Origin of the sequence: Synechococcus sp. Nb3U1, assembly GCF_021533835.1 — a bacterium.
Classification (GTDB): domain Bacteria; phylum Cyanobacteriota; class Cyanobacteriia; order Thermostichales; family Thermostichaceae; genus Thermostichus.
The window spans coordinates 1740324-1797486 of record NZ_JAKFYQ010000001.1 but is presented as its reverse complement, the minus strand read 5'-3'; the positions used below and the strand labels follow the sequence as shown (position 1 = coordinate 1797486).

At 56.8% G+C, this 57163-nt stretch carries 53 protein-coding genes (1 of these 53 running past the window's edge); 22 read left to right on the top strand and 31 right to left on the bottom strand.

The features are described from left to right. Positions 1-1908 carry the 5' portion of a serine/threonine-protein kinase gene (locus L1047_RS08425; RefSeq protein ID WP_235278426.1) on the bottom strand. 15 nt of this gene lie to the left of the window's left edge, so the window shows 1908 of its 1923 coding nt (coding positions 1-1908); its start codon is at positions 1906-1908; its stop codon lies beyond the left edge, outside the window. 130 nt (positions 1909-2038) lie between these two features. Between L1047_RS08425 and L1047_RS08420 the strand changes: the two genes are divergently transcribed. Continuing rightward, a complete protein-coding gene (locus tag L1047_RS08420; protein WP_235278425.1) occupies positions 2039-2956 on the top strand; it encodes a histone deacetylase family protein in 918 nt (305 codons plus the stop codon). Between the two features lie 17 nt (positions 2957-2973). Here the strand turns inward: L1047_RS08420 and L1047_RS08415 are convergent, their stop codons facing one another. The 12 genes from L1047_RS08415 to L1047_RS08360 form a co-directional block, all read right to left on the bottom strand. Beyond that, a complete protein-coding gene (locus L1047_RS08415; RefSeq protein WP_235278424.1) occupies positions 2974-3693 on the bottom strand; it encodes a PP2C family protein-serine/threonine phosphatase in 720 nt (239 codons plus the stop codon). After that, on the bottom strand, positions 3693-5429 hold the full coding sequence (locus tag L1047_RS08410; RefSeq protein WP_235278423.1) for an ABC1 kinase family protein: 1737 nt from the start codon (positions 5427-5429) through the stop codon (positions 3693-3695). The genes L1047_RS08415 and L1047_RS08410 overlap by 1 nt, the downstream gene beginning before the upstream one ends. After that, on the bottom strand, positions 5426-5737 hold the full coding sequence (locus tag L1047_RS08405) for a DUF6825 family protein (protein WP_235278422.1): 312 nt from the start codon (positions 5735-5737) through the stop codon (positions 5426-5428). Before L1047_RS08405 ends, L1047_RS08410 begins: the two co-directional genes overlap by 4 nt. A gap of 186 nt (positions 5738-5923) precedes the next feature. Then, positions 5924-6649: a phycobilisome rod-core linker polypeptide gene (locus L1047_RS08400; protein ID WP_235278421.1), complete on the bottom strand. Its 726-nt coding sequence runs from the start codon at positions 6647-6649 to the stop codon at positions 5924-5926. A gap of 56 nt (positions 6650-6705) precedes the next feature. Next, the gene (locus tag L1047_RS08395; protein WP_235278420.1) at positions 6706-7347 is read right to left on the bottom strand and encodes a HEAT repeat domain-containing protein; all 642 of its coding nucleotides are present in this window, start codon (positions 7345-7347) and stop codon (positions 6706-6708) included. Between the two features lie 43 nt (positions 7348-7390). Next, a complete protein-coding gene (locus tag L1047_RS08390) occupies positions 7391-8185 on the bottom strand; it encodes a HEAT repeat domain-containing protein (protein ID WP_235278419.1) in 795 nt (264 codons plus the stop codon). 39 nt (positions 8186-8224) lie between these two features. Beyond that, complete coding sequence (locus L1047_RS08385; RefSeq protein ID WP_235278418.1) at positions 8225-8494, bottom strand: phycobilisome linker polypeptide; 270 nt, start codon at positions 8492-8494, stop codon at positions 8225-8227. Between the two features lie 344 nt (positions 8495-8838). Further along, the gene (locus L1047_RS08380) at positions 8839-9327 is read right to left on the bottom strand and encodes a phycocyanin subunit alpha (protein WP_235278417.1); all 489 of its coding nucleotides are present in this window, start codon (positions 9325-9327) and stop codon (positions 8839-8841) included. A gap of 159 nt (positions 9328-9486) precedes the next feature. Beyond that, a complete protein-coding gene (locus L1047_RS08375; RefSeq protein WP_328286062.1) occupies positions 9487-10008 on the bottom strand; it encodes a phycocyanin subunit beta in 522 nt (173 codons plus the stop codon). Positions 10009-10422: 414 nt separating this feature from the next. Next, entirely contained in the window at positions 10423-11232 is an 810-nt protein-coding gene (gene trpA, locus L1047_RS08370) for a tryptophan synthase subunit alpha (protein WP_235278415.1), read from the bottom strand. A 51-nt stretch (positions 11233-11283) separates the two neighbouring features. Further along, positions 11284-12720: an ABC transporter substrate-binding protein gene (locus L1047_RS08365; RefSeq protein WP_235278414.1), complete on the bottom strand. Its 1437-nt coding sequence runs from the start codon at positions 12718-12720 to the stop codon at positions 11284-11286. Positions 12721-12765: 45 nt separating this feature from the next. After that, positions 12766-12990 (bottom strand): hypothetical protein, encoded by a 225-nt coding sequence (locus tag L1047_RS08360; RefSeq protein ID WP_235278413.1) that lies wholly within the window; start codon positions 12988-12990, stop codon positions 12766-12768. Positions 12991-13017: 27 nt separating this feature from the next. Between L1047_RS08360 and L1047_RS08355 the strand changes: the two genes are divergently transcribed. After that, on the top strand, positions 13018-13782 hold the full coding sequence (locus tag L1047_RS08355) for a class I SAM-dependent methyltransferase (protein ID WP_235278412.1): 765 nt from the start codon (positions 13018-13020) through the stop codon (positions 13780-13782). Between the two features lie 16 nt (positions 13783-13798). Here the strand turns inward: L1047_RS08355 and L1047_RS08350 are convergent, their stop codons facing one another. After that, positions 13799-14587, bottom strand: a complete 789-nt coding sequence (locus L1047_RS08350) for an amino acid ABC transporter ATP-binding protein (RefSeq protein WP_328286042.1) — start codon at positions 14585-14587, stop codon at positions 13799-13801. A gap of 163 nt (positions 14588-14750) precedes the next feature. Here L1047_RS08350 and L1047_RS08345 point away from each other — a divergent pair, with 163 nt between their 5' ends. The 3 genes from L1047_RS08345 to L1047_RS08335 all read left to right on the top strand — a co-directional run bounded on the left by L1047_RS08345 (position 14751) and on the right by L1047_RS08335 (position 18303). After that, on the top strand, positions 14751-15788 hold the full coding sequence (locus L1047_RS08345; protein ID WP_235278411.1) for an amino acid ABC transporter substrate-binding protein: 1038 nt from the start codon (positions 14751-14753) through the stop codon (positions 15786-15788). A gap of 136 nt (positions 15789-15924) precedes the next feature. Further along, entirely contained in the window at positions 15925-17094 is a 1170-nt protein-coding gene (locus L1047_RS08340) for an amino acid ABC transporter permease (protein WP_235278410.1), read from the top strand. A 3-nt stretch (positions 17095-17097) separates the two neighbouring features. Beyond that, complete coding sequence (locus L1047_RS08335) at positions 17098-18303, top strand: amino acid ABC transporter permease (protein WP_235278409.1); 1206 nt, start codon at positions 17098-17100, stop codon at positions 18301-18303. A 78-nt stretch (positions 18304-18381) separates the two neighbouring features. Here the strand turns inward: L1047_RS08335 and L1047_RS08330 are convergent, their stop codons facing one another. Further along, a complete protein-coding gene (locus tag L1047_RS08330; RefSeq protein ID WP_328286041.1) occupies positions 18382-19338 on the bottom strand; it encodes a class I SAM-dependent methyltransferase in 957 nt (318 codons plus the stop codon). 108 nt (positions 19339-19446) lie between these two features. Further along, complete coding sequence (locus L1047_RS08325) at positions 19447-19809, bottom strand: nuclear transport factor 2 family protein (protein WP_235278408.1); 363 nt, start codon at positions 19807-19809, stop codon at positions 19447-19449. Positions 19810-20286: 477 nt separating this feature from the next. On the opposite strand from L1047_RS08325, the gene tatC reads away from it, so the two are divergent. The 8 genes from tatC (at position 20287) to L1047_RS08285 (ending at position 30227) form a co-directional block, all read left to right on the top strand. Further along, a complete protein-coding gene (tatC, locus tag L1047_RS08320) occupies positions 20287-20973 on the top strand; it encodes a twin-arginine translocase subunit TatC (RefSeq protein ID WP_235278912.1) in 687 nt (228 codons plus the stop codon). Next, positions 20963-21571 carry a nucleotidyltransferase family protein gene (locus L1047_RS08315; protein ID WP_268836235.1) on the top strand — a complete coding sequence of 203 codons (609 nt, stop codon included), beginning with the start codon at positions 20963-20965 and terminating at the stop codon, positions 21569-21571. Before tatC ends, L1047_RS08315 begins: the two co-directional genes overlap by 11 nt. Before the next feature lie 48 nt (positions 21572-21619). Beyond that, entirely contained in the window at positions 21620-22999 is a 1380-nt protein-coding gene (locus L1047_RS08310) for an NAD(P)/FAD-dependent oxidoreductase (RefSeq protein ID WP_235278406.1), read from the top strand. 119 nt (positions 23000-23118) lie between these two features. Beyond that, entirely contained in the window at positions 23119-23937 is an 819-nt protein-coding gene (locus L1047_RS08305) for an LmeA family phospholipid-binding protein (RefSeq protein WP_235278405.1), read from the top strand. A gap of 250 nt (positions 23938-24187) precedes the next feature. Further along, positions 24188-25672, top strand: coding sequence for a hypothetical protein (locus L1047_RS08300; protein ID WP_235278404.1), 1485 nt, complete (start codon positions 24188-24190; stop codon positions 25670-25672). 96 nt (positions 25673-25768) lie between these two features. Next, positions 25769-26680: a methylenetetrahydrofolate reductase gene (locus L1047_RS08295; RefSeq protein ID WP_235278403.1), complete on the top strand. Its 912-nt coding sequence runs from the start codon at positions 25769-25771 to the stop codon at positions 26678-26680. A 110-nt stretch (positions 26681-26790) separates the two neighbouring features. After that, a complete protein-coding gene (locus L1047_RS08290) occupies positions 26791-28323 on the top strand; it encodes a leucyl aminopeptidase (RefSeq protein ID WP_235278402.1) in 1533 nt (510 codons plus the stop codon). Between the two features lie 101 nt (positions 28324-28424). After that, positions 28425-30227 carry a serine/threonine protein kinase gene (locus L1047_RS08285; RefSeq protein WP_235278401.1) on the top strand — a complete coding sequence of 601 codons (1803 nt, stop codon included), beginning with the start codon at positions 28425-28427 and terminating at the stop codon, positions 30225-30227. On the opposite strand, the gene L1047_RS08280 is transcribed toward L1047_RS08285, so the two are convergent. Continuing rightward, complete coding sequence (locus tag L1047_RS08280; protein ID WP_235278400.1) at positions 30224-30991, bottom strand: 5'-methylthioadenosine/adenosylhomocysteine nucleosidase; 768 nt, start codon at positions 30989-30991, stop codon at positions 30224-30226. The two genes, L1047_RS08285 and L1047_RS08280, sit on opposite strands and share 4 nt — an antisense overlap. 311 nt (positions 30992-31302) lie before the next feature. On the opposite strand from L1047_RS08280, the gene L1047_RS08275 reads away from it, so the two are divergent. Both L1047_RS08275 and L1047_RS08270 read left to right on the top strand, forming a co-directional pair. Further along, positions 31303-31776, top strand: a complete 474-nt coding sequence (locus L1047_RS08275) for a YbjN domain-containing protein (RefSeq protein ID WP_235278399.1) — start codon at positions 31303-31305, stop codon at positions 31774-31776. A gap of 9 nt (positions 31777-31785) precedes the next feature. Next, positions 31786-32535 (top strand): lipoyl protein ligase domain-containing protein, encoded by a 750-nt coding sequence (locus L1047_RS08270; protein ID WP_235278398.1) that lies wholly within the window; start codon positions 31786-31788, stop codon positions 32533-32535. 149 nt (positions 32536-32684) lie between these two features. Here the strand turns inward: L1047_RS08270 and L1047_RS08265 are convergent, their stop codons facing one another. Beyond that, positions 32685-34187 carry a bifunctional orotidine-5'-phosphate decarboxylase/orotate phosphoribosyltransferase gene (locus tag L1047_RS08265; RefSeq protein WP_235278397.1) on the bottom strand — a complete coding sequence of 501 codons (1503 nt, stop codon included), beginning with the start codon at positions 34185-34187 and terminating at the stop codon, positions 32685-32687. A 164-nt stretch (positions 34188-34351) separates the two neighbouring features. Here L1047_RS08265 and L1047_RS08260 point away from each other — a divergent pair, with 164 nt between their 5' ends. After that, positions 34352-35740: a TldD/PmbA family protein gene (locus tag L1047_RS08260; RefSeq protein WP_235278396.1), complete on the top strand. Its 1389-nt coding sequence runs from the start codon at positions 34352-34354 to the stop codon at positions 35738-35740. Between the two features lie 53 nt (positions 35741-35793). Here the strand turns inward: L1047_RS08260 and mreD are convergent, their stop codons facing one another. From mreD to L1047_RS08245, 3 genes are all read right to left on the bottom strand, one after another. Then, positions 35794-36444 carry a rod shape-determining protein MreD gene (mreD, locus tag L1047_RS08255; protein ID WP_235278395.1) on the bottom strand — a complete coding sequence of 217 codons (651 nt, stop codon included), beginning with the start codon at positions 36442-36444 and terminating at the stop codon, positions 35794-35796. After that, a complete protein-coding gene (gene mreC / locus L1047_RS08250) occupies positions 36416-37174 on the bottom strand; it encodes a rod shape-determining protein MreC (protein ID WP_235278394.1) in 759 nt (252 codons plus the stop codon). The genes mreD and mreC overlap by 29 nt, the downstream gene beginning before the upstream one ends. A 79-nt stretch (positions 37175-37253) precedes the next feature. After that, positions 37254-38282 carry a rod shape-determining protein gene (locus L1047_RS08245; protein WP_328286040.1) on the bottom strand — a complete coding sequence of 343 codons (1029 nt, stop codon included), beginning with the start codon at positions 38280-38282 and terminating at the stop codon, positions 37254-37256. 221 nt (positions 38283-38503) lie between these two features. Here L1047_RS08245 and L1047_RS08240 point away from each other — a divergent pair, with 221 nt between their 5' ends. Further along, positions 38504-38884, top strand: coding sequence for a Rid family hydrolase (locus L1047_RS08240; RefSeq protein ID WP_235278393.1), 381 nt, complete (start codon positions 38504-38506; stop codon positions 38882-38884). A 37-nt stretch (positions 38885-38921) separates the two neighbouring features. After that, on the top strand, positions 38922-39632 hold the full coding sequence (locus tag L1047_RS08235) for an isochorismatase family protein (RefSeq protein WP_235278392.1): 711 nt from the start codon (positions 38922-38924) through the stop codon (positions 39630-39632). Between the two features lie 55 nt (positions 39633-39687). On the opposite strand, the gene L1047_RS08230 is transcribed toward L1047_RS08235, so the two are convergent. From L1047_RS08230 to L1047_RS08215, 4 genes are all read right to left on the bottom strand, one after another. Further along, complete coding sequence (locus L1047_RS08230; RefSeq protein ID WP_235278391.1) at positions 39688-40899, bottom strand: YeeE/YedE family protein; 1212 nt, start codon at positions 40897-40899, stop codon at positions 39688-39690. A gap of 102 nt (positions 40900-41001) precedes the next feature. After that, positions 41002-41367, bottom strand: a complete 366-nt coding sequence (locus L1047_RS08225; protein WP_235278390.1) for a hypothetical protein — start codon at positions 41365-41367, stop codon at positions 41002-41004. Positions 41368-41533: 166 nt separating this feature from the next. After that, positions 41534-42520, bottom strand: coding sequence for a sulfurtransferase (locus L1047_RS08220; RefSeq protein WP_235278389.1), 987 nt, complete (start codon positions 42518-42520; stop codon positions 41534-41536). 21 nt (positions 42521-42541) lie between these two features. Then, positions 42542-42700, bottom strand: a complete 159-nt coding sequence (locus tag L1047_RS08215; RefSeq protein ID WP_235278388.1) for a hypothetical protein — start codon at positions 42698-42700, stop codon at positions 42542-42544. A 248-nt stretch (positions 42701-42948) separates the two neighbouring features. Between L1047_RS08215 and L1047_RS08210 the strand changes: the two genes are divergently transcribed. Then, the gene (locus L1047_RS08210) at positions 42949-43389 is read left to right on the top strand and encodes a VOC family protein (protein ID WP_235278910.1); all 441 of its coding nucleotides are present in this window, start codon (positions 42949-42951) and stop codon (positions 43387-43389) included. A 194-nt stretch (positions 43390-43583) separates the two neighbouring features. On the opposite strand, the gene L1047_RS08205 is transcribed toward L1047_RS08210, so the two are convergent. After that, positions 43584-44954, bottom strand: a complete 1371-nt coding sequence (locus L1047_RS08205; protein ID WP_235278387.1) for an FGGY-family carbohydrate kinase — start codon at positions 44952-44954, stop codon at positions 43584-43586. A 108-nt stretch (positions 44955-45062) separates the two neighbouring features. On the opposite strand from L1047_RS08205, the gene L1047_RS08200 reads away from it, so the two are divergent. After that, positions 45063-46085 carry an aspartate-semialdehyde dehydrogenase gene (locus L1047_RS08200; protein WP_235278386.1) on the top strand — a complete coding sequence of 341 codons (1023 nt, stop codon included), beginning with the start codon at positions 45063-45065 and terminating at the stop codon, positions 46083-46085. 75 nt (positions 46086-46160) lie between these two features. Continuing rightward, a complete protein-coding gene (locus tag L1047_RS08195; protein ID WP_235278385.1) occupies positions 46161-47531 on the top strand; it encodes an amidohydrolase family protein in 1371 nt (456 codons plus the stop codon). A gap of 19 nt (positions 47532-47550) precedes the next feature. Here the strand turns inward: L1047_RS08195 and ubiE are convergent, their stop codons facing one another. The 5 genes from ubiE to L1047_RS08170 form a co-directional block, all read right to left on the bottom strand. Next, complete coding sequence (gene ubiE / locus L1047_RS08190; RefSeq protein WP_235278384.1) at positions 47551-48270, bottom strand: bifunctional demethylmenaquinone methyltransferase/2-methoxy-6-polyprenyl-1,4-benzoquinol methylase UbiE; 720 nt, start codon at positions 48268-48270, stop codon at positions 47551-47553. Positions 48271-48285: 15 nt separating this feature from the next. Next, on the bottom strand, positions 48286-49254 hold the full coding sequence (locus L1047_RS08185) for a DnaJ C-terminal domain-containing protein (protein WP_235278383.1): 969 nt from the start codon (positions 49252-49254) through the stop codon (positions 48286-48288). A gap of 214 nt (positions 49255-49468) precedes the next feature. Continuing rightward, positions 49469-51370 carry a molecular chaperone DnaK gene (gene dnaK / locus L1047_RS08180; RefSeq protein WP_235278382.1) on the bottom strand — a complete coding sequence of 634 codons (1902 nt, stop codon included), beginning with the start codon at positions 51368-51370 and terminating at the stop codon, positions 49469-49471. Positions 51371-51627: 257 nt separating this feature from the next. Further along, complete coding sequence (pstS, locus tag L1047_RS08175; protein WP_235278381.1) at positions 51628-52725, bottom strand: phosphate ABC transporter substrate-binding protein PstS; 1098 nt, start codon at positions 52723-52725, stop codon at positions 51628-51630. Positions 52726-52805: 80 nt separating this feature from the next. Continuing rightward, a complete protein-coding gene (locus L1047_RS08170) occupies positions 52806-54209 on the bottom strand; it encodes a hypothetical protein (protein WP_235278380.1) in 1404 nt (467 codons plus the stop codon). A 445-nt stretch (positions 54210-54654) separates the two neighbouring features. Between L1047_RS08170 and speA the strand changes: the two genes are divergently transcribed. Then, positions 54655-56601, top strand: coding sequence for a biosynthetic arginine decarboxylase (gene speA / locus L1047_RS08165; protein ID WP_235278379.1), 1947 nt, complete (start codon positions 54655-54657; stop codon positions 56599-56601). Positions 56602-57163 lie beyond the last annotated feature (562 nt).

The following is a 57163-nucleotide window of genomic DNA, read 5'->3' as shown; positions in this document are numbered from 1 at the left end:
ATCGCGTGCGCGGCGCAGCTGATCCCGCAGGGTTTGGCCAGGGCGAGCGTTGCCCCCGGGGTTGGGGCTTTGGGGTGGGCGGGGTTGTTGGAGGGCGGGTGTTGGAGTAGCAGGGATAGGGGTGGCAGGTGAAGCGCTGCTGTGCAGCTCGGGATCCCAGAGGGCCATATAGACACGACCTTGGGCGTTGCGTTCGATCAGGCCAGCTAGGGGGCCAACGCGAAATTGTACCCGCTCGGAGCGTCGTTCTCGCACCGCTTGCAATGCTTGCTGCAGTTCGGGAGGCAAGGGGGCTTGCAACATATCCTCCAGTAACCCCTCCGCCTGCGGAGTGGGCAGGCTGTCATCGACGCTGGCTTCTGTTTGTCGCAGCACCAGGCTGGATTCATCGTAGATCAAGCCCAAATCCACGCTACCCAAGCGATACAGGTCATACACGGTGTTGGGCCAATAGCCGCGCCCATTCTCACTCGGGGATCCCAAACTAGAGCGCACGGTCTCCCGCAAGGTATCGAGGGGAAAGGTGCGAAAGATCTGTCCGAGGGATCCAGATGAGCTGTTGTAGGGTTCCAGTTCCGGCGAGGGATCCCGTTCAATATCTTCGATATCCAAGACAAGGGGGCTGTCGCTTGTGTCAGGTCGCTCAGGCGAAGCATCAGAGGAGTCAGACTCGCCGGGTAACTCCTCCACCGTCGGGTTAGATCCTGAGAAGATGGGAGCCAAGGGGCGCTGTTGGGAAGGACTGAATCGACCACCCAGAAAACTCAAGATCCAGCTCATCAGAACCAAACCCAGCAGCCCACCCACCAACAGAGGGATCACCCGCAGCCAAAGCAGGGATCCCCTACCCTCAACGGCAGCAGAACGGGCCAAGGGGCTCAGTCGCAGCGTACCCGCTGTGGTTAATAAAGGTTCTACCGAAGGCTGGATCGGGCCAGTGGCGGGGAAAAGAGTTTGGGAGGCCTTAACCCCCGCAGCATTCCCAGCCACCGGAGCAACCCCCAGCCCTTCAGCTCTGGCTTGAATGTGCTCCAGTTCCGCTAATACATTGGTGACCGATTGCGGACGGGTAGCCGGATCTTTAGCCAGACAGCTGAGGATCAACTCCGACAGACCGGCGGGCAAGTCCAGGTTCACCCCCAGATCTTCTAGGGGAATGGGACGGCGCTTGTGGTGGGCTTGGTACCAGCCGGGGAAAGAATCGGTAGTGGGTTTGAGGGGCATTTCCCCGGATACCATCTGGTAGAGCATGATCCCGAAGCTATAAATATCGGAACGGGCATCCAAAGGGGATCCCTCCAGTTGCTCCGGCGAGGAGTAGGCCAAGGTGCCCAAATAAGCATGGGTCAGGCTCAGGGAGCTGCCGGTGTTCAGGAGCTTGGCAATGCCGAAATCCACCAGCTTGGCCAGTTCCCCAAGGCTATCGTTGGCCACCACAATTACATTGGCCGGTTTCAAGTCGCGGTGAATCACCTGCACCAATTGCCCTTCCATTTGGATCCCTTCGTGGGCGGCCTTCAGCCCCAAGCCAATCTGGCGAGCCAGCCGAAAGAAGCGCTCCAAGGGCAGGGCACCCGCCGCCAAAATCTCCTTCAGGGTTTGCCCGTTCAGATATTCCATCACATAAAAGGGCACCTCATCGGGGGTGATGCCGTAGTCGTTCACCTTGACGATGTGCAGGCTTTTTTGGCCCAAAGCGGCGCAGGATTTCGCTTCCCGTTCAAAGCGCAAGCGGGTGTGCTCGTCCATCACCGGGTGGGAGAGCAACTTGACCGCCACTTCAACCCCACCAAAGAGTAAATCTTGCGCCAAATACACCCGTCCCATGCCCCCCTGACCCAGCAGATTGGTCAGCCGATAACGCTGAGCCAAGAGGCGATCCAGAAAGGGATCCGACGAGGTAAACATAGGGGATCGCGGCGGTACGGAGAACAAAAGATAAGGATCCCGAGCGGATCCAGCCAGAGTACACTACCTCTAACATAAGCACTGGAGCCGTAATAGGCCATGCTCATGCGCGTCAATCCGGCTGCCCTTGATGTCTCTGCCTGTTGTCTATCACCCCGACTACACGACAGCCCTGCCGGAGGGGCATCGGTTTCCCATGCAAAAGTTTCGCCTGCTACAGGAGCTACTGCTGCGGGAACGGGTAATTCGCCCCGAGCAACTGCATCAACCGGAGCTGCCTCCCACTACCTGGATCGAAGCCGTCCACACCCCTGAGTACGTCAGCGCCTACTGTGAGGGATCCCTAGAACCCAAAGTCCAACGGCGCATTGGCTTACCCTGGAGTCCAGAATTGGTACGGCGCACCTGCCGGGCCGTCGGGGGCACGGTGCTGACGGCACAGCTTGCTTTGCGCTACGGGCTCGCTTGCAACACCGCCGGAGGCACTCACCATGCTTTTCCCAGCTATGGCTCTGGGTTTTGCATTTTTAATGATCTAGCGATTGCCGCCCAAGTCTTGTTGGGGCAAGGGTTGGTAGAGCGGCTGTTAATTGTGGACTTGGATGTACACCAGGGAGATGGCACCGCCTGGATCTTTCGTTCCGATGCGCGGGTATCTACTTTTTCCATGCACTGTGAGGCCAATTTCCCTGGCACCAAGCAGGTAAGCGATTTGGATATATCCCTGCCGGTGGGCCTGGAGGATGAAGCCTATCTGCAAACGTTGGCGGCCCATCTACCGGATCTGTTGACCCAAGTGCGACCGGATCTGGTGCTTTACGATGCTGGCGTGGATCCCCATCGAGAAGATCTGCTGGGTAAGTTGGCCCTCAGCGATCAGGGGCTATTTCGGCGGGAAATGCAAGTACTGGATACCTGCCTGAAACAGGGCTACCCCGTGGCCTGCGTGATTGGGGGGGGGTATAGCAAAGAGCTGAGCAGCCTAGTTTATCGCCATTCTCTCCTGCACCGGGCCGCCAGTGAAGTGTATCGACAGTATCGCTTGTAAGCTGAGATCCTAAGATCCTAATCGTATTCGGCAATCACCACCGTGATGTTGTCCCGTCCGCCCCGTTCTTTGGCAGCTTCGATCAGCTGGCTGGGGAGCTCCTCTAGATTCGCCACCTTGAGACAATACTCGACGATCAAGTCGTCATCCAGCTCTTCTGTCAGACCATCGCTACAGAGCAACAGGCGATCCCCTGGACGAACGGTGATCGGCTGCACCGAGGGTGCCCCTGAATCGGGTCGGCCCAAGCAGCGCTCTAGAATATGTCGCCAAGGATGGGCCCGCGCCTGCTCGTGGGTCAGTTCCCCCTGCCGGATCGAGCGGGCCACCAGGGTGTGATCCTCGGTCATCTGCTGCATCTCGGATCCCCGCAGGCGATAGAGGCGGGAGTCCCCGATGTGAGCACTCCAACAGTTGTTGTTGGGATCCACCAAAATCACCACCACGGTGGTGCCCATATCCGCTCGTTCCGGATTTTCTCGCTGATCTTTGAGAATGGCGTCGTTGGCTGCTTCCACCGCTTCGCTCAGCAACCTGGGGGCCGGCACCGTTTTCCAGCCGCGATCCAACCGCTCGCGAATGGCCTCTACTGCCAACAGGCTAGCCGTAGCCCCGGCGGCATGTCCTCCCATGCCATCGGCGACGATAAAGAAACGTCCCTCAGGATCGCAATGATAGGCATCCTGGTTACTACTGCGAATCTTACCCGGATCCGTAGCACTGGCATGTCGTCGCATCACATCAATCGCTCTGACCGATTTAGTCTTAAGAGTACCCTGGTTAAAGCAAGAGCGGCGAGAGCGGCCAAAACCAAGGTGATAACCGTTAAAGTAGCATGTCCAGCCAAAAATAGCTGAGTTCCACTCAGGAAAAAAGTTGCAAATAAGACAGCGTAGATGGTTCCCATGCCTAAGCTGCTTAACTTGCGCATCAGGCGCTCTGCCTCGCTCGAGCGTACCCGTAGGCGCAGATCCCCCTGTTCCAACTTGCTCAGCGTCGATTCGATGCGGCGGGGCAAGCTGAGGCTGCTACTGGTAAACTCGGCGGCCTGACGGCTGACTTGGGCCAAAAGGGTTTCGGTTTCGGCTCCGTTCAAACTCATCAACTCCTCCATAAAGGGTTTGGCCACTTCCATAAAGTCAAACTCGGGATCCAACCCCTTGCCCAATCCCTCCAGCGTAGTCAGAGCCCGCATCACGAAGGTGAAGGTGGCCGGAAACCGAAACGGCTGATCGTAAACCAATTCGTAGAGATCTTCACTAATCGCCATCACAGAGATTTCTTCAGAGCTGCTGGAAAAGGGCTTATCCATGAAGTTGTCCAGCATATATTGCACCGAGCGGCGCACCGGAGCCATGTCGGCAGTCGGCACCAACACCCCCAGATCCACTAGGGATCCCACCACCAGTTCGGCATTCTTGGAAACCACACCCGCCAGCGTGCCCATCAGCTTTTCTTTGATGCCGGGGCGAATCCGGCCCATCATACCGAAGTCGTAGAAAATTAAGGTGCCATCCGGCTTGACGGCGATATTGCCGGGGTGAGGATCGGCGTGGAAAAAGCCATCCTTGAGTAACTGCCGCAGGTAAGATTCTGCCCCCAAACGGGCCAACACTTTGCGATCCAACCCCGCCGCACTCAAGGCCTCGTAATCGCTGATTTTGATCCCAGGCAAGTATTCCAGCGTTAGCAGACGATGGGACGTGTAGCGCCAATATACCCTCGGCACAGCAATTTGTGGCATATCCCGAAAGTTCCGGCGAAACGCATCGGCATTGCGGCCCTCATTCAGGTAGTCCACCTCTTCCCAGAGGGTGCGCCGACACTCTTCGTAGATACCAATCCAATCTCGTCCGGCTCCCCCCCAGCGGGTGCGATATTGAAAAAACTCGGCAATGCCTCGACAAATTTGCAAATCAATGGTGAACAGACGGGTCAGCCCCGGTCGCTGCACCTTCACCACTACCTCTTCGCCGGTTTTTAGCTTGGCACGGTGAACTTGTCCCAAACTGGCGGCAGCCAACGGAGTCGGGTCGAAGTAAGTGTAGATCTTGGCAATCGGTTTACCCAACTCCTGCTGCACGATGGCAGCCACCTGTTCGTAGCCAAAAGAAGGTACCCGATCCTGGAGCTTGGCTAGCTCCTCTACATATTCAGAAGGGAACAGATCGGCACGGGTGGAGAAAAACTGCCCCACCTTAATAAAGGTTGGGCCTAGGTTGAGCAAGGTTTCGCGGATCCAAATGGCTCTGGCCCGTCGGCGTTTGGCCTTACGCTCCGGTGTCGGTTGTCCGCCATAGCTCCAAGCCTGCTGATCTAGCCACAGATAGGCTAGCCAAGTGAGAACAAAGCGCCAGATGTCCAACATACGACCCTGGCGAGTGTAGTTTTCCCGCGCCCAACGGTAGGCCGTGTAGGACTTGACGGGGTTTGCTCCCAAAGATGACCGGGAGGCCAGGGTGCTAGCACTCAAGCGTTTTGACTCCGATATTTCTGCAATTCGGAGCGCAACTGTGCTACCTCGGCCCGCAAATCGTCTAAGGTCGCCTGTAGATCTTCTGTCTTGAAGGGGGGTGGGGTGATCTCACGGGCAGTCACCATAGCCTCTGTATCAGCTCGGGCTATGACATCCTCGGCAAACGTCTGCCAGCCCTCTTGCAGCTCGGCCCACACTTTGCCCACTTCTCCGGCAAGATCGGTGAGGGTGCTCTCCCAACGCTCCCGCAGAACCTCCGCCACAGCTTTGCCGACAAAAAAAGCCCGAACCACCGGATTACTCATGCGACCTAAAGCGTTAAGAAGCGTCACCAGGATTATAACGAATCTTGCCCGAGTGACCGGGATCCGGCAGCTATAAACCATAAGGCTAAGCCGACCTACCCGAAAATCATCGGATCGATCGGCCTAGGGATCCCGAGAAGGGGGAGCATCAAGTCGGGAACTTGCCAAGCAGGGCTAGATCCCTTCTTAACGGCGGCTGGTGGTCATATCGGGAATCTTCAAGTCAAAGACGCTGATGTTTTGTCGCACTGCCGGGGTGGGGTTGAGCATGCGCGCCATGTTGAGGAAGTTTTCTGGTTCTCCTGCTTTGGGAGGACGGGTGAGGCGATAGGTGCGCACCACTTCCCGAGTGGATCGTTTCACACCCGAGATGTCGCGCCAACGGGCTCCATAGCGGGGGGTAACCAAGTTGGCAGGGGTTTCAGAAAGGCGACGGCGCTGGTAAGGCACCACATCGTCTCCAAAGGCAGTGTTGTATTCTTCGCTGTCCACCACAGCATCAATAAAGCCATCTAGCCCCTTGGTGGCGATGATGATGGAGTACTTGATGCGCTCTTGTTGGTTATAGGTGGCACGGCCCAAGAAGCGCTGGAAGGTGACCTCGATGAAGCGGTAGTTGTCGTTCGGGGTCATGACCAAATCCCGATACACCTCCGACTTGCCCAAGCCCCGCACAAACTCTTTTACCGAGATCGCCCCGTTGCGCAGTTGCGATTCCAGAGCCTTCTGTTGAAAGCTAGCCAACATCAGGTGCTCACTGAAGATCTGGCGGTAGGCGGCGCGGATGATATTGTCCACACCTGTTGGGTCATCAGGACGGTAGGCGGGCGGGGTTTCGTCACTGGCTACGAAATAGCGGGTAACTCGCTCGTTTTGAGTGGTGGGGCGATCGGCAAGCAAAGGAAGAGACATGGGTTGTGCTCCTGAAGATACGAGAAAAACAAAGTGGGGCAGATCTCTGCAGATCTCTATGGATCGGCAGCCAACTCCTGCTGGCTCATCTGGGCGCGGAGGGGGATCAAGGGATCCGCATCGTCTAGGGCCGTTTGGATGCCAGCCCGGGCTTGGGGACGCAACAGAGGCTCACCGGAACGGGCCAAATCCGTCAGGGATCCGACGGCGGCATAGCGTACCCCCCAATCGGAGTCGCTTAAGCACTGTTGTAGTAGCACCAAAGCCCGCTCTTGGTCGGGTACAGGCCGTCGGGCTACCACTCGTCCCAGACCTCGTACCGCCGCACGCCGCACACTGGGGGCAAAGTCCGCCACAATTGCCTCCACCAAAAAGGGGTAGGCATCTCCATGGCCAATGCGAGCCAGAGCCCGCACGGAATAGGCCCGCGCTCCGTAGTCGAAGCCATCGATCTGCTCTAGGAGCGGCTTGACTGCCAATTCCCCGAAGCGCAGCACCTCCTCTAGGGCGGCTTCCCCAACGGCAGGACGGTTAAAGCCAAAGGCGCGGATTAAATAGGGGATCCCTTCCACTTGCCCCAACGCCCCCAGCGCTCTCACCACCCGCAGCAAGGCTTCGGGAGAAGTGGCTTGCTCCAACTCTGCCGCCAGTTGAGCAACAGCGGTGGAAGGCACTTGAGCAGTGGGCGAAGCGGACATAGGCAAAATGAAGTTCAAAAAAAAGTGTACGGAAGCGGAGAGACTAGAGGAGATGATCCAGTTGCGGGATGATCGACTCAGCCACTCGAGGCAGCGGCACTTGCCCCAACTGAATGGCCACATCGAACAGCCGCTTGAGGGCATTGATGCGCAGATTGAGAGCAACATCGGCTGTCGCCAATAGCGGGGCTCCTGCCACCCAACCGGATTCCGCCAAATCGAACAAAGCTGCTTGTCGCAGACTGGAATTGGAGTGAGCCAGCAGGACTGCCAAAATTTGGGTGAGCTCTTCGGATTGGGTAAACCGATAGAGCACCCAGGCGGCGGCTGACCGTACCCGCTCGGAGGAATGGTTCAAGAAGGGGCGAATCGCCTCCTCCGCCTGACGAGCGTTGAGCTGACCTAGTGCCTCGATTAAGGCTTCCCAAGGCTGCTCGACTTCCGGCGCCTGCAAAAGGGCCAGCAAGGGATCCACAGCCCGTGGATCCTGCAACTGGGCCAGGGCATAGGCAGCCTCCTCCCGCACGTGCAGATCCGCACAGGCGAGCGCCTCGACCAAACCGGGCACGGCCCGCGCATCCCCAATCTGCCCCAGTGCTTTGGCGGCATTGCGACGCAGAGGATAGCCCCCCAAAGCGGTGCGATCCAGCTCATCTTGTAGAGCCAAGAGGAGAGGGTCTACCCCACGGGGATCCCGGACGGTACCCAGGTACCAGGCGGCATAGTAACGATCCTGCAAATCAGCACCCTGCAACTGCGCTACCGCCTGCTCCCAAGTGAGCTGCTGCGGCAACACGGCTGTGTTGGAGGCCATGCGGGCTGTTGTAGAACCGTTCATGAAACTTGGTCAATCCTGTTCAAGATTCAGGCGGATCTCTTATTCGGCAGCGCCGTTCCTTTCAGCAGGAGCTGCGCCAGCCCCCGATAAGGCAGCCACCCCCACAATTTTGCCCCCCATCCGCAGGATGCGCTGCATCTCAGCCGACAAACGAGCATAGGGAACAGTGGCGCTGACGGTGCTGCGGCGAACCTTGTCGGAGGTAGCCAGAGCTTCGAGAGGGTTGAGCAGGCCAGTGTACTCAATTTTGTAGACCCGGCTGCCAGCTTCAGTCAGGGTTTCAGGACTGGTGGTGCTTTGACCAAACATCGCTTTCCCCAAAATTGATTCTGTCAAGACTGATTCTAAGATTGATTCTCTTGGGAACGGTGGTTCTGGGTGAAGATCCTAACCTCAGACAAATCCAACGGACTTCTCTGGAGTACCTGGATCCCCTGCCTCAAGTGAGCGGCCCAGAACACGTCTATAGAGAGCGGACAGACGGCTGAAGCTCGGGATCCGTTGAAGAGCCACCCCGGGGATCCAAGCCGATGGAATAACCTGAGAACAGGCAGCCCAGAGAGCTCTGAGCCGCCGCCTGTCCCGTTTACACGATTGGAAGACGAAGAAAGAGATCGTCCACTCCAAAAAGCGGGGATCTCTACTGGGATCCCTTAGCTGAGAGCGTTGATGGCGTAATCGAAGTAGATGGTGGCTTCGTTAGCCGCTTGGCCGCTCAGCATGCCCAAAGCACGACCCTTGATGTACTGGAGGGCCACGATGTACCAGCTGGGGGAGAGGTTGAAGGAGCGGTTCACTTCCCGCAGCCCAGCCACCAAGTAGTCATCGAGAGGGCCGGTACCACCGGCAACCAAAGAGTAGGTAATGAAGCGGACATAGTAGCCGATGTCACGGGCACACTTGGCCTGGAAGACATCGCCATGACCCATTTCGCCCGGCTGGGTCAAATAAGGGTACTTCTTGAACACTTCCTGCACGGCTTCGCGCACCAGGGTCTGCTGGTTGCTGGTCAAGACGCGGGCAGCTTCGAGGGAGGCGGCAGCACGCTGGTAACGCCCATAAACGGACTGCAACTCGCTGGCATTGAGGAAGCGTCCTTGGTTGTCAGCGGAAGCAATCGCTTCAGTGATGACGGTTTTCACCTTGCAACTCCTGAATTGAATCGGTTCTGTTGTTAACAAAATTTCTGTAGGGGAACCCTGAGCGCAGGGACGGAATCCCGCTTCAGCACTTGCCCTCACCAGAAAAAGAATGAATCAAAGAGCACTCTAGGGATGGCCAAACTGGCCTTAACCCGCAACTCAAACGATGGCGGCAGCAGCCTTGTCGAAGTAGCTGGCCACTTCGCTTTGCAACGCGGAGCAGTCGCCGGGGGTAATCCCTGCCGGATCCATGATCTTGGCCAAGGCTTCTTTCTTCATGGCAGCAATGCCGTTGGCCACAGAGGTAGCAGGCACGCCCAGAGCAATGTAGGTTTCCCGCAGGCCATTCAAGCAGCGATCTTCCAGCACAGAGCTGTCACCGGCCAAAGTGGCGTAGCTGATATAGCGCAGGATGATTTCCATGTCGCGCAAGCAAGCGGCCATGCGACGGTTGGTGTAGGCATTGCCACCAGGAGCGATCAGATCGGGCTCCTGAGCAAACAAAGAACGGGCTGCATTGGAAACAATTTGAGCTGCATTGCTGGTAATGCGGTTCACGGTGTCGAGGCGCTTATTGCCCTCAGCCACCAAAGCCGCCAAACGGTCAAACTCTTGATCACTTAAAAAAGCACCGCGTGTATCTGCCTGAGCAATCACCCGGGTAAAGGCGTCTTGCATGATTGATCTCCTTCTGGTCTTTCCAAAAACCGAATGAGCGACTGGCTGGACTTCTCAAAAGCCGGATCCCAAGTGAACGTTGATAGGGGATCCCATTTGCCCTCCAAAAACCAGGGATCCTGTGGCAGCAGGTTCGATCAAACAAAATCTACCCCCACCGAAACCCCAAATTTTTAGACAGGTCAAGAACTTCTGCGACTTTCAGACAGCCGAGCATCCAGGTTAATTTTATAGCGTGGGATGGATGAGTGTTTTGTGAAGATTTGCAAAAAATGCCCGTCAGGATCTCCCCTCTGCTTGAGGTTCATAGGCTTTGGGCCACAAAAAGAAGGAAATATTGAGGGCACTGGGCTTGCGAATTGTAAACATTTGTTTTGAGATTCGGGCAAGCTGAGTGCGGGATCCGTATGAACAGGTCTAAACTCTTGCCGTATCTCGAAGGGCTGCTTTTAGCTCCCGACAGAACTGGCCAATCTGGTGTAACCCTTGGGTCGGAGTGGTTGCTTGTGCCAGACGCTGCACAAAGGCGCTGCCGACGATGGCGGCATCTGCTCCCCAAAGGGCGATTTGACGGGCTTGTTCGGGATTGGAAATGCCAAAGCCCACCCCGATGGGCAGGGGGGTTTGTTGGCGGAGCTGCTGCAATAAAGTCGGGATCCGCTCCGCTAGGGTGGCCCGTTGTCCGGTAACGCCGGTGGTGCTGACCAGATAGATGAAGCCGCTGGAATGCTGGGCAATCTGTTGCATTCGCTCCACAGGGCTAGTGGGGGCCACCAGCAGAATCAGATCCATCTGTTCGGCCTGGGCTGCCTGTCGCAGGGGTTCGGCTTCTTCTAGAGGCAGATCCGGCACCACCAAGCCGGCACAGCCTGCCGTTCGCAGTTGGTGCATAAAGTTTGGGATGCCAATTTGGTGGATGGGGTTGTAGTAGGTGAACAGGACGAGGGGAGCTTGTAAAGAAAGCTGACTCAAGCCCCGCAAGATGGCACTCAAGGTCACCCCCCGGCCAAGGGCACGGGTGGCTGCCGCTTGAATGACGGGGCCGTCCGCCAAGGGATCTGAATAGGGCACCCCCAACTCGATCAGATCGGCACCGTTTTGATCCAAAACCTGCAGGGCCGCAAAGGTGGTCGATAAATCGGGATCCCCAGCAGTAATGTAGGGGATGAGGGCTTTTTCCCCTCGGTTGCGCAGGTCTTGAAAGCGGGCAGTAATCGGGCTGGGCATGGGGATCCGTCGAGTCCAGAGCACCACCCACTGTAGCGTTTGCCGGGATCCCTAGGGGAGCGGCACAAAATCGTAACCAGTGCCGGAGCGGTTCCCCCGGACAACGCGCACCAACACATTCGGGGCATCGCGGTCACCGGAGGGCAAAAAGCGCACCTGCCCAGAAGCCCCATCACTCAACAGAAAGCTCGGATCGCCCAAACTGGCCAGTACGGCGCCGCGATTGGGGGATCGGAAACTCAAGGCTTGCAAAAAGGCACGGGTGGCATCGTAGGCCAAGGCCGTCCGCCAATTCACCTGTCCCCCCCAAAGCTGAGCCGCCACCTGAGCGAACTCACGATTGCGGGGAACCTCCGGATGCCAGGGCACCGCCACCACCATGCCCTCCACCGCAGCCCCCCCCTGTTGCAGCGTGTTGAAGCTGAAGAGCACATCGCCGCCCAAAAGGGTGAGAGGGGCTTCATTGAGTTCATTTTCCCGAGCTAAGGCCAAGGCTTGCGAGGCAACTGAAGCAGTTGGGGCCAAAAAAGCCAACTCAGCTCCCTGGTTAACCGCCATCCTGAGACTAGCTTGTGGGTTAAAGTCGGCTGCTGACAGATCAAACTCGCTGGTGATCTGCCCCCCTTCGCTAGCTAGGGTGGTGGCAAAGGCATTGCGCAAGCTGGAGCTATAGGCGCTATTGGGATTGTAAAAAATAGCCGCCCGCTGTAGACGCAAGGTATTCAGAGCATAGCGGGCCAATTGGGTTCCGGCAATTTGGTCGGAGGGCACCGTGCGGAAAATGGCATTGCCCAGGGTGCTGATTTGGGTGCTGGTGGAGGTGGAAGAGATCATCCCTAAGCCGGCAGCTTGATAAACAGCGGCGGCGGCAATCGTGGCATCGCTAGCGTTGTGGCCCACCACCCCTAAAATCTCGGGTTGCTCCACCAAAGCTTTGGCCACTGCGGCGGCCTGCTCAGGATTATCCCCATCGTCGGCAATCACCACCCGCAACAGCCGCCCTCCTAGCCCCCCCTGGCGGGCAAAATCCTCCTGGGCTTGGGCCACCCCCCGCAGGGTTTCCTTGGCGCGGTCAGGGTTGCTGGAGATGGGCACCACCACGGCTATGCTGAGGGGATCCCCCTGCTGCTGGGCACGGGCATTGTTCAAAAAGATGCGCGCTTCCGGGTCGTTGCGGTTGCTCTGCAGGGCCATCTCCAACACCGGAATGGCGGCGGCAGTATTGCCCTGTCGCAACAACTCCACGGCTGCAACAGTGGTGGGGCTGCTATCGGCGAACAGGCTGCGTTCGCCACCGCTGAGGGTTAGGGATCCGGAGCCTGCACTTGAACTCGAGCCTCCCCCCAAGCCTGGCAGTTGTACTTGAGGCAACGAAAAATTTTCAGGCCAGCGAATGTACCCGGAACGAACCCCGTAGTACCCCCCACCGACCAGCAGCAATAGACCCAAAGTGATATAAACGATGGGTGGCGGGGATTTGGCAGCCATGACTCAAAAAAGAATTGGAACAAGCAAAGGGATCCTGCGAAAACCTTAGGGATCGGCATTATAGGAAGGGCTGTTGCGGTACTGACGCTCTAGCTGTTCCAAAATGGAAGCCGGTGGGGCTTCAGAGCTTTCCTCCGGTGCGGTTCGGGTGGGTACGGCAGATTCCAGAGCATCCAGGCCGACTCCTTGAGCCTTGGATGTGGCCCAAACCACCAATCCGGTTAGCAAAAGCACAATAGCAGCAGCGTAGAGAAATGCGATGATCGCCATCGGGTCAACATTCTAGCTTTCTCTACCATGATAGAGGCTACCGGAAAAAATCACGGCTGGGATCCCTTGGAGCAGGCACTGTGGGATTGGCATCAGGGGCAGCCCAAGGGTGATATTCGGATGCACGCCCACTCCCCAGCCGGGATCCCGATAGAAGAGGTTCAGATGATCTCGGCGGAGGTATTTTTTACCCAGGAATTGCCGGAAACCGAAGCCTTGGCTCTGGATCTGTGTCGCGGACGAGTCTTGGATATTGGAGCGGGTACCGGCCGCCACACCCTGTTGTTGCAAGAACAAGGTTTGCCCGTTTGGGCCTTGGATCGCTCCCCTGTCGCCCTCCGAATCATGGCAGAGCGCGGGATCCGCCACCGCATTCAGGCGGATATTTTTGACTGGACGGGGCCAGAAGTTCGTTTCGACACGCTGCTGCTGTTGATGAATGGCATTGGCTTGGTGGGATCCCTGGCGGGGTTGGATCACTTTTTGAGGCTGGCTCGGGATTGGCTAGAGCCAACCGGGCAGATGCTCCTGGACTCCACCGACCTACGCGATGCCCAGAAGGAGGATGACGAGACAGAGAACTCAGAGAACCCCAGAAGTACGCCTGCCGATCCTGAAGAAGGGGTAGTGCAGTTTGTTGCCGAATACAACGGCTACAGGGGGGATCCCTTTTCCTGGTTGTTCGTGGAGCCGGAAGCGCTTCTACAGCATGCCCAAGCTACCGGTTGGCAAGGGCAAATCATTTACCAAGATCCAGCAGGGGCTTTTCTGGCCCGACTCACCCCCATCTGAACAAAGTTGCAGCTCCTCAATGGGAGAGAATCTGAGACAAAAACAGGCGAGAGCGCTCCTCTTTCGGGTTGTTGAAAAATTCCTGCGGGGTATTTTCTTCAACAATTTTGCCCCGGTCGAAAAAGATAATCCGATCCGCCACTTCGCGAGCAAACCCCATCTCATGGGTGACACACACCATCGTCATCCCCGATTGGGCCAGCTCCCGCATCACATCTAGCACCTCTTTGATCATCTCCGGATCCAAGGCGGAAGTGGGCTCATCGAAAAGCATCACCGCCGGACTCATGGCCAAAGCCCGCGCGATGGCTACCCGTTGCTGCTGTCCCCCTGACAGTTGCCCAGGATATTTCTCGGCTTGCTCAGCGATTCCCACCCGGTTGAGCAATTCCATCGCCCGTTCGGTCGCCTCGATCTTTTTCATTTTCTTCACATGAATCGGGCCAAGTGTTACGTTTTGTAAAACTGTTAAATGGGGAAACAGGTTGAACTGTTGAAACACCATCCCCACTTCCCGGCGGATGGCATCGATATTGCGCAGGTCGCTGGTCAGCTCAATGCCATCAACGATGATGCGGCCCTGCTGGTGTTCCTCCAAACGGTTGATGGTGCGAATGAAGGTAGATTTCCCCGACCCAGAGGGGCCGCAGACCACCACCACTTCCCCCCGCCGGATGCTGGTGGTAATGCCCTTGAGGACGTGAAACTCACCGTACCATTTATGAACATCTTCACATTGGATGATATCGGTGCTGGATGCAGCCTCTGGAAAGGTGGAAGACATAACGCGCGAGGATCGTTCCATGGGCGGGTGAGCTCTCCTTCATGAAAGCAAGCATTGGTACCATTGCAGAACTAACTGAGCAATAACCGTAGTCTTTGTAACATTGCTACACACCCTGACGTGTGAGGCTTTGAGCAAACGACAGGTTTTTGTAGTCTTGCGTAATTCTGCACGAGGTCATTCTATGAAATTGATGAAGCAATTGAACTGGTTGGCCCCCTTGGCCGGAGCACTGGCTGTATCTATTGGTGTGCAGTCGATCCCTGCCCAAGCTCAAACGGGGCCGATTACCGATCGGGTCAAGGCTCGGGGCGAGCTGATCTGTGGTGTGAACAACCAGCTACCAGGGTTTGGCAACATTGATGAAAATGGCAACTACGTCGGCTTCGATATCGACATTTGTCGGGCTGTCGCTGCTGCCCTTTTCGGGGATCCGGACAAAATCCAATACGTCTATCTCACGGCTGCCAACCGTCAATCGGCAATGCAGTCTGGCGAAGTGGACATCATGAGCCGCAACACCACCTGGACCTTGACCCGTGACCGGGAATGGGCGGTTACCTTCGGCCCCACCACCTACTACGATGGCCAAGGGTTCATGGTGAAAAAGGAGCTGGGAGTTGAAGAGCTGGAGGATTTGGATGGGGCCACCATCTGCGTGATCGCCGGTACCACCACGGAGCTGAACCTGGCGGACACCTTCCGGGCTCGCGGCATTGCCTTTACGCCGGTGACCTTCGACGGGGACGATTCCTCCTACAATGCCTACGATGAAGGGCGCTGCGATGCCATCACCTCCGACCAAAGTGCTCTGATCTCCCGCCGGGCAACCCTGCAAAACCCTGATGATCACGTCATCTTGGGGGATGTGATTTCTAAAGAACCCCTGGGGCCGTTGGTGTCGCAAGGGGATGAGAGCTTCTCTGACATCATGAATTGGACAGTCTACGCCCTCTTCTACGCGGAAGAAAGGGGGATTACCAGCGCCAATGTGGAGGAGTTCCTCAATTCTGAAGATCCTGATATTCTGCGGTTCTTGGGCCAAGACGGCAACCTAGGGGAAGTGCTTGGGTTGGAACCGGATTGGACGGTGAATGTAATCAAAGCGGTGGGCAACTACGGCGAGATCTTCGATCGCCATCTGACCCCATTGGGAGTGGCCCGTGGCTTGAACCAGCCCTATACCCAGGGTGGGATCCAGTACGCACCGCCCTTCCGCTAATTGGGAACCCAGCTCACTGGCTGCTGATCTGACCCCTTCAAAACAGGGATCCCATTCGGTGTCGACCGGATGAGGATCCCTGGGGTTGGATCCAGAGCTTTTTCTTTCCTGTTCTGTTTGGACTGCTCAGAGCCCCATGACTTCTCTTTCCAGCCAACCCCATATTCAGCCCCCCTGGTGGCGGGACGAACGCATCCTCAAGATTGTCCTGCAAGTGGCCTTTGTCATTGCAGTATTGGTGGTCTTCGGGATCCTCACCCAGAACCTGACCAGTAGCCTGCGCCGCTTGGGGATAACCTTTGGGTTTCGATTTTTGGGCAATTCCGCCAACTTTGGCATCACTGAAGGGATCCCTTATGACCCCTCGGAGAGCTACTTGAAGGCTTTTGTGGTCGGGGTGTTGAATACCATCTGGCTATCCTCCATCAGTATTGTGTTGGCGACAGTGATGGGGATGATTTTGGGGGTGGCTCGCCTCTCCAGCAACTGGTTGGCCCGTCAATTGGCCACAATCATCACAGAGATCTTTCGCAATGTCCCGGTGCTGTTGATCGTCATCTTCTGGTACCAAGGGGTGATCCTCACCTTGCCAGCGGTACGCAATAGCTATTCCATTGGCGGCTTCTTCTTCATCAGCCAGCGGGGCATTAACCTGCCCAGTTTGGATCCCAGTTGGTGGCTAATCCCGACTGTCGTCATCTTGGCCGGAGCCGCTTGGGGGATCCGTAAACTGCTCTTAGCTCACCGACCCGATGTGGGATCAATCCAGCGCAATAGTCTGGTGGTGTTAGGGGTGCTACTGCTGGCGGTCGCCTGTTGGATTCTTTTCCCCGAGTCACCGTTGCGGATTGATATTCCGGTGCTGGATCGCTTTAACTTTCGCGGTGGCACCCAGCTTTCAGCAGAGTTTACCGCCATGATGCTGGGTTTGGTTACCTACACTGGCTGCTACATTGCCGAGGTGGTACGGGGATCCTTCCTGGCAGTGCAGCGGGGTCAGTGGGAGGCCTCTCGGGCGATTGGTCTGACGGAATTGGGTACCTTTCAGCTGGTGATCGTGCCGCAGGCGTTGCGGATTATGATCCCTTCTTTGAACACCCAGTACCTCACCCTGATCAAAAACTCCAGTTTGGCCATCGCCGTCGGGTTTTCTGACCTATTTAATATCAGCAGCACCATTATCAACCAATCGGGGCGCTCTGTAGAAATGTTCGGGATTATCATGGCCACCTATCTCTCCATGAACCTGGTGGTCTCTTACGGCATGAACTGGATCAATGATCGCGTCAAATTGGTGGAGCGATAACCTATGGCCAGCAGCGTATCTACTCCCATTTCCGAAGAGCATAGGTTGCCCCCCCAGGAGAAACTCAGTCCTGCTGCTTGGGTACGCCGTAACCTGTTCGACTCTTGGTTCAGCACCGTACTGACCCTGGTCTCCGCCTTGGTACTGGCCTGGGCGCTCTCTATCTTCTGGAACTGGGCCTTTACCCAAGCCAATTGGGCGGTGATCCCCGCCAATCTAAAAATTTTTGCCAGTGGCACCTATCCCAGCTCTCAACTGTGGCGGGTGTGGGTGGTGTTGGGGATTGTGCTGGCTACTTTGGGTGTAGCGGCCGGAGCCTGGGGCGGAGTGCTTTTGCAGTACCTGATTGGTTTAGGGGCCTGCATGGGGTTGGCCGCCCTATTGCCCTTGGGAGAACAGTCCCAGTGGTGGTTGGCGGGTTGTGCTGGGGTGACGTTTGCTGCTATTGCCATCAGTCGGGGCCGAGCATCTTGGCGGTTGGCTTCCATATTGGTCTGGGCCTTGGTGCTGCCGATTTGCTTGGAGTTGCTGCTGGGCAGCTTTACCCCCAATTTGCCAGGGGTACGGGCCGAACAACTTTCCGGTTTATTGCTGACTTTAATGTTGGCAGCGGCAGCTTTGATCATCGCCTTTCCGATCGGGGTACTGCTGGCTTTGGGACGTGCCAATCACGCGCTGCCGGTGGTTCGGATTTTCTGCACCCTGTTGATCGAAATCATTCGGGGTGTTCCCTTAACCACCATTTTGTTCGCCGCTTGGCTGTTGGTGCCTTTCTTCTTGGGAGGGATCACCGTCAACCTGATCATCCGGGCCGAGGTAGCCTTCATCCTCTTTACAGCGGTGTATGTGGCAGAGGATGTACGCGGTGGTTTGCAGGCGGTATCGCGGGGTCAGGTGGAAGCGGCACGGGCCGTGGGTCTTAACCCGTTTCAGATCACAGCCTTGGTTGTCCTGCCCCAGGCGTTGCGAGCCTCGGTGCCGGCGTTGGTGAACGAGTTTCTCACCCTGTTCAAAGACACCTCGCTGGTGTTCATTATCGGGATGATCGATTTACTGCAGGCAGGGCGGGTGGTGTTCACCAATCCCAACTGGCTGGGCACCCAAAAAGAGGTGCTGTTCTTCATTGGGGTGGTCTACTTCATCTGCTGTTTTGCCATGGCCTATGCTGCCAAGCAAGTGGAAAAGGCGCTTGGTTTGGGTAAACGATAAGCTCTCTGGTTGATCATCTGGTTGATCAATGGTGATCAAGCTCTATAGGCAAGAACGGGCTCCGACTCCACCAGCAGATCAGCATGCTTGGGCAACGACGACTCGATGGCGAGGCGTGTTGGGTTGAAGGGTGATGTTCTCGAACCCCGCTTGCTCTAAAGTTTCGGCCATATCGAGGCTGAAGTACTGATCTAGGTAAGGTTCCGTGCTTTTCAGGAGGGTGAGAATCGCCGGGGACATCTGGGCATAGACAGGAGAAGCCGGGTTCATATCCATGAGGGCAAAATAGCCACCGGGCTTGAGCAAGCGCCGGGCTTCCGTCAAAATCTGTCGGGCTGCCGATTGGGGCAACTCGTGAAACAGCAGGCAGGCGGATACCAAATCGAGGCTAGCTGTCGGCAAGCCACTGGACTCTGCCGGGGCATGGATCCACTGCACCTGCCGCTGCTGCTCCTTGGCCCGAATGTTGCCTATCGCCAAAAAATAGGGAGAAAGATCCAACCCGAGCACTTCGGCTTCCGGGTAGAGGTCTTGTAGGGCAAAGGTGCTCATGCCGACGCTACAGCCCAAATCCAAAATACGTTGCGGTGGGGTCGGGATCCGCGCCTGCAACACCTGATGGTAGCTCTGACGTAGACGGGGATCCCCTTGTGGGCCGGCATCCGGCCAAATGCGGGCATGGACGGCATAGGCTGCCACTTCCACTTCAGTCGCTGCTTCCCAACTCAGGTTCCCGGCATCATAAGCATGAAAGGGGCGCAGGTAATAGTCCGGGTAAACCAGCTCGGGATTTTCGATTGCTGCTAACTCTGTTGCCAAATCTTGGGCCATCAAGGCTTGAACCCGACCAAACCAATCCACACCAATGTCAGCAGCCCTTTTGATCATCAAAGTGCGCGCCTGCCCTTTGGCCCAGTTAAACAGGGGCTTGATCGACAGCAGGCCATTCACCAAACGACTGGTCAGGGTGGGAGTAGCAACATTAGAAGCGATCATGGGCACCAAAAGAAAACGCCGGGCAATCTCTAGAACCATCTTAGGAGGCTTATCCGTCCTTTCCGAAACAAAAAAATTGACCCCAGGGATCCCTGAGGCCAGCCCAATCACCTATCCGTTAAAAACATGGTCAATCTCTAGAGCTACCTAGCTGCCGTAGTAGAACCGCTCGTGGACGATTTTGCCATCTCGCCACTTGGACACAGAAACCTGATGGTAGGTGCGTTTGCCCCATTCGGCATGGGTGTAGTCAGCAAACCACTCCGCAAAAATGGTGTCTTCTCCAAAGGCTACGTTTTTCAGCTCAAGGCTACGAAACTCGGTTACCTTCGAGAAAAAGTCCAGCTCGCGGGCACGATTGACCTCTTTACCCACTGTAGGAGGAGCTTCGTTCTCCTGCATCACCACATCGTCCGCGTAGTATTGCTCAAATACATCCATTGCCTTGCCCTGCAAGACTTTCTCGTGGATGTCCTGGAAGAGGGCTTTCAAATCTGCACTCATGGCCATGTCCTCAAAAGCAGTGTTAGGGAACACAAAAAAGCGGCTCAGACGGGATCCCTGATTCTGACAGGCAATATCCTGACTGGCCTCTTACAGTTTAGATCAAAATCGTACTAGTTAGTACATTTATTCAATCGGTTGGCGCCCCTTTCCAGCTGCGGGAGCCTGCCAGATTGGCTTTGGGGGGTTGGATCCCTGTTGGTGGGCATCGAATCCGAATCGCTTGCTTCTGGTTTGGTAGTGCTTCTGCCCTACGGGCGACCTGGAAGGTCAACGCTCTTGCGGCGCGGCAGCGCTTTCGCTCTTGCGGCGCGGCAGCGCTTTCGCTCTTGCGGCGCGGCAGCGCTAAGATATCGGAGAACATTTTGTCACTTCTTGGCCATGACCCTCGCCTCTGAGACGGAGTCCCTGGAGCAAGCCTCCAAAACAGCCGCCCCTGAGCCTACGCCAGAGACGGATCCTGAGTTTCCTTACGAGGTCGAGATGACCTTGATGGAACATCTAGACGAGCTGCGTAGCCGCTTGTTTGCCAGTGTGATCGCGGTGGTGGTGTGCATCATCGCCTGCTTTGTGGTGGTGAACCGCATCGTTGCCCTGCTAGAAGTGCCCGCCCAGGGGGTGACCTTCTTGCAACTGGCCCCCGGAGAGTATTTCTTCGTATCCATGAAGGTGGCGGCCTATTCCGGCTTGGTGTTGGCCACTCCATTTTTGCTGTATCAAATTGCCCGTTTCGTCCTGCCGGGACTGAGTGTTAAGGAGCGAAGACTGCTGGGGCCGGTGGTGTTTGGCTCAAGCATCCTGTTTGTGGTTGGGTTAGTCTTTGCCTACTACCTACTGATTCCAGCGGCCTTGAATTTCTTCATTCGGTACGGCGAAGGAGTTGTGGATCAAGCTTGGTCAATCGACCGCTATTTTGAGTTTGTGTTGCTGCTGCTGTTTAGCACAGGGTTGGCCTTCCAAGTGCCGATTTTGCAGGCTTTGCTGGGGGGGCTGGGCTTGGTTAGTGCGGAGCAAATGTTCAAAGGTTGGCGATATGTGGTTCTGGGTTCGGTGGTGGCGGGAGCCATTCTTACCCCCTCCACGGATCCCCTCACCCAGAGTCTTTTGGCGGGAGCAGTCACTTTTCTCTACTTGTTCGGCATCGTTCTGGTGAAGCTACTTGGTAAATGAACTCAATCTGCACGCTCTGATCCTGTCGGCTGGGTTCTCTACTCGCATGGGGGAGCCCAAGGCTCTGTTGCCCTGGAAAGAGGGCCAGACACTTCTGTCCTATCAAATTGCTCAATGGCGACAGGCGGGGTTTCAGCCGTGGGTAGTGCTGGGATCCCATAATTTGGCGGCTGCCGAACCCCATTTGCACGGGGCTGAGGTGTTGATTAACCCGGATCTCGAGGCGGGCAAAACCCATTCCATTCGCGTTGGGGTGGAAGGGATCCCAGCGGACTTTCGGGTGTTGGGGATTTCGGCGGTGGATCAACCTCGTCCGGCTTGGATTTACCACAGCTTGTTGGAGTACCATCTGCGCCATCGGGCCTGGGCTACAGTACCGGTGCATCGCGGGCGACGCGGCCATCCCACCCTGATCGATGCACGGTTGCGGGAGGAACTTTTACACCTCAAAGAAGAAACCTTGGGCTTGCGGCAGTTGTTGCAAGACTTGGACAAACGGGTACAAGAGGTGGAACTTTACACTGCGGATATCTTTCTGGACTACAATACCTCTGCCGATTGGGAGGCCGGTGCTACGGAACGGGATCCCGCCCATTGACCAAGCTATGATCTTCAGGCTTGCGAGGGTGCAGAACCCTGAGTGGAGATGATGAGAGAAAAGGTTGTCAAGCCGCTGCAGGTTTCTTCTAGGGGGGCGCTTTATCCTCCCAGTACCTATGATCCGGCCTGTCCAGTGGGCAGCTACTGGGACACCACCCTCACGGATCTGAGTTGGCGGGATCCCGCTCCTTTGCAACAGGAAGTGAGCTGTGATGTGGCCATTTTGGGGGGAGGATTAACGGGGTTATCAGCAGCTTTGCATCTGGCCCGCGATCACCAGATTCAGGCTCATGTTTTGGAGGCAGGAGCCTTGGGTTGGGGCGCCTCTGGGCGCAACGGCGGCTTTTGTAGCGTCGGGGCCAGCAATCTGCCTTATGCCTGGATGGTGAAACGGGTGGGCCAAGCGGAAACGGTGCGCTATTACCAGGATCAACGGCAAGCGGTAGAGGGGGTACTGGAGCTGGCAGAGGTGGAGGGTTTCTCGGTGGATCCCCAGGGGCAGGGCTGCTATGTGGTGGCCCATCGTCCGCGATACTGGCGGGAACTGGAAGCGGATCACCTTATCTACACCCAGGTGGCGGGGTATCCGGCCCAGCTGCTCACGGCGGAGGAACTGCGGGAACAAGGCTTCAACAGCCAGGAGAACTACGGGGCTCTGAACATTGGGGTTGGGTTTGGCCTCAACCCCCTCAAGCTCACCCAAGGGTTGGCCCAATCAGCTCGTCAACGGGGGGCTCAACTGTACAGTTGTAGTCCGTTAGTGGCCTGGGAAAAGATCGGATCCTGGCATCATTGGCAAACGCCGGGAGGAACAGTACGGGCCAGACAGGTGATCGTGGCCAGCAATGGCTACACTCCAGAAGCCTTGCACTCGAGTTTGAAGGGATCCCTGTTGCCGGTGCTCTCCAACATTCTGGTGACCCGCCCCCTGACTGAAGCGGAAAAAGAAGCCCAGGGATGGTGGGATCCCACCCCCCTCTACGACACGCGGCGATTGCTGTTTTACTACCGGCTGCTGCCGGACGGGCGTCTGCTATTTGGCGGTCGGGGGGGAACGCGGGATACCCCAGAAGAACGGCGGCACTTGCAAAGTTACATGAACCAGCAGATGCGCCGCTTGTTTCCCGCCTGGAAAGCGGTAGAAATTGAGCATTTCTGGAATGGGTTAGCCTGTCTTTCCCGCCAGATGCACCCCCACATCGGTCGCTCCGGTGCGGATCCCAGCCTGTGGGTTGGGTTGGCCTATCACGGGAGCGGCGTTGCCACGGCAGTGTGGGCGGGCAAGGTTCTGGCTCAGGATCTGGCAGGCCTACAACCCCAGATCAGTGCCCTGTTTCGGCGGCCCTTGCGCCCTTTTCCTTGGCCACAGCTGCGCCTGCAGTATCTGCGGCTGGGTTACCTTTGGGCGCAATGGACGGAGGGATAGCAAGGTATGCGGGGGATCCCACTGTTGCCAGGCAAGTGCTTAGCGTACCCTAGGGAACAGATTCAGATCGCCAATATCAGCAAGTCAGGTTGCTTTTCCTTATATCCTGAGGTGCTAAAGTGCTGCATTCCTCCTCCCACTTGCCACTGCAGTTCCCACCCTCTTCTTGTCGGCTGCGGTTTGCCCTGCTGATTAGCCTATCCACGATGTTTTTGACCTGGCCTGGATTTGCTCAAATTGCCGGATCCCTGCTCAACCCTTTGGTGGCGGCTTGGATTCGCTCCGAGGTGCAGAGTGTGGATAATCTGCAAGTGCAGATCACCGGTTCTGACTCGCAAATTTTGAATGGGCAGATCCCCCAAGCCCAGGTGGCGGGGAATAACCTCAGCTATCAGGGATTTCAAGTGAGCCAATTGCAACTTCGCGGCCAGGACATTCGCCTCAATGTGAACGAAGCTGTACAAGGACGTAGCCCCTTGCGGCTTTTGGCTCCCGTACCTGTACAGGTGAGTTTGCGCCTCACCGAGGATGACCTGAACCGCACCCTGCAAGCGCCCTTGATCCAGTCTCAACTGGCAGAAGCTCAAGTTCAGTTGCCTTTTGGGGAGCAGTCGGTACCCTTTTTGATCAACCAGCCCAAAGTCACTTTGGAACAAGGACGAGTGCGCATCCAGGCTAATCTAATCACCCCAGAAGGGACAGCAGTCCCAGTCGCAGTGCTAACCGGGTTGCAGGCCCAGAACCAAAACCAGCTGCTGTTGGTGAACCCGGTATGGGTAAGTGAGGGTCAGGAGATCCCAGTGCCGGGTTTGGCAAATTTCCCAATTCAGTTAGATGCGGGCGTGCGCATCGATCGCTTGGAATTGCAGGCCGGCCAAATTCTCTACGAAGGGATGTTGACCATTTACCCGGAAGCGGTAGCGGTGCCGCAAGGATAGGTCGGGATCCCCTCGGTCAGGCTCACCAGCGAGGCAGAGAATGGCAGGGATGTGATCGAGATCAATTCCAAACTGCGCTAGGCAAGGCATAAAAGGGCTGATAAGGAGGAGGATCAGGATCCCTCTGGTTAGAGGGAGGAAGTTTTGCGGGCCAATGGGGCCTGAGTGGTGATGTGACTGAGGTGACTGAGGTGAAATGATGCAGGGAGCCCTAAGCCAGCGATCCAAGTTCAACCCCTCGAGCCGATGGGTGCTGCCGCTACTCCTTTCGGTCAGGCTCCTGAGCGGCTGTTCGGACGATCCGGTTTCTACGGTTCCTTTGGATGGCACCGCTGTGGGCACCCGCACGGCAACCCCCGAGGGCCAAACCTTTTCCGATATTCAACCGGGTCAGGATCCCCGTCTGAAGCACCTCTGGGCCAGTTTTGTCCTCACGCCTGAACAATTGCAGACAGCCCGTTCAGCCCCGGTTTCCCTAACCCCACAGGCCATCCTCCCCTGCACCGACTGCGACAGCCTTCACTGGCAACCGGGCTCCCCGACCCCAATGCCCCCTTCCCGTGCCCTCGGCACCTACCGTCCGAACCAGCTCACGTTCTCTCTCCAGATTCAGCCCAACGCGACTTCCACCCGCCTCAGCGGGACTTTGCAGCTGGATACCATGACCTCCCTGATTCATCCTGGCGAAGGAGTGCGCCTAACGGTACAGCGGGCCTTCCTGGGCGAAACAGCGCTAGAGCCTCTGCCCCCACCTCAAGACTTCAGCTCCAGCCAGATCACCCGGGGCCAACTCCAAGAACGCACCTGGACACTGCCTTTTGTCCTGCCGGATTCTACCTCCACGGTTCCAGTACCGCCGCTGCAGCTGGATCTGCTGCTCACTTCCCCGATTCCACCGGATTCCGCGCCTTTCCAACGGGGCAAACCCCTGCCACCACCGCTGGGCAAGCTGTACCACGCCACCACATGGCCGGGATCCCCGACTCGGGATCAGCTCTACGCCTATCGGCAAGCCATCGGTCAGACCCCTGCCTGGGTGGAAGTGGAGCACCTCTGGGATCCGCGTCAGGACTTTCCACAGCAGCTGGCCAATCGTATTCGGGAAAGTGGCTCGGTGCCGTACCTACGCTTGCGGCTGGATCCAGCCCAGTCCTCCTCTATAGCAGCCGGGGAACAGGATGAGACCCTGCGTTCCTGGGCCCAGGGGATCGAACGCTTTGCTACCCCGGTCATGTTGGCAGTAGCCGTTGAGGATGGGGATCCGCAGATACAACAACGGGCCTACCAACACCTGATGCAAACCTTGCGCTCAGACAGCAACTTGCTCTGGGTTTTGGAACTGGATGGGGAGAAGGCTGAAGCGGTGTCTACCTGGGCCAAGTTTAGGGAGATGGACTGGTTGAGGATGCAACTGTCGGGGGATCCCTCTGGGTTTGAGGAGGTCTATCGCCGCCTAACCGCCTTGAACTCCCAGGTACCTGTGCTGGTCGGGGGACTGGATCCCAGCGCAGAAGAATCGGAAGCCTGGCTGGAGGGGCTAGAAACCCAGCAGTGGCCACAGGTGATCGGCTGGAGCTGGTCTTTGAACTCAGAAGGGATCCCATCCCAAGCGGCACAAGACTGGCGCCAGCATCTGCAACAGCCTGACCCTCAGGTTTGGCTGGGAGAAGTTCGCGTGCAGCCCTCTCAGCCCTCTCCTTCTTCTCCAAGTCCTACCGCATCGCCCACCCCCTGAGGTAAGGATCCCACAAGGAGCCAACACCCTTGGCTGGAAAAACCCCTAGGAAAAGTCGATAATGGGCCAGCCTGTTTTACTTTGTTCTTCCAAATTGTGACCCTACCCAGATCACTGTCCTCTTCCCGGTTTGGCCAGGCGATTCAGCAGGGGGACTTTTTGCTCACTGCAGAGATCACCCCACCCAAGGGATCCGACACCAGCGCGATGCTAGCACTGGCCCAACAGCTGAAGGGTCGGGTTCATGCCATCAACCTGACAGACTCCAATCGAGCCATGGCCCGCATGAGCCCATTGGCGGCTTCTGTGCTGTTGCATCAAGCGGGGATAGAGCCGATTTTTCAGCTGGCCTGTCGGGATCGCAACCGTCTGGCTCTCCAGGGAGACTTGCTGGGGGGGGCAGCTCTCGGCCTTCGCAATGTGCTGGCTTTAACCGGGGATCCGATCAAAGTGGGGGATTGTGCCGATGCCCGCGCCGTCTTTGACCTGGAATCGGTACGGTTGTTGCAGCTCATTCAACGGCTGAACAATGGACTGGACTGCAATGGCAAACCCCTGCCGGATGGGGGTACCCATTGGTTGGCGGGGGCGGCTGTAGAGCCTCAATGTGGTAGCTTTTCCGGGTTGGAACGGCGTTTTAACCGCAAGCTGGAGAATGGGGCGGAATTTTTCCAAAGCCAGATGGTAACCGATTTTGAGCAACTGGAGCGGTTCATGGACAAGCTGGGCCGTCCCGGGGGTAAGCCGATTCTGGCGGGGATCTTTCTGCTCAAATCGGCCAAAAATGCCCAATTCATCAACCGCAACCTGCCGGGGGTCCAGATCCCAGAAGCAATCATCCAACGCCTTGCTGAAGCCGACCATCCGCTGGAGGAGGGGATCCGCATCGCTGCCGAGCAGGTGAAGCAAGCCCGGCAGATTTGTCAGGGGGTACATTTGATGGCAGTCAAAGCTGAGCATTTGATCCCCCGCATTTTGGATGAGGCCGGGATCCCAGCCTTGAGCTAACCCCAAAAGCCTAGCCGCACGACAGCAAACAAGCGGTTAACCTGCGCAACGAGCCGGTGGAATTGGATAGACTGAGAATCTTGTCTTGACAGCTTGGCCAAAGGGTTCTCATGCAGCTCCATCTCAGCAATCCACCACTCACCCAAGGGGAATGTGCCCTGGTTTACTGCTTTGCCCCCTCGGAGGGGAATAGTAGCTTCTCTCTGCCCGGTGAAATCGCCCCCTGGGACGAAAAGGTGTGGTCGGGGCTGGTGGCCGAGGTGGTGCGGGAGCAGGGGTTTCAGGGGAAGCCCAATAGCAGCGTCGCGCTGCACCTGACGGGAGAACTCCGCAAGTTGGTGTTGGTGGGGTTGGGGGATCCCGCCGCCCTCACCTTGGAAGCCCTGAGACGAGCTACCGCCCATGGATTGCGCCAGGCCCATAGCCTTAAAGCTAAGCAGGTGATGCTGTCTTTGCCGGAAACCGGTTTGGATCGGGTGCGGGTGGTGCAGGCGGTAGCTGAAGCCGCTTTGTTGGTGGCGCACCAGGATAACCGTTTCAAATCCCAGGCCAAAACGGAAGGAGAAACCGGCTTTTCAGTACAGGAGGTGACGCTGCTGGTGCCGGGGTTAGAACAATCTCGCCCCGATTACGAAGCTGCTCTGCACCGGGCTACAGAACTGGCGGCGGGCACCATCTTGGCGCGGGAACTGGTGGCTGCCCCCGCCAACATTGTGACTCCTCTCACCTTGGCTGATACTGCGCGTCAGCTTGCCCAGGAGTACGGCCTAGAGGCGGAGATTTTGGGCCAAGAGGAATGTGAGGCCCTGGGTATGGGAGCCTTCTTGGGGGTGGCCAAAGCCTCGGATCTGCCGCCGCAGTTTATCCACCTCACCTACAAACCCGAGCAAGGGGATCCCGTCACCAAGTTGGCGTTGGTGGGTAAAGGCCTCACCTTCGACTCTGGCGGTTTGAACATTAAAACCGACTCCCGCAGCATCGCCATGATGAAGACCGATATGGGGGGATCCGCGGCGGTCTTGGGAGCAGCCCGTACCTTGGCAGCCCTGAAGCCTCAGGCGGAACTACACTTCATTGTCGCTGCCACCGAAAACATGATCAGCGGCCATGGCATGCACCCAGGGGATATCCTCACCGCCTCCAACCAAAAAACCATCGAGATCAACAACACCGACGCGGAAGGGCGCCTCACCTTGGCGGATGCGCTGGTGTTTGCCGAAAAGTTGGGTGTGGATGCCATTCTCGACTTGGCAACCCTGACCGGCGCTTGTGTGATCGCCCTTGGGGAAGAAATTGCCGGATTGTTCACCCAGGATGAGACGCTGGCCCAGGAGCTGCAGCAGGCGGCCAACCTCTCGGGGGAGAAAATTTGGCGGATGCCGATGGAGGAGAGTTACTTCGAGGGCCTCAGCTCCATTGTGGCGGATATGAAAAATACCGGCCCCCGTCCGGGCGGCTCGATCACCGCTTCTTTGTTCCTGAAGCAGTTTGTGGAGAAAACCCCCTGGGCACATTTGGATGTGGCCGGCCCCGTCTGGACAGAGCGGGATTCTGGCTACAACAACAAGGGGGCGACCGGCTACGGGGTACGAACCTTGGTGGAGTGGGTTCTGGCACGGCAGGCCGCGGGGGTGCAATCCTAATGCAGCCAGGATCCCCGTAGGGATTGGGCGAACCCTAAAATTGTTCTTCTCACGGTTCGTCGTCAGCCTACCCTAGTAGAGATCAGGCTTGGGTACAGCGAATGAACCACTCTGACCTAATGCAACAGGCACGACAGGGGGATCTGACCGCCCTGACCCAGCTGCTGCAACGCACTTTGGGTTCGAAAGGGATCCAACCTCACCTGAGTCGGAGCGCCTCCACCCTGCACATCTGGTTGCAAGCGGAGCAGGGTATCGCGGCAACAGCGGTGATCCCTTCCCTGAAAGCGGGCTTTCTGCGCCTAGGGATCCCGGGCCTTGACAGGTTAGAGATCTCAGCTGGTCAGGGGGTGGAACCCGAATGGCAGCAGGTGTGTGTGTTGCAAGGATCTGAAGGGAGTGGGGATCCGGATCCCCCAGTGAACCTATTGCAGTTGGGGGCTCTCCTAGCTGGAAGGTATCGGCTGTTGCGGGAACTGGCCCAAAACGACCGCCGTCGGACTTGGCTGGCCGAGCCGTTGCGGGAAGGTGCTCAATCTCTGGCTCACCCTCGAACGGTGGTGCTAAAACTGTTGCCCTTCGAGCGGGGCTTGCAATGGGCGGATTTTAAGTTGTTCCAGCGGGAGGTGCGGGTCTTGCAGCACCTGGATCATCCCTTGGTTCCTAAGTATTGTGACTCTTTTGAGTTCACCACCCCCGACCACACCACCTGGTTTGGATTGGCGCAAACCTATGTGCCGGGGCAGTCGCTAAAAAAGTTGTTGGAGGTAGGGCATCGCTTTACAGAAGCTGAAGTCAGGCGAATCGCGGCGGATGTATTGTCAGTTTTGGTCTATCTACACCAACTCAGCCCTCCTCTGTTGCATCGGGATATTAAACCCAGCAACCTGATTGCCGATGCGCAGGGCCGCACCCATGTGGTGGATTTTGGTTCGGTACAAGATCACACCCCCACACCTGGCCAGAGCTTCACAGTGGTGGGATCCTACGGCTATGCCCCGGTGGAGCAGTTCGGCGGACGGGCCGTGCCCGCTTCCGACTTGTACGCGCTGGGGGCGACTTTAATCCATCTGCTGACGGGCACACCGCCTGCCGATTTGCCGCAGCAGCAGCTGAAAATCCAATTTGCCGGACGGATTAGCATTGCCCCGGCCTTGGCCCGTTGGATCGACCGTTTGATCGAACCGGCTCCGGAAAATCGCTATCGAACCGCTTTGTCCGCACTGCAGGCTTTGCAAAGTTTACAACCCGATGAGCCACCCCCAGAACCCAAGCTCTCTGGCTCAGATCGCTCAGACGGGATCCCCCCTATCCCTCAGGATCTCACCCAGCTCACGGCAGGTCACCTCCTGGCCCATCTGCGGCAGATTCAGTACTACCACCAGCGCAGCTTCTCTGGCCAACTCCTCTCTTGCGTGAGCCCCATTCCGCAGCGGATCCCGAAACCCTATGGTTGCCGGATACGCCTAGATTCGGCTCCGGGAGAGTTGCGAATTGGGCTGCCCCGTCGGGGCTTGTACTGGGGGGATCTGTTTCCGGTGGGGCTTTGGGCGGTCTTTGCAGCGGTCATTTTATCTCTGGGATCCTGGCCCTTTGCCCTGATCTTGTGGGGGATGGCCGTTTGGGGATCCCAGGTGGCTTTGGGTTGTACCCGGCTCACCCTGCGCCGGGATTACGTTCAGATGGAACGGCGGTTTTTGGGCATTTATCTGCGCCGACGAGAACCTACCGCCGCCATTTTGGGAGCGTTCCATGAACAGGGGCAGCGGGTGCCTTGGGCGGTGAACAGCCACTGGGTAACCCTGCAGGTAGGCATTAAAAGTTACCGCTTGGGGGGGCATCCCCTCAGTTGGGTGGAATGCCGCTGGTTGGCCCAGGAAATTCAAGATTGGCTCAAGGGCTAGGGCAGGTTTTGCAGCACGGTGTGTACCACTGCCGCCGAATTGAGGGCTGCGGTCTGAAAAAAGCTCAAGAAATCCGTGTCATCCCCAGCATCGCTGACGGAGCGCACCAACAAACAAGGGATCCCGGCCTCTTGGGCCACCCGCACCACTGCCGCCCCTTCCATTTCCACCACCAAAGCGCCTGTGCGTTTCTGGATCTCTTGCCGCAACCCCGCATGGGCGACAAACACATCCCCAGTGGCCACCAAGCCCTGATGAATGACGGGATCCCGGCCCTGCAGCGGCTGAAGAGGAATCTTCTCGGGGTGGGCCAGGATCAGATCGTAGAGGGTGCTATCCGCTTGGGCCAAGGGATGCCGCAACTCGGGAATAAAATCGATGCCCAAGACAAAGCCCTCTTCTCGCCCCGTGCCGAAATCGTGCTCGATCGCCGCATGGGCTAGCACCACATCCCCCATTTGCAGATGATCCGCCAAAGCTCCCGCCACCCCAGTGAAAATGATGCCTCGCAACGGGAAATGGGCCACCAACAGAGCTGCTGTGGTTGCCGCCCGTACCTTGCCCACACCCCCCTGCACCACCACCACCGACTGCCCAGCCAGGGATCCCTGATGGAATTGCCGCCCCAAATAAGTTTGGGTGGAGACGGTTTCCATGGCTTCGGTGAACATGGCCACCTCTTCCGGCAGGGCTCCGAGAATGCCCAGGGTAGACGAGTCGGCACTTTTCTCTAGGGGATCCAGTAGCAAGGATTGGGAGGGCATAAGATGCTTAGATCATTTCCTTCGATCTGTACCGCACAGGTACCACAGGTGCCCAGACCGTGGCAATTGACGATGTGAGCGGGCGGATTGTAGAGCGGGATCCCTTCCTGGAGCAGCACCTGGTGCACCCACAGGAAAGGGTACGCTCCTGAACTTGAATCTGCGGCATCGGCGAACCTCTGAGGCTGAAAACACCGAACTGGGAACAGCTCTACTCTGGCTTGAGAATGGCCCCAACACGGGTGATCGGACGGGTCGGATCCCCAAGCGGTATAGTTGAGGTGGTTGGATAGGGAGTAGGGAACAAGACCATGGTCTACAGTGAGCCGCTCATGAGCACCTTTGACCGTTCTCCAGATGCCTTTCTGGAATCGCAAGAACCGATCCATTATGCCGAGATCGTCTCGGCGGTGGTCTCCAGCCTCAAGGAAGATGCTGCCTACGAAAACCATGAGCAGGGGCACACCTGGAAGTTCACCTACGGCACAGTGGAAGTTTTTGTCCATTTGAGCGGTGAATCGGTTGAAGATACCCTTTCGGTGTGGTCACCAGTCTTAACCCTACCGGTGGCAGAGCCGGCCAAACTGATGCAGAAACTGCTGGAAAAAAACTGGAGCGACACCCTAGAAGCCCGTTTTTGCATTTGGAACGATCAAGTGGTGCTCAACCACTACCGCACCCTGGAGGGCATCACCGCTGGCGAGATTTCTCGTGCCATCACCATCGTGGCCAGTTTGGCGGATGAGTACGATGAGCCCCTACAAACGGAGTTTCCGAAGGCTTAAGCCCCGAGGTTGTTGACAAGCATGGGATCCCAGGGGTACTGGCTGCCCTATCGGGTGGCCTCTGGTGCGTGGCAGATGCAGCAGGATCGCCAGCTTCTGGATGGGATGCGTCGGGATCCCCGCTTGGTGTTGCGTTTTTATGGCTGGGATCAACTGACCCTATCCCTCGGTCGCCATCAAGTTTGGCCCGATAGTCTGATGGGGGTTTCTTCAGGGATCCCGACCGTGCGGCGACCGACAGGGGGGCGGGCGGTACTGCACCAGGCTGCCGCCGATCAAGCCGAGCTGACCTACAGCTTGGGGATCCCTTTGCTATATTTACGGGAGACCCTGCCCAACTTGAAGCGAGCCTGTGTATACGATTACTGCTGCCGTTTTTTAGTGCAGGGGTTGGCGGAACTGGGCATTGCAGTGGATGCCCCCAGCCCGGATGAATGTGGTATCCAAGAACGTCTCTATCCCAACAAGATCAGTTGTTTTGCGGCACGTACCCGGGCTGACCTGAGCTGGCGGGGCCAAAAACTCATCGGCAGTGCCCAACTGTGGCAACCCTGGGGGATCCTACAACAGGGATCCATTTTGCTAAGGCCCAACCGGGCATTGTGGGAGCGCCATCTCTCCGGTTCGACAGTGGTGGGCATTCACGACATTTGCCCCCAGTCGCCGGGGATCCCTGGTTTAATCGAGCATTTCTTGCGGGTGGCAGGGCAGTGTTTTTCGGTAGATTGGCAAAGGCAGGAAAATTGCCCAAAAAACTAGCCCTATTTTAGGCTTGCAAGTTTGGTTCTCCTGACTCTATGGTGACAACACTAGGTGTCCCAAATGTCAACGCCTTACGGAGTAAGGATCTCAGGGCACAGAAGGCTCCTGCTCCACCACGTTTCCGGGAGAGCCGCAAGTTTTCAAGTTTATAGGAGGTTAAACTGAACCTCATCAATGCGACCGGCTCGGAAAAGAGTGTTCTTAATTTCAGAAAGGGTGAGCACAGCATGACCCCGATAGCCCTGTTCTTGCAGTCGTTCCCGTACCCCCTGTTCGTGATCGATAAACACCACAATATCTTCTACCTTGAGTCCTGCCGAGCGTAATTTCTCCGCGCCCTCCACGGCGCTGCGGCCCGTAATCAAAATGTCATCCACAACAACGACCGTCTCTCCGGGCTGGTAGGATCCCTCAATTTGGCGGCGGGTGCCGTGGGCTTTGACCTCTTTGCGGGGATAGATCATCGGCTTGTTCATGCGCAGCGACAGACCTGTAGCTGTAGGTAATGACCCATAAGGGATCCCAGCAATGCGATCAAAAGAAAGAGTTTCTAAAATCTCTGCGTAGGCGCTGAGAATGTGATGGAAGATCTGGGGTCTGGAAATAATGGTGCGCAGGTCAATGTAGTAGGGCAAGATTTGGCCGGAGGCTTGCACATAATCTCCAAATAAAATGCAGCCCAGATCATACAACTCCAGGATTAAATCGGTATGAGGATCCGGTTGTAACAAACAGACGTCTGGTGTCCACAGGTCACACACAGACTCGGCATTTTGTCGCCCCACCTGAGAACGAGCTTTTTCTACCGTTTCTCGTAAGTGGGTCACGGATTCTTTCAGATCCTGGCGGGATAGCCAATCTTGCGGCACGGGTAGCAATACTCCTTCTCCATGCTCATCCACCCCTGCCCCCAAACAAGCCTGCCAATCCACCCCTTCTCCCCAAAGGCTGCGGGCCAAAATCAACCGTTCAGGGGCAATGGCCCGGATGCGCCGCATCACCCAGGGATCCGGGGATCCCACCTCCAAGGCCACCTGCTCTGGGGTACCCCAACTGCGACATTGCCGCACCAAGTTCAGGTACAGCGGATCCACCACCTCAGTTCCCCCTTGCCGCATGGCTGCGGCATCAGCGGGATAATCTTGAATGGCACTGGCCCCAGGATTGCTGGTGTGACAGAGCAAAAAAACCGCCTTGTGGGGGTAGAGCAAAAAGGGAGCAACCAAATCCTGTCCGGCGTAAGGGTTTAAGGTGAGAGCATCCACCTGCCAAACCTCAAACGCTTGCTGAGCCAAGGCGGTGGCACTATTCAAATCGCCATACTTAGCATCGAGAATAACCGGGATCCCTTTTGGCACGCGACGAAATACCCACTCCAACAATTCCAAGCCGCGGGTGCCCAGAGCCCAATAAAATCCCAGCGTCGGTTTGTAGGCACACACCTGATTTTGGGTTTGCTCGATCACCCACTCCAGCCAGTCCGATAAATCCGCCATCACCTGGGGAGTAACCGATTGACTTCCAGTCTGCCGACGTTCTGGTGCGGAGGCAAAGGCGGAGGGCAACAGCTCTGGATTGGGATCCAGCCCCAGCCATAGACAACTTTGGTTCTGCTGGCTCATGGCCGCCAACTTATCGCGGAAATTCACCCCATCCCCTCTCTAGCCCTTCTGCGGGTTTTCTACAACAATGCTCGTGTTCCTGACGGATTATAGGCCAATGCTCATGGGAATCCTCCGATGCGAGGTAACTGGCGCTCGCGCTGGAGCGGCAAGGTTATGCTGGATGACATCCTCAACCTTTCCTGCCCGCCATGCGAGATCTGCTGCACGATATCATTCAGGATTACTCCGGCTTTGTGGAACTCCGGTACCACGGCAAGGTATTCCGTAGTGTGACCGCTGAAAAGGGGCGCATTGAGCGGACAGCCATCCGCCGCCGTTCTGGGGTGGGGGTGCGGGTACTTGAGGCTGGAACCTGGGGGTTTGCCTCCACTGGGGATCCCTCACCCGCCGCGATCCGGGGTGCAATTGAAGAGGCTCGTCGTGCTGCCCAGGCCAGTGCTAGCTACCGCAAACATAAGCTGGGATCCCTGCCCCAAGTGCAGCTGGCCCGGGGGGAGTTCTCGGAGCCTGGTGTGGATGAGGTGTTGAACAAGCCCCTGGAAGAAAAGATTCAGCTGGCTCTGGAGACCGAAGCGCAAACCCGACAAGCTTCTAGGCAAATCAGCTCTGCCAGTTGTACCTACAACGAAATCTACGAAGAAAAAGCGATCGTCACTAGCGATGGGGCAGATGTTGCCTTTCGCTTGGTGCGCCCTGAGTTTCGGGTTCAGGCGGTGGCAGCAGCCTCTGGACAACTGAGCAGCGGCTCGGAGTCGATCGGGGTGACGGGGGGGTGGGATTGCCTCTTCCGGGAAGAACCTTTACGGATGGCGGAAAAAGCTGCTTCCACTGCGGTGGATTTGTTGTCGGCAGGTTATGCCGAGGGGGGCTGGGGGACGGTGATTTTGTCTCCTTCCATTGTCGGGCTGCTGGTGCATGAGGCGATTGGCCACACGGTCGAAGCAGATTTTGTGTTGTCCGGCTCTGTGGCGGCGGGCAAGCTGGGGCAACGGGTGGCGAGCGAATGGGTGACTTTGCGGGATTCTGGCCATTCCGAATTTGCCCCGGGAGCCGGGGGCACCATCCCCGTGGATGACGAAGGGATCCCCACCCAAAACACCACTCTCATTCAAGACGGCATCCTGGTGAGCTACCTGCACAACCGCGAAACCGCGGCTCACTTTGGAGTGGAACCCACTGGCAATGCCCGTGCTTGGGAATATGCCGATGAACCTCTGATTCGCATGCGTAACACCTACATTCAACCGGGATCCCAAGCTTTAGAGGAGATCATCGCAAGTACTGCCGATGGTTACTTTTTGGATGGGGCCAGAAATGGTCAGGCGGACTCCACGGGCGAGTTTATGTTTGGGGTGGAGCGCGCCTACCGCATTCGCCAGGGCAAGTTGGCGGAACTGGTGCGGGGGGTGACGATTACGGGCAATGCTTTTGATGTGCTGCGCTCTGTGGATGCGGTTTCCCAAGACTTTTTGTGGGATTTGGGATCCGGCCATTGTGGCAAAGGACAACCGGCCAAGGTTGATGCGGGCGGCCCCTACATTCGTTGTCGTGCCATCTTGGGTGGCCAGCAAAGTTGAAGGTTGATGGGTTGGCTCTCCTGACACTGAAGATATGTGTGGATATGTGTGGCTCAAACCTCTCTGGGCTCCCGTTCCTGAGCCTGCCACCAATGGCTGAGGGGCAGGTAAAGAGCTGGTGCCCACAGGCTACTTAAAATGGCCGACGTCAGGGTATTGCGTTGGTGATTCCACCAAATGCTCTCTAGAGAACGGGGGCCGTCGCCACTGATGGTGCCGGAAGGCTGAATTTGGCTCCACAACCCATCCAGAAAGGTTTCCATTCCTGTCAGGTTCATGCCATCGGATCCCTGCCAAACGGAGGTGGTCAGCAGCATCCATTGCAACGCCATCAAGGTTTCGGCAATCACCACCATGCCGAAGACGATCAAAGCAACGGAGATAAAGTCTTCCTGCATGTAGCGTTGTTTTTGCAATCGGGCCGTCAGGATCCCGACTACCGCCAATCCCAGGGCATGGGTAGGGCGAGGGCTGGTGAGGGCATCCTGGAGAAATCCGAGGGTGATCCCGGCCACTGCTCCCTGCCAAGAATTGCGCCGCACACTCCAACACACTACCCAAATCAGAGGCCAATCAGGGGTTAAGCCCGCCAGCTCTAGCCCTGGCCCCCGCCACCAAGGAGCGACAACGGCCAACAGCCCTGTTAAGGCTGTTACCACCCCATTGAGGTGATATTTAAGGTTGAGGGGTAGGTGCTTGAGCATAGCTGTAGATCAGACCCCATTCCAAGAGGCCCAGTGGCGCCGACAGTTCGATAGTGGCTTGCGGGGCAGGGCTGGCATCCAAGTTCACAGCCCGGATGGTTCCCACCACCACGCCCGCGGGATAAAAGCTGCTCAGGCCCGAGGTGACGACCACATCCCCGACTTCTACTTTGGGATCTTTATCGAAAAACTCCAGAATGGCGTTTTGGGTGCCGGTGCCGCGCATGACCCCCATATGACGGCTGCGACTCAGCATCACCCCGACGCGGCTGGTGGGATCGCTGATCAACAGCACCCGGCTGGTATTGGGGGTGACCGACTCAACCCGTCCGATCAACCCGCCGGGAGCCATCACCACATCCCCCACTTTGACACCCTGCTGGCTGCCGCGACTAAGGGTGAGCTGTTGCCACCAATGATCGGCGCTACGACCCACCACCGCTGCCGGGATCCCTCCCTGGGGCATTTGCTCGGTGAATTGCAGCAGTTGCTTCAACTCGCGGTTTTGATACTGCAACTCGGCAACCAGAGCCTGTAACTCACGGGTGGCGGCTTGATTGAGCACCACAGCCGGATCTACGGGCGGGCGGGCCGGGGTGGTGATCCAACTGTACAGCTCCACCAGCAGGGATCCCTGAGTTTGGCGTAACCCCAAAGCCACCCCCAGCGCCAGGGCAGACAAAAGCAGCCCCAGGCCATAGTGCATCCACCACTGGCGTAGCCGATTCAAGCGATACCCCTTTGATCCACTCGACTCACACTCAAAACAGGGATCCCCGTCAACTTGGGGAAGTGACAGACAACGGCTTCTAACCTTTGAAGCTGCTGCTCAGTACCCGACCCAAGGTTTTGAAATCCTCCAATACCCGACCCGTACCCAGCACCACACAACTGAGGGGATCCGCGGCAATATGCACCAAAATCCCGGTTTCATGGCTGATCAGCGCATCCAGGCCCTTGAGCAACGCCCCTCCCCCTGCCAGCATAATGCCCCGATCGATGATATCTGCCGCCAATTCTGGCGGGGTACGCTCCAGGGTCCGCTTGATGGCCTCCACGATCACCGAGAGGGGCTCCGCCATACTCTCACGAATTTCGGTGCTTTTCACCGTAACAGTACGGGGCAAGCCCGAGAGGAGATGCAACCCCCGCACTTCCATGGTCAGCTCTTCTTGAATCGGGTAGGCGGAACCGATTTGAATTTTGATCTCCTCAGCGGTGCGCTCCCCGATCGTGAGGTTATGAACTTTTTTCATGTACTGAGCAATGGCCTCACTCAGCTCATCTCCGGCCACCCGCACTGACTCGCTTAGCACAATACCCTGCAAACTGAGGACGGCCACCTCGGTGGTACCCCCACCGATATCGATGATCATATTGCCGGTAGCCTCTTGCACGGGTAGTCCCGCCCCAATGGCCGCCGCCACAGGCTCATCCACCAAATACACTTCCCGGGATCCCGCTTGCAGAGCGGCCTCCATCACAGCCCGTCGTTCCACCCCGGTCACCCCACTCGGGATGCCGATGACGATGCGCGGGGCGATTAAATACCGGCCCTCGTGAACGCGGTGGATGAAGTGTTTCAGCATCATCTCAGCCGTGTCAAAGTCGGCAATCACCCCATCCCGCAAGGGACGAACCGCCACAATGTTGCCGGGGGTACGACCCAACATCTTCTTGGCATCTTCCCCCACAGCAAGGGGTTGCTTGGTGTTCTGATCGATGGCCACCACGGAGGGCTCCTGTAGGACAATACCCCGGCCAGCCACATAGACCAGCGTGTTGGCCGTGCCCAAATCGATGCCCATGTCACGGGAGAATCGGCTGAATAGCCCCACAGTCTGTCACTCCAATCTTTGTTTGTGAAGTTGTTTGGTGAAGAAGCGGTAAGTCTTGGTACCTACTATAGTCCAACACCGAGAGCGAAATCGCCCCACCCAGTTGCCGAATCTGCGGCGAGAAACGGATCACCCGAAATCGATAGCAGTTGTATCCCAGCCAACGGTAGAAGATGCCAAGCCCCGCTAAAGTGCGATCCTGTTGTGATTCGGGATCCCCTATGCCTAAGGTTGCCATTGCTCCTGCCGGATATCCGGCCATTGCTCCCTATTCTCCGGGGGTCAAGGTAGGCAATACCCTCTACATCTCCGGCACCTTGGCCCTGGATCCGGAGGGCAAAACCGTGGGATCCGATATCACCGCCCAGACTCGCCTGGTGATGGAGCTGATCAAGAGTGTGGTCACAGAAGCAGGGGGAACGATGGAGGACATCGCTTTCTGTAATATTTTCTTGACCGACTACGCGAACTACCCCGGCATGAACGCCGTCTACAAAGAGTATTTCCCAGGGGTATTGCCGGCCCGATTTGTCGTGAAAGCAGACCTGGTGCGCTCCGATCTGCTGGTGGAAATTGCTGCTGTTGCCCATATCGAGGCTTGATCGGCGCTTGATTGTTGAGCCCAGTTGGAGCTTTACTATGCCCATCCCGATTGTGATCCCTAGCCGACCGGATCCCGTCACCTTCGATCTAGAAGAAACCGCCTTGATTGTGGTGGACATGCAAAATGCTTACGCCAGTAGGGGCGGCTATGTGGATATTTTGGGTAGCGACCTCAGCGAAGCTCCGGCGGTTATTCAGGTCATCGCTCGCGTGCTCGAAGCCGTTCGCCCCCTGAATCTACCGATCTTCTTTACCCAAAATGGCTGGGATCCCCAACTTCGGGAAGCAGGAGGGCCGGGATCCCCCAATTGGTACAAATCCAACGCCCTAAGGCTGATGCGTCAGAACTCTGAGCTATCGGGAAAATTATTGATCAAGGGCACCTGGGATTACGATTTTGTCGAGGCATTAAGACCTCAACCTGGGGATATCATTCTCCAGAAAACCCGCTATAGCGCCTTTGCGGGCACCGACTTCGATATGTTGCTGCGGCAACGGCAGATCCGCAACCTTATCTTTACGGGCATCGCCACCAATGTCTGTGTGGAATCCACCCTACGAGAAGCTTTCCACCGCGAGTACTTCTGCTTGCTGTTGTCGGATGCCACCACGCAAGTGGGGCCATCCCTTCTCAAAGAGACGGCCTTGACCAATATCGAAAAGTTTTTCGGCTGGGTATGCAGTAGTGAAGACTTTCTCAGTGCCCTGCGGGTTTCGCTGCCAGAACCGGTGGCTATGCCGAGCTAAAGAGGTCTAGAGATATCCTCCCCTCGTCTGCATTCATGTCTGCGTCAATCCAAGGTTAACTGGGCAAGCGGAACCAGGGTCGCAGCCGGATCCCGAGCAAGGTTCCCAACAGGGCAAAGCCAATCCACAACCAGCCGTGCCAACTGGTGGAAGCAATGCCGCTAAAGTAGGCCCCAACGTTGCAGCCAAAGGCCATCCGAGCCCCAAAGCCCATCAGGATCCCGCCCAACAAAGCGCCGATCACCCCCAAGCGGGAGGGAGGTTTACGCACCCCCATCCGTCCCGCCAGCGTGGCTGCCAAAGCGGAGCCGAGGATGATGCCTAGATTCATGACAGAGGTGATATCAGCAAACAGGTTTTGTTGCAGGGCCTCAGCTGGAAACCCCTGACTCCAGAAGGGGGTTGAACTGGGATCCCAGCCCAACACCTGGGCCAATTTCGCCGTCCAGAGGGTGAAGCCCCAGGTCACTCCCCAGGGCCGCCCGGCAATCCAGAGGGTGAGGGTATTCAACACCGCCAGCACCACTCCCCCCGCTGCCAATGACCAGGGGCCGAACACCCACTGTTGCCACCGGGGTGGGCGAGGTTCTGCTCCAAACTGCGCTTCCGGCAGGGATGCCCTCTCGGGTTCAGGTACGGCTTGTCGGCCCCACTGTCTAATGGCCCAGGCCAGTCCTCCCAACAGCAGCAGTTGACTCAGCAACCCCAGCAGGCCCCAATCGCCCAAAAATGAGTGGGGTTGTAACCGCGGCCAACCGCTCCACCAGCTATCCACTAAAGAAGCCCAAAAAGAGCCCAGACAAAAGCTAATCAGGGTAAAGAGCATCATGCTGCTGCCGGCCCCAATCGTGTAGAGGGTGCCACAGGCGCAGCCACTGCCCAACTGCATGCCAATACCGAACAGGAAAGCCCCAACAACCCCCTGCAACCCCACCGGAGCCACGGCCCCCTGGGCGGATCGGGTCAGCAAAAAGGGGGCGAATAACACTGTGGCCACAGCCAACATCAACAGTTGGGCCAGCACCCCATTCACGTCTCCTCGGACGATCCATTTGCGATAGGAGGAGGCAAAGCCAAAACTGGCGTGATAAAGCGTCAGGCCAAACAGGCAGCCAATCGCAAAGAGGCTTCCCTGTCGCCAAGTGTAAAAGGAGGCTAAGCCCAAACTCAAAGCCACCATCACCCCCAGCAACAGCATGATGCCGCGTCGCTGAGGCCGGGGTTGCTGAAAAGAGCCTTCTGAGGATCCCAGTTGTAGAGAAACCATGGTTGCTAACTTGATGCAAAAGGAAGGTACAGGATGAAGAGACACAACTGGCTCTAGCTTGCCGGATACCCCTGAGAAGAGGCTGAGAAACCCAAAGCCGGGTTAGCCGAATAGGTTGCGCCAAAGTCGCTGTAGCCAATTGCCCTGCTCCGATCGCGTCAGCGGGACGGAGTCCTCGCTTTCTGAGGCTTGACTTTCTGAGACTTGATCTTCCGAGATGGAGGAACCATCCGGGCTGGGATCCAGGTCGCTGGGGGTGGGTGTGACGGTAGGGATAGGGCGATACTCTTGAGTGCTGTAGTCGGGTATGTAGCTACAACTGGCCTGGGCCGGGATCCCCCAACTCAAGGCCAACACCGCCAGCAACAGGGCTGCCCACATCCCTGCTCCACGGGCCGCCCTTCCCACCAGGGTGGGGGTCTCAACCCTGGGGCGGGCATCAGAACGCATCGCCACTGGTTTCCTCATCCTTCATCCTCAGAAAGCACTGAACCAAAGCCAGGTGGAAGGGATCCCTCCAGCCTGGCTGCTCGATTCCGGTTCAGTTTAGATCATTCATTTGTTTAGATCTGTTTAGATCACTTGTTCGGCTCAATCCGTTTGGTACGGAGTTTGCATGGGCTATTCGAGCACCTTAGGCACCTGGCCCTGTCTCCACAGGCAAGCCGGACTGTTGATACTCCGTCCAGGATCCCTCGTAAACCCGCACATTCGGGTAGCCAAGCTGATGTTTCAGCACTGCATATTGCAAGGTCGCTTCCCGTCCGGTGGAGCAGGTGACGATGATTTGATCGTCTTTTTTCACGCCCCGTTCATCCAAAAGGGCTTGAATTTCTGTTAGGGGCTTGAGCTGGTGAAAGTTCTCTTCGCCGATGGTGAAGGTGGGCCAGGGAATGTTTTTGGCGCCAGGAATGTGGCCGTTGCGAGCCCAAATATCTACTTCCCCCGCGAACAGATCCGCCGGACGGGGATCCACGAAGGTAACGCCCTCTTTGCCGATTAACTCCTTCACCTCTTCCAGGCTCACCCGCACAGAGGGATCATCTTTAAGAGTAAAGCGTCCCGGTTCGTAAGCCGGGAATTCCTTGGTCACGGGCAAGCCTGCCGCTTGATAGCCCTTAAAGCCGCCATTCAACACCGCCGCCCCCGGATGTCCGGCACGCTCCAGCAGGTAAGCCACCATCGTTGCCCCCAAGACATCGTTGCCATCGGAGTAGATCAACACCTGGCTGTCGTCGGTTACCCCCACCTGTTGGAAAAGGCTTTGCAGTTTGTCATTGGGCCAGTACTGCACCGGCAGCTTGCCATTGGGGCCCCGGAAAGCGTTGTCGGGAATGTGAACTGCGCCAGGAATATGGCCGCTAAAGTAGGCGAAAGGCGCAATGCGTACATCCAAAATTCGTAGGTTGGCGTCATCCGCATGAGCACTGGCCCAGTCGGTGGAGACAAACTGGATCCCTGCCCCGCTGGCAGCTTTGGCCGGCTGAGAAGGCGCATGAATTAAAGAAAGACCCAGCACAGCTACAGGCAAAACCAGGAGCACCACCTGAAGCTGGCGCAGGTGACGGGTCACCCAGGAGCGCACCGATCCCGTAGCGGTGCGCAGCACTAAAGGAAACATCAGATCAACCTCGCAAACGTATTACAGACAAACCAACAAACAACAGAGCAAAGACCGAAAGGAAAGCTGCTGTCGCAATCCAGGGATCCCGTAGAGAGACCGGGGAGCCAAAGCGGCAGCAGGCCGAGATGAGACCCAATGAGATGGCTGAGCAGCAGGGATCCGGGCGGATATAAGCATTCGTACTTGAGCCTCTATTCTACGGTAAATCTATCGGCTTTTAGAGCTTAGTTCTCGCAGTCTACATCGGTCTTGGGGCAAAGGCAAGCTGTGTGTAACAAGACTGCAACAGTATTGAGAGGCATTTCCAATACATTCCAATAAGTATCCAATACATATTGATTTGCGCCGAACAGTAGCCACCGGATTAAGGTCACACGAGCCCGAGCTATTGGGGCTAGGATCGGGGCACTGATTTCCTCTTGGCGATGCGGATCCCTGCGGTTTTGATCAGCCTGGCCACCCCCGATTTGCCCCGCTTGCAGCACTTCTATCAGTCTTTGCTGGGGATCCCTGCGCAAGCACAAATCCCAACCGATGGGGAGCCGGTGTACGTGGAGTTTCGACTGTTGGGATTGCGGTTGGGCCTCTATCGTGCCTCGCACGGCGCGGAGCGCCATCACAGCCATCATCCGGATTTTGTGGCCCGGCCCAGCGCCATGAGCCTCTGTTTGCAGGTGGAGGATTTACAGGGATCCCTGTCGGAAATCCAGGCGGTGCTAGAAGACTATCGGATCGCAGCTTCTCCGGTTCGACAGGACTTTCATGGGCAGGAGGTGGACTTTCCCGACCCGGATGGCAACCACATTGTGTTGCACCAACCGTCCCCGGCTTTTTGGCAGGCTATGAACTTGGATCCCCAAGGTTAGCTGTTAGACGGGTAGACTGCAGGTCGTTCCTAGCCCCGCGCTCTCCCTGTAGCTTGCTTGCCGAAGGGTAAGGTGTTGGCGTAGCCTGCCGTAGGCATAGCGTCGGGAGGAGGGACAAACACACTATCTGTAGAGTCAATTCATTGACATACTCACTTTCAAAGCTGAAAAAGCTGGTTCGAGAGTGGTCAAGGTTAAGAACTGAAGTGGCTCAAGCGAGCCTGAAAGGCCTGGTAGGCTTCTGCGTAGGGATCCACCCATGCCGGCTGAGGTTGGATGTAGTGTTTTACTTGCACCAATCGTTCTACAGCTTGCTGTACGGAACAACACCAATGGGCAGATGCGGCCAAAATGGCAGCCCCAACGGCCGGTTCTGGATGTTTGACCAAAGCGAAGGGGCGATTGAGCATACTGGCTCGAATGCTAAGCCAAAGCCGGCTTCGGCTGCCCCCCCCTGTAGTCAGAATCGGCTCTTGTACCGGGATCCCTTGTGCAGACAGAGTTTCTAGGCCTAACCGTTCCACCATTGCTACCCCTTCTAGCAAGGCAGCGTAAAAACGGGGGGATCCCTTCTCCTCTTCGGGCAAGAACCCGGCAAAGTTTGGATCGACGATGGGAAAACGCTCCCCCGGCTGCCCAAGCGGGTAACTGACTAAGCCGGTGGGAATGTTGGCCTGGGCCTGTTGATCCAGAGCTTGGAAGTTGCCCCCTGGGAAGTAATGGGGCAAAATCCCACCCCCACAAAAAGATGCTGCCCCCGGCCACCAGCTGGTTTTATCGGGGTGCAAATGGGAGTAGATGCTTTGGGTTTGGATGCTCTCGGCACTATTGGCTTTGAAAATGAGGGTTGTGCCCAAACTGGTGGATACCTGCCCCATTTGACTAGCCCCCGTCGCCAGTTGTCCGGCACAGCCATCGGTGATCCCGGCGGCGATCAGCACCTCTTGCCCCAAGCCCCACTCGGATCCCACCGTCCCCAATACTGCTCCTGGCGCGACCACCTCAGGGAAGCGTTTCGGATTTAGGCCCTGCTGGGATAGCCACTCTCTTGGCCAAGTGTAGGTTTCTAGATCAAAGCCACTTTTCAAGGCATGGGTGTGATCCGTAACCTGCTTGCGCCCCCCCAACTGGCCCAGCAAGAAATCTGCTGGATGGGCTAAATAACTCTCTTGATATCGCTCAGGATAGGATTCTGCCCACCACAACCACCGACTTAGCCCCCAACTGCTGGGGATCCCCAAGCGCTTAGCCTGGGCTTGTCCCCGCCCATCAGAATAGAGCCACGCCTGTTCCATCGGGATCCCACGACCATCCACAGCCAGCACAGTCCCCGAGGTACTACAGGCACTAAGGGCCACTATCGAATAAGCATGGCCCAGTTCTGTTTTCAGTTGCCCCAATAGCGCTTTAAGGGTGCGTAACCAGCGACCTGGATTGGTCTCAGGGGGATCCCATGGGCGTTCCCATGGGCGTTCGGCTTTGCCCACGACCTCCCCTAACTCCGAGAGCGCCACCAGCCGCATCCCGGAAGTACCCAAATCAATTCCTAAAAAAACCGTCTGCATCCGTCTTTGCTCCTTGAGTTCATCCTAAAATAGAAGGCTTGCAGATCGTCGCGGGGTGGATTTGAACCCACCCGACGCCGTTCAGGAACGTACAGCTGGGGAACAGACATGGGACGGGAACAGCGGGTAGCTATTTTGGGGGCGACGGGGGCAGTGGGGGCAGAATTGCTCACTTTACTCGACGAGCGTTGCTTTCCTTTGGCCAGTCTCAGGCTGTTGGCTTCTCCACGCTCCGCAGGCACTTATTTGAGTTTCAAAGGGGAGCGGATCCCGGTGGAACCCGTCTCGGAAACGGCTTTCCAGGAAGTTGATTTAGTCTTGGCCTCAGCAGGTGCCACGGTCTCCAAAACCTGGGCCAAGGCAGTGGTTGAGGCTGGGGCAGTGATGGTGGATAACTCCAGCGCCTTTCGGATGGATCCGGGAGTGCCCTTGGTGGTGCCGGAAGTGAACCCACAGGATGCCTTTCGCCATCAGGGCATTATTGCCAACCCCAACTGCACCACGATTTTGATGTGTGTAGCCATTTATCCTCTGCACCGACACATCCCGATTCGTCGGGTGGTGGCCGCCACCTATCAATCTGCCAGTGGAGCGGGAGCCCGTGCCATGCAGGAGCTGGAAGAGCAATCCCGCGCCTATTTGGAGGGCAGGCCTCTAGAACCACAGGTGTTCCCCTATCCGATTGCATTTAACCTTTTCCCCCACAATAGCCCCCTGCAGGAGAACGGCTATTGCCAAGAAGAAATGAAGATGGTGAATGAATCCCGCAAGATTATGGGATCCCCGAATCTCCGCCTGACCGCTACCTGTGTGCGGGTACCTCTGATGCGCACCCATGCTGAAGCCCTGAACCTGGAGTTTGAGCGGCCTTTCCCGGTGGCACAGGCCCGTCAAATCTTGGCCCATGCACCTGGGGTGCTCCTCCTGGAAGACTGGCAACAGAATCGTTTCCCGATGCCGATCGATGTCAGCGGGAAAGACGAGGTGGCAGTAGGTCGCATCCGGCAAGATATTTCAGAGCCCAATGCCCTCGATCTATGGCTCTGTGGGGATCAGATCCGCAAAGGTGCAGCCCTGAATGCCATTCAAATTGCTGAGCTACTGTCAGTGCCTCAGCCCGTAACTGCCTAGTTAACTGCCTAGATCGATCTCGACAAGTCCCGCCGGGGTTAGGATCCCTTGAGAATCCTGTGAGAGGGCAAGAACATGAGCTGCACCGTGATCCGGAATGTGGTGCTCTTCACCATTGATGGGCAGGATCGGGTTTATCGGGATGGCACCGTAGTAGTGCGAGGGGATCGAATTGCCGCTGTTGGCCCTTCCGACCAGGTGGGGATCCCGGCTGATGCCAGTCGGGTTATCGAGGGTGGGCACAAAATGGCCTTGATCCCCGGATTGATCGATACCCACAGCCACTCCAGCCTATTGCGAGGGGTCACCGAAAATTATCAGCTCCTGGATTGGCTGCCCCGTTACCAGCTGGAACATCGTGCCCTCACGGAAGCGGATGCCTACTACGCGGCCCTCCTCAGCTACTTGGAAGCTCTGAAAGGGGGTACCACCTGTGTGATGGACATGTACCGCTTTATGCACCGCTGTGCAGAGGCTGCCGGAGATTTGGGCCTGCGGGTCAATTTGGTACCCTACACCGCCGATGCCCCTGGCAAAGACTTTTTTGAAACGATGGAAAGTACACGCCAACTGATTGAAAGTCAGCATGGATCCCAAGGAGGACGGGTACGGGTTTGGGTAGGTCTGGAGCATTTATTTTATTGCTCGCCCCAGGCCTATCAAACGGCCATCGAGTATTCGCGCCACTACGGAGTTGGCATTCACACCCACAGCAGCGAACAAAAAGAAGAGGTGGAAGCTGTGGAGCAACACTTTGGCCGCAAGCCGATCCACTTATTCCAGCAATACGGCATCTTGGGGCCACAAACCGCCATTGCCCACTGTGTCTGGTTGGATGAATCGGAAATTCAGCTCCTCAAAGATACGGGGACTGCGGTTTGTCACTGCCCGATCAGCAACGCCAAGCTAGCCGGAGGGATCGCCCCCATTCCAGAGCTGCTGCAAGCCGGGATCCGAGTTGGCCTGGGCACTGATGGCAATATCTCCAACAACAACCTGGATATGTTTGAGGAGATGAAATTAGCCTCTTTGCTACAGAAGGTCAAACACTACGATGCCGCTGCTTTGCCCGCCTCCACCATGCTGCGAATGGCCACGATAGAAGGGGCAAAGGTGCTGGGTTTAGAACAAGAAATTGGCTCCATCGAAACCGGGAAAAAAGCTGATTTGGTACTGGTGGATCTGTCGGGGCCAAACCTGATGCCCCTAGTGTGGGATTGCAGCCCCAATGGCATTGAAGAAACCAATATTTTGTGGAATCTGGTCTATGCGGCACGGGCCAGTAATGTCCACACCGTATTTGTGGACGGGATCCCTGTGATTGAGGCCGGACAAAGTACGCAACTTTCGGAAGCCAAAGCCCTGGCGGAAATTCAGGCCCAAACCGAAGATCTGCTGCGCCGCCGGGATCCTTTCAAAGCCACTCTCACCCCCGTTGTGGGCTAGGGATCCCTCTGGATCTGGGTCAGGATGATTTTTCGAGCACCAGCACCCCCATCATGCCCCAGACTAGGGAGTAGAACTTGGCCCTGGCAAACCCCACCCTCAAAGCCATCTGTCGTTGCGCTTCCCCAGAGGGGAAACGATCCAAACTGGGGTCGATGTAGGCATATTCTGGGCCCAATCCCAATATCTGCGCCTGGGAGACAACCTGGGTGTTCAAATACCAACGCTGGAATTGCTCGAGGAGAGGGATCCCTGTAGGTCGATGAAAGTCCAAAATTGCCGCCCGACAGCCTGGCTTAAGTACCCGCTTGATCTCCCGTAGCGCCTGCGGAATATCCGTAACATTGCGCAAACCATAGCCCATGGTGATCCCATCAAAGCGGTGATCGGCAAAAGGCAAGGCCAAGGCATCTCCCAAGACCCACTCTAAGGAATACCCCGGCAGCATCCGCCGAGAGCGGGATCCGGCAATCGACAACATTGCCGGAGAAAAATCCAGGCCGATGACATGCCCCTGCCGACCCACCCGACGCGCCAGAAACACAGCCAAATCCCCACTACCACAGCAGAGATCTAGAGCCTGCCCCCCCCGTGGCACATTGGCCCAGCGCACAGTCATTTGCTTCCAAACCCGATGCAGCCCTAGGCTGAGCTTTTGATTGAGGTCGTCATAATGGGGGGCAATTCGGTTAAACAGTTCCCGGATTTGCTCAGGCTGTTCAGCAGTTGGACTAGGCACAGGATATCAAGCTCCTTAAAGCTTCAAGGCCGCGCGGGGATCGTAGGATTGGGCTTGTTGTAGCTTCTCGTAGAGTTCTCGCTCTTGCTCTGATATCTGGCTGGGGAGATGGATTTGTATCACCACGTAAAAATCCCCCCTCTCCCCCTTCCCCTTGGGAAAACCCTTCTCGGCTAAGCGCAATTTACGGCCCGATGAAATGCCTGCCGGGATCCGCAATTTAACCACACCATCGAGGGTGGGAACTTCGACTTGGGCTCCCAAAACGGCTTCGCTGGGGCTAATCGGCAGGTCGCAATAGATATCGTATCCCTCTAGACGATAGAAAGGATGGTCTTTGAACTCAATTTTCAAGTACAGGTCGCCCGCACCGCCATTGGGGTTGGGGTGTCCTTGCCCGCGTAGCCGAATCCGTTTGCCAGGGGTAATGCCCGCCGGCAGGTTGACTTCTAGGGTGCGATCTCCACCCACTCGTAAGCGGCGTCTCCCTCCCTCATAGGCTTCTGGGATCGTGATCTGGATGGTGGCTTCGGCATCGTAGCTGGTATTGCTCGCGGATCCCGAAAAGCCGCCACTGCGGCCTGCAGCTTGATTTTGTACGCGACCCAGCAACTGATCGATAAAATCTTGAAAATCATCAAATTGGCTAAAGTCAACGCCACCTCCAAATCCGCCCACCCCGAAGTCTTCAGGGCTAAAAGGGCTACTGCTAAAGGGGCTGCCACCATAGACATCCCGGCTGGAGCGAAACCCCCCCTGCTGATAGTATTGGCCGAATTGGTCGTACTGTTTGCGCTTGCCTGGGTCAGAGAGAACTTCGTAGGCTTCGTTGATGTCTTTGAATTTCTCCTCTGCCGTTTTATCCTCGGGGTTGACGTCTGGGTGATATTTCCGGGCTAAGCGGCGAAAGGCTTGTTTCACCTCATCGGCTGTGGCCGTTTTGCTGACCCCCAAAATCTTGTAGTAGTCCTTGAAGTTTTGCATGGAGGCGTTCGCAGGTTAGTCAGCGTAGAGAAGAGATCTTTAGGATCTGCTGCGTTTGTCAAGGGAACAGGATCCCTCAAGCTAGCGGGCAACTGAGATGAAGAAAGAGCAGAAGGCGGGTTAGACCCCATCGCCTATCCCGTCTCTTCCCATTATCAGGCTAGGGACGGGATCCACCCCGACTGAGGCCGTGGATGGATCCCTTGGGGTCTACCTACTTGGTTTCAGTGAAGTCGGCATCGATCACATCGTCGCTCCCCCCGGGGCTAGCAGTACCGCTGAAACCACCGTCGGGGCCGGCGCCAGAGCTACCAGGCTGCTGATAGAGCTCGCTGCTCATGGCGTAAAGGGCCTCTTGCAGGGCAGTTTCCTTGGTGCGGATGGCACTGTCGTCTTCCCGCTGAATGGCATCCCGTAACTCCCGGATTAGAGTTTCCAGGTTGGTGCGCTTGTCGGTGGAGATCTTGTCTCCTAGCTCCTTCAACTGACGCTCCGCTTGGTAGGCCAGAGAATCGGCTTTGTTGCGCCGCTCGATTTTCTCCCGACGTTCGCGGTCTTCTGAGGCGAATTTCTCCGCTTCTGAAACCATGCGCTCCACTTCTTTGCTATCCAAAGTAGAGGCTCCGGTAATGGAGATGCTCTGCTCTTTGCCGCTGCCCTTATCTTTGGCAGTCACCTTCAGAATCCCGTTGGCGTCGATATCGAAGGTGACCTCGATTTGCGGCACACCGCGAGGGGCAGGTGGGATCCCATCCAGTTTGAAGCGGCCCAGGGATTTGTTGTCGCGGGCCATTTCCCGTTCCCCTTGCACCACATGAATTTCCACGGAGGTTTGCCCGTCTTCAGCGGTGGAGAAGGTTTCGGACTTGCGAGTGGGCACAGTGGTATTGCGGGGGATCAGCTTGGTGGCCACACCGCCCAGGGTCTCTACACCCAAAGACAAGGGGGTGACATCCAGCAGCAGCACATCCTTAACTTCCCCTGCCAGCACGCCCGCCTGAATAGCAGCACCCACAGCCACCACTTCGTCGGGGTTAACGGTCTCGTTCGGTTCTTTACCGAGCAGATCTTTGACCAACTGCTTCACCGCCGGAATGCGGGTGGATCCGCCCACCAGTACCACTTCATTGATGTCGGACTTGGTCAGCTTGGCATCCCGCAGAGCTTGTTCGACCGGGCCTTTGCAGCGCTCGAACAGGTCGGCACAGATGTTTTCAAACTGGGCACGGGAGAGTTTCAACTCCAGGTGCTTCGGCCCGTCAGCAGTGGCAGTGATGAAGGGCAGGTTGATGGTGGTTTCGGAAACGCTGGAGAGCTCAATCTTGGCTTTTTCGGCCGCTTCCGTCAGCCGTTGGAGGGCCTGACGATCGTTGCGCAGGTCAATCCCCTCCAGTTGCTTGAACTGGTCGGCCATCCAGTCCACGATCTTCTTGTCGAAGTCGTCCCCACCCAACTGGGTATCGCCGCTGGTGGATTTTACTTCGAATACGCCGTCCCCCACCTCCAGCACAGACACATCAAAGGTGCCACCCCCTAAGTCGAACACGAGGATGGTTTCGTTGTTGCGTTTGTCCAGACCATAGGCCAAGGAGGCAGCAGTGGGCTCGTTGATGATCCGCAGCACTTCCAATCCAGCGATTTTCCCGGCATCTTTGGTGGCCTGCCGTTGGGAGTCGTTGAAGTAGGCAGGTACCGTGATCACCGCTTGAGTTACCGTCTGGCCCAGGTAGCGGCTGGCTTCATCCACCAACTTGCGCAGCACCATGGCCGAAATTTCTTCCGGGGCAAACTCTTTATTCAGGCGCGGGGCAGATACTTTCACATTGCCCCGCTCATCCCGCAATACGCGATAGGCGACGCGCTTGGAGTCGGCATTCAGCTCATCGTATTTGCGCCCGATGAACCGTTTGACTGAGTAAAAGGTGTTTTCGGGGTTGAGCACCGCCTGGCGACGGGCCATCTGACCCACCAGCCGCTCCCCGTCTTTGGTGAAGGCGACCACCGAGGGTGTGGTACGGGTGCCCTCAGCATTGGCAATTACGGTGGGGACACCACCTTCCATCACGGCGACAACCGAGTTGGTTGTGCCCAAGTCAATTCCTACGACTTTCCCCATCAGCTTTCTGTTCTCCTCTTAATGCATCGCTCCGGTTACCGCCGCCAGCTCATCCGGTGTGTGAAGTAGCTTGGGCAGCTAATCCATGAATGTTTAACCGTTTTCTGGGTCGATCCTAGCCAGCCAGGGATCCCCTCCAGGGCGAGAATGCCGCCCATTTCGGGCGTGTTGGTTTCGCGCCAGTTACGGATCTCCGTACCTGCGCAAAAGGGGTCTCGGCTGCTGGACTAAGGGATCCCAACCTCTACGGATGCCTATTAGGAGCCTTGAATCTGCTGGAGTGCTGCTAGCCCCCGCTCCACCACCGACTCAGCCAGGGGAAGATAGCCCAACTCTTGGGCCAGCGCTTGCCCTTCGGTGAGACCCCAGCTCAGCACCGCTCGCAGGCCTTCGGCCATGGCGGGATCCGGGTACTGGCGATAGGCCAAAACCCAGGTGTAGGTAACGATCGGGTAGGCTTCTGTCCCAACCGGATCCGGAATAAAGGCCCGCAGGTTTTCTGGCAGGTTCACTTCTTGGAGAGCCAAGGCTGAAGACTCGGGGGTAGGCAGAATAAATTGGCCAGACTGGTTCTCTAGGGCTGCCACCGATAGATCCAGGTCACGGGCATAAACCGATTCTACGTAGCCAATCACCCCTTCGCTGAGGAGCATTTGGGCGCTCATGCCCTCATTGCCTTTCACCCCAATGCCCACCGGCCACTCCAAGGACATGCCCACGCCAATTGCGGATTCCCAGGTGGGATCAATGGCAGCCAAGTGGCGGGTAAAGGTATCGGTGGTGCCGCTGCCATCGGAGCGATAGCACACTTCGATTGGCAAGTCGGGAATCTCTAGGTCGGGGTTAAGAGCCACAAGTTGCGGATCCCGCCACGCTGTGATGCGACCCCGGAAGATATCCACCAAAACCGACCGGGAGAGCTTCAGCCCAGAGGGGATCCCAGGCAGGTTGTAGCCCACGGCAATGCTACCGGCCGTCATCGGGATCATCACCACTCCCCGCGCCACTTCGGCAATTTCGGCGTCGGTCATGGCCACGTCGCTGGCGGCAAAATCCAGGGTGGTATCGATGAATTGGCGGATCCCGGCGGCACTGCCTACCGGTTGAAAGTTAATCTCCAGTTGCGGATCCACCTGGCGGTAGTCGGAAAACCAGCGCAGGTAAAGGGGAGCGGGGAAGGTGGCCCCTGCCCCATTGATCAACAGAAAGTCGCGGCTAGAGCGAACAATGGGATCCCCACTGCTATGGGTGGGTGGGCTAGAACGGGATCCCCTTTGACAGGCACTTAAGCTGGCGGTCGCGGCCAACAAAGACAAGACCACTTCACGGCGACGGAAACGGGGCAGTTGGGCCATCGTCGATCTCCGGTGTCACCGCCCCGATCTTTGTCTGGGGTTGTTGGAGATGTCAAGAAATTTCAGGAAATCCGTTGCAGTTACTCGGCTGTGATCCGCACCAAGCTGAGGCTGCCACCCTCAGGGTTGGACACCACCACCAAGTTGCGCCCCGAAATGACCTCGATCCCTTCTGGCTCTAGCTCGGCGGACTTATCTTGCCCGACAAGGCTGGGGTTGAGGAGCACAGTATCCAACAGCTCAATCTTGTTTGGGTCGGTGACGTCGTGAATGGTGAGGGCATCAGAGCGTTCGATAGCCACAAAAGCCAGGGTACGATCTCCCACGACGCCGACGCTCACCACTTCCGGTTCAGGGCCTTTGCTGTTGCAACGCATCGGCAGTTGAGCCGCGATGATGGCTTCTTCAATGCTGTTGCCGCTGTCTCCCAAAAAGGTTCCCGTTTGGGCATCGTAAACGCTGATGCTGCGAGTGCCGTGAGGACTGATGGGTTCACCCGCGTGGGTTTGCCCGTTGACCGCAGTCAGATTATCCTCATCAGCCGTGACTAGGTAACGGCCATCGGGAGTAATGGCAATGCCGTCGGGTTCGCGGGCGGAGGTGAATTCGGTACGATCATCCAGATTGTAGGCGCTGGAGCGACACTTCCCTTCTCCAACTTTGTCTTCAGTGAGCCCCAGGCCGGTGCGGATCCCGGCATCGAAAGTGGTAACCGTAAAGGCATCCGCTCGCAAAGGGATTGGCAATTCGGCGGGAACATCAACGCGAGCAATAGCATTATTTTCCTGCAGGGTGGCAACAATAAAGGAACTATCGGCAGGGATGCGCACAGTTTCAGGCTGCGGGTCATGGGAGAAAAACGGGATCCCTTCGGGTGGGATGGGAATTTCTACTTGGCTCATCAGCCTCGGCCCATTGCGCAGGTCGATGATCGAGAGGGTTCCAGGGCGGTTCTCCAGATTGGTGAGATCCTCTTCGTTTTCCTCGTCTTCGTTGGCAACCACCGCAAACTGGCCATTGGGCGCAATGGCAACTGAATCCGGGCCGCGCCCCACCTGTATTTGACCGATCACCTCTAGGTCTGGCAAAGATAAGGCCAAGACTTTGCCAGAGACTTCATCAAAGGTTTCTAGGTTTGCCTCGTCATCATCTTTAACGGCAACCAGCACAAAGGTTCCATCCGGGCTGATGGAGAGGCCGGTGAGTTCGGCTGCGGTGGAGTTTTCAGGGAGAAACGCATCTACCAACTCATAGGTGCCTTGCACAGAAAGGCTGTCTTCACCGATGTTCACCAGTGTCACCGTACTCCCCCCAACCACCACAGTGAAGGTGCCATCTTTGGAGACTGCCAGCATCTCTGCTCCACCCAGATCTTCGAGAGTATCGATCAATTCTCCCTTAACCGCAGCACTGGTCTGAGCTGTGACCAGACTCCCCAGACCCAAGCTCAGCAACAGGGATCCTGCAATCATCCGCCTTAGCATTGCCCAGAGACTCCTTCAGTAGTTTTGGTTGACTTTGCTACTTTACGCCCGTCACATTAAGCGTCGGTTAACCTGCCTCTGCCAGCCAGATGGAAATCGCGGTTGCTCTAGATCTCCTCCCCATCTTTCGGATGCTCCCGCCATACGCTGCGGTTTTGGGTGAATGTTGGGATCCAAATCAATCCTCTGGTGATAACGCGAAAAATAGAGTTTTTGCGAGCAAATCAACGTAAAACAGAGCTTTAGCGAGTACGAAGGAGTTTGATGGGCAAGCAAGTGAACGGGGATCCCTAAGCCAAGTCCTTGCCTAGCAAGGCTTAGCCGGTTTTGATCCTGAGCAGTTCTTCTCAGGAAAAATCTTGACATATTCCAGAAAAAGGCAATAGATTGTAGTTTCTGTGCAGAAATCCTGCGCTGTTCACATCTCGGTATCTGGGGGACTACTATGCCGACTTTGACTCGTTCTCCCTGGACACTGCGAGACAGCGAAAAGCTCTATCGCATCTCAGGTTGGGGGGATCCCTACTTTCGTATCAACGCCGCCGGTCATGTGGAGGTTACCCCACAAGGCATGCAGCAGCAGGAGTCAGGTATTGACCTGCACAAACTGGTAACAGACTTGGTGGCACGCGGCTTGCAGTTGCCTTTGTTAATCCGATTCCCGGAAATTGTGGCGGATCGGATCGGGCGCATTTGTGGCAGTTTTCAGCAGGCAATCGAGCGCTTCGGTTACCCGAATGTTTACCGCGGGGTTTATCCCGTCAAGGTGAACCAGCAGCGCCACCTCGTCGAGGAAGTGGTGAGCCATGGGCGGGCCTACCACTTTGGACTCGAAGCCGGATCCAAGCCGGAACTGCTGATCGCGCTGGCACTTTTGGATACTCCCGAGGCTTTGCTGGTTTGCAACGGCTACAAAGACCGTGACTTTATGGAAACAGCCCTATTGGCGCAGCGATTGGGGCGCACCCCGATCATCGTCCTGGAGCGGCTGCAGGAACTGGAGCTGGTATTGGAGGCTGCCGACAAGTTGGGCATCGATCCCATTCTGGGAGTGCGGGCTAAGCTCTCGGCGCAAGGAATTGGGCGCTGGGGTACCTCCGCCGGGGATCGGGCCAAGTTCGGCCTTACGGCTACGGATATTTTGCAGGTGGTGGAGCGTCTGCGGGGAGCGGGTAAGCTGCATTGCTTGCGGCTGTTGCACTACCACATCGGTTCCCAGATCTCGACGGTCAGTGTGCATGGGCGGGCGGTACGGGAAGCCAGCCAAATCTATATCGAACTGGCCAAATTGGGTGCCCCGATGGGCTACCTAGATATTGGTGGCGGCTTGGGCATTGATTACGACGGAACCCAGTCCACCAATCACTCTTCCCAGAGCTACAGCCTGGAAGACTACGCCGCTACCGTGGTACAGACGGTGTTGACCACCCTAGAACCCCACGGGCTCCAGCCGCCAGTTTTGGTGACTGAAAGTGGGCGGGCTTTGATGTCCCATCAGTCGGTGTTGGTGTTCGATGTGCAGGATATCAACGCCGCCAGCCCCTACCCGATGCCCACGGAGATCACCTCCGACCGCGCAAGCGGGACGGAGTCCTCTGCAGAGGTGATCCAAAAGCTGAACCAGCTCTACTACGAGATCCAGCCGGACAGCCTGACTGCCGATTACCGCCGCTGCCAGGAACTCAAGGATGCTGCCCTGCGCCAGTTCACGGAAGGATCCCTGAGCTTGCAAGAGCGGGCACAAGTGGAGCGGCTGTTCTGGAATTGCTCCGACAAGATCTGCACCCTCGCCTACGAACAACACCAAGCGGGCTATCCGGTCTCGGTCGATCTGTTGGATCTTGACGAGATGTTGGCCAGCATCTACTACGGCAATTTCTCGTTGTTCCAATCTTTGCCAGATAGCTGGGCCATCGATCAGGTGTTCCCGATCATGCCGATCCACCGTCTTGATCAGGAGCCACGCCAGTGGGCTACCTTAGCGGATCTCACCTGTGACAGCGACGGCAAGATCAACCGCTTTTTCGGAGATGATGGGCAGATCACCTCCGTCCTACCTCTGCACGATCCGGATGGGGATCCCTACCTGTTGGGGGTTTTTCTGGGGGGCGCTTACCAAGAGATCTTGGGGGATCTGCACAACCTGTTCGGCGATACCAACGCTGTCCATATCCGCTCCCGTCCGGGAGGATACCATGTTTCTCAGGTGATCAAAGGGGACACGATCAGCGAGGTGCTGAGCTGGGTGCAATACAACAGTGAAGATCTGGCGGAAACCCTCCATCACGCCACCGAAGCCGCCCTGCAACAGGGGCAGATTAGCCTGTCGGAGGCGCGCTCTTTGCAGCAGCACTTTGAAGACAATCTGCGGGCCTATACCTACTTGCACTGAAGCCCAGACTGCTTAGGCCAACTCCTGAGAGACAATCTGGAGCCAACAACCAAAACTAGAAAAGGATCTCGACCCTAGGCCGGGATCCCTTTTTTTGGAATGGGGGTTCGGAGGTCTACACCACCCCCCAAGCCTTAGCTTCGCCAGTACTGTTTTGGAGAGAGCGCAATTTCTGTTCAAAGTCTTCACACTTGAGCTTCAGAGCCTCAAGATGCTTATTTTTGGCCTCATCCTCAGTTTGTTTCACAGAGGCTTCTAATTCTCGATCTGTGCGATGATCTCATTCAATTGAGAGCGCATTTTGTTTTGATAGGCTAGCTGCTCTTGCATAAGTTCCTCCTGTACAAGTCAGTCACCTTTGCCCATAGCAATCGGTCACTTGTCTTCTGTAAACAAGCTAAAAAAAGAAGGTGAAAATCTCGTGAATGACTAAGGATTCCTGATAGCAGGCAGCTGTATAGCCAAAAAAAGGACTGGCAGTGTGAGGTCTACCAGCCCGAATGGTTCCCTGTAAGTGAGCTGATACCGTCGTTGTCAACGTCTTCAACCCAATTTCAGTTTC

Bases quoted from the DNA above. Each gene is read 5' to 3' on its own strand.
- L1047_RS08335 (WP_235278409.1), top strand. From the start codon at position 17,098: ATGGCCAGCAGCGTATCTACTCCCATTTCCGAAGAGCATAGGTTGCCC.
- L1047_RS08385 (WP_235278418.1), bottom strand. From the start codon at position 8,494: ATGTTTGGTCAAAGCACCACCAGTCCTGAAACCCTGACTGAAGCTGGC.
- L1047_RS08230 (WP_235278391.1), bottom strand. From the start codon at position 40,899: ATGGTTTCTCTACAACTGGGATCCTCAGAAGGCTCTTTTCAGCAACCC.
- L1047_RS08345 (WP_235278411.1), top strand. From the start codon at position 14,751: ATGAAATTGATGAAGCAATTGAACTGGTTGGCCCCCTTGGCCGGAGCA.
- L1047_RS08365 (WP_235278414.1), bottom strand. From the start codon at position 12,720: ATGGCTGCCAAATCCCCGCCACCCATCGTTTATATCACTTTGGGTCTA.
- L1047_RS08200 (WP_235278386.1), top strand. From the start codon at position 45,063: ATGGGACGGGAACAGCGGGTAGCTATTTTGGGGGCGACGGGGGCAGTG.
- L1047_RS08280 (WP_235278400.1), bottom strand. From the start codon at position 30,991: ATGCCCTCCCAATCCTTGCTACTGGATCCCCTAGAGAAAAGTGCCGAC.
- L1047_RS08225 (WP_235278390.1), bottom strand. From the start codon at position 41,367: ATGAGGAAACCAGTGGCGATGCGTTCTGATGCCCGCCCCAGGGTTGAG.
- L1047_RS08325 (WP_235278408.1), bottom strand. From the start codon at position 19,809: ATGGCCATGAGTGCAGATTTGAAAGCCCTCTTCCAGGACATCCACGAG.
- dnaK (WP_235278382.1), bottom strand. From the start codon at position 51,370: ATGGGGAAAGTCGTAGGAATTGACTTGGGCACAACCAACTCGGTTGTC.
- L1047_RS08215 (WP_235278388.1), bottom strand. From the start codon at position 42,700: ATGCTTATATCCGCCCGGATCCCTGCTGCTCAGCCATCTCATTGGGTC.
- L1047_RS08275 (WP_235278399.1), top strand. From the start codon at position 31,303: ATGGTCTACAGTGAGCCGCTCATGAGCACCTTTGACCGTTCTCCAGAT.
- L1047_RS08235 (WP_235278392.1), top strand. From the start codon at position 38,922: ATGCCCATCCCGATTGTGATCCCTAGCCGACCGGATCCCGTCACCTTC.
- L1047_RS08360 (WP_235278413.1), bottom strand. From the start codon at position 12,990: ATGGCGATCATCGCATTTCTCTACGCTGCTGCTATTGTGCTTTTGCTA.
- L1047_RS08170 (WP_235278380.1), bottom strand. From the start codon at position 54,209: ATGCTAAGGCGGATGATTGCAGGATCCCTGTTGCTGAGCTTGGGTCTG.
- L1047_RS08330 (WP_328286041.1), bottom strand. From the start codon at position 19,338: ATGGTTCTAGAGATTGCCCGGCGTTTTCTTTTGGTGCCCATGATCGCT.
- mreD (WP_235278395.1), bottom strand. From the start codon at position 36,444: ATGCTCAAGCACCTACCCCTCAACCTTAAATATCACCTCAATGGGGTG.
- L1047_RS08390 (WP_235278419.1), bottom strand. From the start codon at position 8,185: ATGAACGGTTCTACAACAGCCCGCATGGCCTCCAACACAGCCGTGTTG.
- L1047_RS08205 (WP_235278387.1), bottom strand. From the start codon at position 44,954: ATGCAGACGGTTTTTTTAGGAATTGATTTGGGTACTTCCGGGATGCGG.
- L1047_RS08290 (WP_235278402.1), top strand. From the start codon at position 26,791: ATGCAGCTCCATCTCAGCAATCCACCACTCACCCAAGGGGAATGTGCC.
- L1047_RS08400 (WP_235278421.1), bottom strand. From the start codon at position 6,649: ATGTCTCTTCCTTTGCTTGCCGATCGCCCCACCACTCAAAACGAGCGA.
- L1047_RS08350 (WP_328286042.1), bottom strand. From the start codon at position 14,587: ATGGAACGATCCTCGCGCGTTATGTCTTCCACCTTTCCAGAGGCTGCA.
- L1047_RS08185 (WP_235278383.1), bottom strand. From the start codon at position 49,254: ATGCAAAACTTCAAGGACTACTACAAGATTTTGGGGGTCAGCAAAACG.
- pstS (WP_235278381.1), bottom strand. From the start codon at position 52,725: ATGGCCCAACTGCCCCGTTTCCGTCGCCGTGAAGTGGTCTTGTCTTTG.
- L1047_RS08415 (WP_235278424.1), bottom strand. From the start codon at position 3,693: ATGCGACGACATGCCAGTGCTACGGATCCGGGTAAGATTCGCAGTAGT.
- L1047_RS08195 (WP_235278385.1), top strand. From the start codon at position 46,161: ATGAGCTGCACCGTGATCCGGAATGTGGTGCTCTTCACCATTGATGGG.
- L1047_RS08285 (WP_235278401.1), top strand. From the start codon at position 28,425: ATGAACCACTCTGACCTAATGCAACAGGCACGACAGGGGGATCTGACC.
- L1047_RS08405 (WP_235278422.1), bottom strand. From the start codon at position 5,737: ATGAGTAATCCGGTGGTTCGGGCTTTTTTTGTCGGCAAAGCTGTGGCG.
- tatC (WP_235278912.1), top strand. From the start codon at position 20,287: ATGACCTTGATGGAACATCTAGACGAGCTGCGTAGCCGCTTGTTTGCC.
- L1047_RS08420 (WP_235278425.1), top strand. From the start codon at position 2,039: ATGTCTCTGCCTGTTGTCTATCACCCCGACTACACGACAGCCCTGCCG.
- trpA (WP_235278415.1), bottom strand. From the start codon at position 11,232: ATGCCCAGCCCGATTACTGCCCGCTTTCAAGACCTGCGCAACCGAGGG.
- L1047_RS08220 (WP_235278389.1), bottom strand. From the start codon at position 42,520: ATGTTTCCTTTAGTGCTGCGCACCGCTACGGGATCGGTGCGCTCCTGG.
- L1047_RS08240 (WP_235278393.1), top strand. From the start codon at position 38,504: ATGCCTAAGGTTGCCATTGCTCCTGCCGGATATCCGGCCATTGCTCCC.
- L1047_RS08310 (WP_235278406.1), top strand. From the start codon at position 21,620: ATGATGAGAGAAAAGGTTGTCAAGCCGCTGCAGGTTTCTTCTAGGGGG.
- L1047_RS08260 (WP_235278396.1), top strand. From the start codon at position 34,352: ATGCGAGATCTGCTGCACGATATCATTCAGGATTACTCCGGCTTTGTG.
- L1047_RS08210 (WP_235278910.1), top strand. From the start codon at position 42,949: ATGCGGATCCCTGCGGTTTTGATCAGCCTGGCCACCCCCGATTTGCCC.
- L1047_RS08395 (WP_235278420.1), bottom strand. From the start codon at position 7,347: ATGTCCGCTTCGCCCACTGCTCAAGTGCCTTCCACCGCTGTTGCTCAA.
- L1047_RS08340 (WP_235278410.1), top strand. From the start codon at position 15,925: ATGACTTCTCTTTCCAGCCAACCCCATATTCAGCCCCCCTGGTGGCGG.
- speA (WP_235278379.1), top strand. From the start codon at position 54,655: ATGCCGACTTTGACTCGTTCTCCCTGGACACTGCGAGACAGCGAAAAG.
- L1047_RS08355 (WP_235278412.1), top strand. From the start codon at position 13,018: ATGATAGAGGCTACCGGAAAAAATCACGGCTGGGATCCCTTGGAGCAG.